Origin of the sequence: Paenibacillus sp. FSL R7-0333, from assembly GCF_038000365.1 — a bacterium.
GTDB classification, from domain to species: Bacteria; Bacillota; Bacilli; order Paenibacillales; family Paenibacillaceae; genus Paenibacillus_AQ; species Paenibacillus_AQ silagei.
Map to the genome: position 1 here is coordinate 2,768,232 of NZ_JBBOBZ010000001.1, position 56,225 is coordinate 2,824,456.

The 56,225-nt window shown below is 52.4% G+C and carries 63 protein-coding genes (1 of these 63 only partly in view); 46 read left to right on the forward strand and 17 right to left on the reverse strand.

What is annotated here, in order from left to right; all coding sequences use genetic code 11:
- Positions 1-566, forward strand: partial view of an AraC family transcriptional regulator gene (locus tag MKY86_RS11205; protein WP_076073960.1) — the 3' portion only. 256 nt of this gene lie to the left of the window's left edge; the window shows 566 of its 822 coding nt (coding positions 257-822); its start codon lies beyond the left edge, outside the window; it ends in the stop codon at positions 564-566.
- 21 nt (positions 567-587) lie between these two features.
- Here the strand turns inward: MKY86_RS11205 and MKY86_RS11210 are convergent, their stop codons facing one another.
- Positions 588-2,048 (reverse strand): alpha-L-fucosidase, encoded by a 1,461-nt coding sequence (locus tag MKY86_RS11210; protein ID WP_340826887.1) that lies wholly within the window; start codon positions 2,046-2,048, stop codon positions 588-590.
- Positions 2,049-2,168: 120 nt separating this feature from the next.
- Here MKY86_RS11210 and MKY86_RS11215 point away from each other — a divergent pair, with 120 nt between their 5' ends.
- From MKY86_RS11215 to MKY86_RS11225, 3 genes are all read left to right on the forward strand, one after another.
- Positions 2,169-3,002 carry an AraC family transcriptional regulator gene (locus MKY86_RS11215; RefSeq protein WP_076073962.1) on the forward strand — a complete coding sequence of 278 codons (834 nt, stop codon included), beginning with the start codon at positions 2,169-2,171 and terminating at the stop codon, positions 3,000-3,002.
- Complete coding sequence (locus MKY86_RS11220; RefSeq protein WP_340826889.1) at positions 3,002-3,532, forward strand: GNAT family N-acetyltransferase; 531 nt, start codon at positions 3,002-3,004, stop codon at positions 3,530-3,532. Before MKY86_RS11215 ends, MKY86_RS11220 begins: the two co-directional genes overlap by 1 nt.
- A gap of 74 nt (positions 3,533-3,606) precedes the next feature.
- Complete coding sequence (locus MKY86_RS11225; protein ID WP_076073965.1) at positions 3,607-4,512, forward strand: hypothetical protein; 906 nt, start codon at positions 3,607-3,609, stop codon at positions 4,510-4,512.
- 128 nt (positions 4,513-4,640) lie between these two features.
- Here the strand turns inward: MKY86_RS11225 and thiD are convergent, their stop codons facing one another.
- Entirely contained in the window at positions 4,641-5,453 is an 813-nt protein-coding gene (gene thiD, locus MKY86_RS11230; RefSeq protein WP_036729773.1) for a bifunctional hydroxymethylpyrimidine kinase/phosphomethylpyrimidine kinase, read from the reverse strand.
- Between the two features lie 185 nt (positions 5,454-5,638).
- Between thiD and MKY86_RS11235 the strand changes: the two genes are divergently transcribed.
- A complete protein-coding gene (locus tag MKY86_RS11235) occupies positions 5,639-6,736 on the forward strand; it encodes a glycosyltransferase family 2 protein (protein ID WP_076073968.1) in 1,098 nt (365 codons plus the stop codon).
- 50 nt (positions 6,737-6,786) lie between these two features.
- Here the strand turns inward: MKY86_RS11235 and MKY86_RS11240 are convergent, their stop codons facing one another.
- The 3 genes from MKY86_RS11240 to MKY86_RS11250 all read right to left on the reverse strand — a co-directional run bounded on the left by MKY86_RS11240 (position 6,787) and on the right by MKY86_RS11250 (position 9,785).
- Positions 6,787-7,551 carry an SGNH/GDSL hydrolase family protein gene (locus MKY86_RS11240; RefSeq protein WP_051478358.1) on the reverse strand — a complete coding sequence of 255 codons (765 nt, stop codon included), beginning with the start codon at positions 7,549-7,551 and terminating at the stop codon, positions 6,787-6,789.
- Positions 7,552-7,736: 185 nt separating this feature from the next.
- Positions 7,737-8,819 (reverse strand): glycosyltransferase family 4 protein, encoded by a 1,083-nt coding sequence (locus MKY86_RS11245; protein WP_076073970.1) that lies wholly within the window; start codon positions 8,817-8,819, stop codon positions 7,737-7,739.
- A 123-nt stretch (positions 8,820-8,942) separates the two neighbouring features.
- Positions 8,943-9,785 (reverse strand): TIM barrel protein, encoded by an 843-nt coding sequence (locus MKY86_RS11250; protein ID WP_083684322.1) that lies wholly within the window; start codon positions 9,783-9,785, stop codon positions 8,943-8,945.
- A gap of 96 nt (positions 9,786-9,881) precedes the next feature.
- On the opposite strand from MKY86_RS11250, the gene MKY86_RS11255 reads away from it, so the two are divergent.
- Both MKY86_RS11255 and MKY86_RS11260 read left to right on the forward strand, forming a co-directional pair.
- On the forward strand, positions 9,882-10,844 hold the full coding sequence (locus MKY86_RS11255) for an acetylxylan esterase (protein WP_076073973.1): 963 nt from the start codon (positions 9,882-9,884) through the stop codon (positions 10,842-10,844).
- Between the two features lie 111 nt (positions 10,845-10,955).
- Complete coding sequence (locus tag MKY86_RS11260) at positions 10,956-11,330, forward strand: YkvA family protein (RefSeq protein ID WP_051493493.1); 375 nt, start codon at positions 10,956-10,958, stop codon at positions 11,328-11,330.
- A 61-nt stretch (positions 11,331-11,391) separates the two neighbouring features.
- On the opposite strand, the gene MKY86_RS11265 is transcribed toward MKY86_RS11260, so the two are convergent.
- Positions 11,392-11,778 carry a winged helix-turn-helix transcriptional regulator gene (locus MKY86_RS11265; RefSeq protein WP_076073976.1) on the reverse strand — a complete coding sequence of 129 codons (387 nt, stop codon included), beginning with the start codon at positions 11,776-11,778 and terminating at the stop codon, positions 11,392-11,394.
- A gap of 150 nt (positions 11,779-11,928) precedes the next feature.
- Here MKY86_RS11265 and MKY86_RS11270 point away from each other — a divergent pair, with 150 nt between their 5' ends.
- The 3 genes from MKY86_RS11270 to MKY86_RS11280 all read left to right on the forward strand — a co-directional run bounded on the left by MKY86_RS11270 (position 11,929) and on the right by MKY86_RS11280 (position 13,983).
- Positions 11,929-12,615, forward strand: coding sequence for a nitroreductase family protein (locus MKY86_RS11270; protein WP_083684325.1), 687 nt, complete (start codon positions 11,929-11,931; stop codon positions 12,613-12,615).
- Positions 12,616-12,880: 265 nt separating this feature from the next.
- Positions 12,881-13,297, forward strand: coding sequence for a CidA/LrgA family protein (locus MKY86_RS11275; protein WP_036695124.1), 417 nt, complete (start codon positions 12,881-12,883; stop codon positions 13,295-13,297).
- Entirely contained in the window at positions 13,294-13,983 is a 690-nt protein-coding gene (locus MKY86_RS11280) for an LrgB family protein (RefSeq protein WP_076073978.1), read from the forward strand. Before MKY86_RS11275 ends, MKY86_RS11280 begins: the two co-directional genes overlap by 4 nt.
- Positions 13,984-14,001: 18 nt before the next feature.
- Here MKY86_RS11280 and arfA read toward each other — a convergent pair whose 3' ends face one another.
- Positions 14,002-15,510 (reverse strand): arabinosylfuranosidase ArfA, encoded by a 1,509-nt coding sequence (arfA, locus tag MKY86_RS11285; RefSeq protein ID WP_076073981.1) that lies wholly within the window; start codon positions 15,508-15,510, stop codon positions 14,002-14,004.
- 149 nt (positions 15,511-15,659) lie between these two features.
- Between arfA and MKY86_RS11290 the strand changes: the two genes are divergently transcribed.
- The 7 genes from MKY86_RS11290 to MKY86_RS11320 all read left to right on the forward strand — a co-directional run bounded on the left by MKY86_RS11290 (position 15,660) and on the right by MKY86_RS11320 (position 20,287).
- Entirely contained in the window at positions 15,660-16,562 is a 903-nt protein-coding gene (locus MKY86_RS11290; RefSeq protein WP_076073984.1) for an ArsR/SmtB family transcription factor, read from the forward strand.
- Between the two features lie 148 nt (positions 16,563-16,710).
- Positions 16,711-16,884: a hypothetical protein gene (locus MKY86_RS11295; protein WP_209992293.1), complete on the forward strand. Its 174-nt coding sequence runs from the start codon at positions 16,711-16,713 to the stop codon at positions 16,882-16,884.
- Positions 16,885-17,112: 228 nt separating this feature from the next.
- Entirely contained in the window at positions 17,113-17,700 is a 588-nt protein-coding gene (locus tag MKY86_RS11300) for a putative ABC transporter permease (RefSeq protein ID WP_076073986.1), read from the forward strand.
- A gap of 474 nt (positions 17,701-18,174) precedes the next feature.
- Entirely contained in the window at positions 18,175-18,420 is a 246-nt protein-coding gene (locus tag MKY86_RS11305; protein ID WP_340826894.1) for a hypothetical protein, read from the forward strand.
- A 54-nt stretch (positions 18,421-18,474) separates the two neighbouring features.
- Complete coding sequence (locus tag MKY86_RS11310) at positions 18,475-18,951, forward strand: NUDIX domain-containing protein (protein ID WP_076073992.1); 477 nt, start codon at positions 18,475-18,477, stop codon at positions 18,949-18,951.
- Positions 18,952-18,985: 34 nt separating this feature from the next.
- Positions 18,986-19,375, forward strand: coding sequence for a ribosomal maturation YjgA family protein (locus tag MKY86_RS11315; RefSeq protein WP_076073994.1), 390 nt, complete (start codon positions 18,986-18,988; stop codon positions 19,373-19,375).
- A gap of 120 nt (positions 19,376-19,495) precedes the next feature.
- Positions 19,496-20,287, forward strand: coding sequence for a lipid II flippase Amj family protein (locus tag MKY86_RS11320; protein ID WP_036729737.1), 792 nt, complete (start codon positions 19,496-19,498; stop codon positions 20,285-20,287).
- A 23-nt stretch (positions 20,288-20,310) separates the two neighbouring features.
- Here the strand turns inward: MKY86_RS11320 and MKY86_RS11325 are convergent, their stop codons facing one another.
- Positions 20,311-21,135 carry a hypothetical protein gene (locus MKY86_RS11325; RefSeq protein WP_083684328.1) on the reverse strand — a complete coding sequence of 275 codons (825 nt, stop codon included), beginning with the start codon at positions 21,133-21,135 and terminating at the stop codon, positions 20,311-20,313.
- A gap of 299 nt (positions 21,136-21,434) precedes the next feature.
- Here MKY86_RS11325 and MKY86_RS11330 point away from each other — a divergent pair, with 299 nt between their 5' ends.
- The 9 genes from MKY86_RS11330 (at position 21,435) to lepB (ending at position 29,844) form a co-directional block, all read left to right on the forward strand.
- Positions 21,435-22,436: a beta-ketoacyl-ACP synthase III gene (locus MKY86_RS11330; RefSeq protein WP_076073997.1), complete on the forward strand. Its 1,002-nt coding sequence runs from the start codon at positions 21,435-21,437 to the stop codon at positions 22,434-22,436.
- Positions 22,426-23,643, forward strand: a complete 1,218-nt coding sequence (locus MKY86_RS11335; protein WP_076074000.1) for a hypothetical protein — start codon at positions 22,426-22,428, stop codon at positions 23,641-23,643. The genes MKY86_RS11330 and MKY86_RS11335 overlap by 11 nt, the downstream gene beginning before the upstream one ends.
- Positions 23,640-24,632, forward strand: coding sequence for an NAD-dependent epimerase/dehydratase family protein (locus MKY86_RS11340; protein ID WP_076074002.1), 993 nt, complete (start codon positions 23,640-23,642; stop codon positions 24,630-24,632). The genes MKY86_RS11335 and MKY86_RS11340 overlap by 4 nt, the downstream gene beginning before the upstream one ends.
- On the forward strand, positions 24,629-25,483 hold the full coding sequence (locus MKY86_RS11345; protein WP_076074005.1) for an MBL fold metallo-hydrolase: 855 nt from the start codon (positions 24,629-24,631) through the stop codon (positions 25,481-25,483). The genes MKY86_RS11340 and MKY86_RS11345 overlap by 4 nt, the downstream gene beginning before the upstream one ends.
- Entirely contained in the window at positions 25,480-26,796 is a 1,317-nt protein-coding gene (locus MKY86_RS11350) for a F390 synthetase-related protein (protein ID WP_076074007.1), read from the forward strand. Before MKY86_RS11345 ends, MKY86_RS11350 begins: the two co-directional genes overlap by 4 nt.
- On the forward strand, positions 26,793-27,938 hold the full coding sequence (locus MKY86_RS11355) for a GNAT family N-acetyltransferase (RefSeq protein ID WP_143803494.1): 1,146 nt from the start codon (positions 26,793-26,795) through the stop codon (positions 27,936-27,938). Before MKY86_RS11350 ends, MKY86_RS11355 begins: the two co-directional genes overlap by 4 nt.
- A 47-nt stretch (positions 27,939-27,985) precedes the next feature.
- Positions 27,986-28,858, forward strand: coding sequence for an SDR family oxidoreductase (locus MKY86_RS11360; protein ID WP_076074012.1), 873 nt, complete (start codon positions 27,986-27,988; stop codon positions 28,856-28,858).
- 61 nt (positions 28,859-28,919) lie between these two features.
- On the forward strand, positions 28,920-29,321 hold the full coding sequence (locus MKY86_RS11365; protein ID WP_076074015.1) for a DUF4265 domain-containing protein: 402 nt from the start codon (positions 28,920-28,922) through the stop codon (positions 29,319-29,321).
- Between the two features lie 25 nt (positions 29,322-29,346).
- Positions 29,347-29,844 (forward strand): signal peptidase I, encoded by a 498-nt coding sequence (gene lepB / locus MKY86_RS11370; RefSeq protein WP_076074017.1) that lies wholly within the window; start codon positions 29,347-29,349, stop codon positions 29,842-29,844.
- On the opposite strand, the gene MKY86_RS11375 is transcribed toward lepB, so the two are convergent.
- Positions 29,841-30,140: a Dabb family protein gene (locus MKY86_RS11375; RefSeq protein WP_076074020.1), complete on the reverse strand. Its 300-nt coding sequence runs from the start codon at positions 30,138-30,140 to the stop codon at positions 29,841-29,843. The genes lepB and MKY86_RS11375 overlap by 4 nt on opposite strands.
- Positions 30,141-30,221: 81 nt before the next feature.
- On the opposite strand from MKY86_RS11375, the gene MKY86_RS11380 reads away from it, so the two are divergent.
- From MKY86_RS11380 to MKY86_RS11405, 6 genes are all read left to right on the forward strand, one after another.
- Positions 30,222-30,680: a hypothetical protein gene (locus MKY86_RS11380; RefSeq protein ID WP_076074022.1), complete on the forward strand. Its 459-nt coding sequence runs from the start codon at positions 30,222-30,224 to the stop codon at positions 30,678-30,680.
- A 155-nt stretch (positions 30,681-30,835) separates the two neighbouring features.
- The gene (locus MKY86_RS11385) at positions 30,836-31,870 is read left to right on the forward strand and encodes an HD-GYP domain-containing protein (RefSeq protein WP_076074025.1); all 1,035 of its coding nucleotides are present in this window, start codon (positions 30,836-30,838) and stop codon (positions 31,868-31,870) included.
- Positions 31,871-32,109: 239 nt separating this feature from the next.
- Positions 32,110-32,850, forward strand: a complete 741-nt coding sequence (locus tag MKY86_RS11390) for a GTP pyrophosphokinase (RefSeq protein WP_076074027.1) — start codon at positions 32,110-32,112, stop codon at positions 32,848-32,850.
- Between the two features lie 63 nt (positions 32,851-32,913).
- A complete protein-coding gene (locus MKY86_RS11395; protein WP_076074030.1) occupies positions 32,914-33,108 on the forward strand; it encodes a hypothetical protein in 195 nt (64 codons plus the stop codon).
- 19 nt (positions 33,109-33,127) lie between these two features.
- Positions 33,128-33,679: a YfiT family bacillithiol transferase gene (locus tag MKY86_RS11400; RefSeq protein WP_076074033.1), complete on the forward strand. Its 552-nt coding sequence runs from the start codon at positions 33,128-33,130 to the stop codon at positions 33,677-33,679.
- A 665-nt stretch (positions 33,680-34,344) separates the two neighbouring features.
- On the forward strand, positions 34,345-35,118 hold the full coding sequence (locus MKY86_RS11405; RefSeq protein WP_445668063.1) for a cupin domain-containing protein: 774 nt from the start codon (positions 34,345-34,347) through the stop codon (positions 35,116-35,118).
- Between the two features lie 187 nt (positions 35,119-35,305).
- On the opposite strand, the gene MKY86_RS11410 is transcribed toward MKY86_RS11405, so the two are convergent.
- From MKY86_RS11410 to MKY86_RS11420, 3 genes are all read right to left on the reverse strand, one after another.
- The gene (locus MKY86_RS11410) at positions 35,306-35,704 is read right to left on the reverse strand and encodes a MerR family transcriptional regulator (protein WP_076074036.1); all 399 of its coding nucleotides are present in this window, start codon (positions 35,702-35,704) and stop codon (positions 35,306-35,308) included.
- A gap of 37 nt (positions 35,705-35,741) precedes the next feature.
- Positions 35,742-37,196 (reverse strand): alpha/beta hydrolase family protein, encoded by a 1,455-nt coding sequence (locus MKY86_RS11415; RefSeq protein ID WP_076074038.1) that lies wholly within the window; start codon positions 37,194-37,196, stop codon positions 35,742-35,744.
- A gap of 106 nt (positions 37,197-37,302) precedes the next feature.
- Positions 37,303-38,295, reverse strand: a complete 993-nt coding sequence (locus tag MKY86_RS11420; RefSeq protein ID WP_076074041.1) for an acrylyl-CoA reductase family protein — start codon at positions 38,293-38,295, stop codon at positions 37,303-37,305.
- Positions 38,296-38,436: 141 nt separating this feature from the next.
- Here MKY86_RS11420 and MKY86_RS11425 point away from each other — a divergent pair, with 141 nt between their 5' ends.
- The 12 genes from MKY86_RS11425 (at position 38,437) to MKY86_RS11480 (ending at position 51,610) form a co-directional block, all read left to right on the forward strand.
- Entirely contained in the window at positions 38,437-38,928 is a 492-nt protein-coding gene (locus MKY86_RS11425) for a hypothetical protein (RefSeq protein ID WP_076074044.1), read from the forward strand.
- Positions 38,929-39,009: 81 nt separating this feature from the next.
- Complete coding sequence (locus MKY86_RS11430; protein ID WP_076074046.1) at positions 39,010-40,416, forward strand: NAD-dependent malic enzyme; 1,407 nt, start codon at positions 39,010-39,012, stop codon at positions 40,414-40,416.
- 492 nt (positions 40,417-40,908) lie between these two features.
- The gene (locus MKY86_RS11435; protein ID WP_076074049.1) at positions 40,909-41,448 is read left to right on the forward strand and encodes an AAA family ATPase; all 540 of its coding nucleotides are present in this window, start codon (positions 40,909-40,911) and stop codon (positions 41,446-41,448) included.
- Between the two features lie 34 nt (positions 41,449-41,482).
- The gene (locus MKY86_RS11440) at positions 41,483-41,920 is read left to right on the forward strand and encodes a hypothetical protein (protein ID WP_076074051.1); all 438 of its coding nucleotides are present in this window, start codon (positions 41,483-41,485) and stop codon (positions 41,918-41,920) included.
- A gap of 14 nt (positions 41,921-41,934) precedes the next feature.
- Positions 41,935-42,378, forward strand: coding sequence for a GNAT family N-acetyltransferase (locus tag MKY86_RS11445; protein WP_076074054.1), 444 nt, complete (start codon positions 41,935-41,937; stop codon positions 42,376-42,378).
- 407 nt (positions 42,379-42,785) lie between these two features.
- Entirely contained in the window at positions 42,786-44,489 is a 1,704-nt protein-coding gene (locus tag MKY86_RS11450; RefSeq protein WP_076074056.1) for a response regulator transcription factor, read from the forward strand.
- A 5-nt stretch (positions 44,490-44,494) separates the two neighbouring features.
- Positions 44,495-46,270: a sensor histidine kinase gene (locus tag MKY86_RS11455; RefSeq protein ID WP_076074059.1), complete on the forward strand. Its 1,776-nt coding sequence runs from the start codon at positions 44,495-44,497 to the stop codon at positions 46,268-46,270.
- A gap of 194 nt (positions 46,271-46,464) precedes the next feature.
- On the forward strand, positions 46,465-47,793 hold the full coding sequence (locus tag MKY86_RS11460) for an ABC transporter substrate-binding protein (RefSeq protein WP_076074061.1): 1,329 nt from the start codon (positions 46,465-46,467) through the stop codon (positions 47,791-47,793).
- A gap of 107 nt (positions 47,794-47,900) precedes the next feature.
- Entirely contained in the window at positions 47,901-48,797 is an 897-nt protein-coding gene (locus tag MKY86_RS11465) for a carbohydrate ABC transporter permease (RefSeq protein WP_076074064.1), read from the forward strand.
- Positions 48,790-49,614: a carbohydrate ABC transporter permease gene (locus tag MKY86_RS11470; protein WP_076074067.1), complete on the forward strand. Its 825-nt coding sequence runs from the start codon at positions 48,790-48,792 to the stop codon at positions 49,612-49,614. The genes MKY86_RS11465 and MKY86_RS11470 overlap by 8 nt, the downstream gene beginning before the upstream one ends.
- 366 nt (positions 49,615-49,980) lie before the next feature.
- Positions 49,981-50,283 carry an ArsR/SmtB family transcription factor gene (locus tag MKY86_RS11475; RefSeq protein WP_076074876.1) on the forward strand — a complete coding sequence of 101 codons (303 nt, stop codon included), beginning with the start codon at positions 49,981-49,983 and terminating at the stop codon, positions 50,281-50,283.
- Between the two features lie 142 nt (positions 50,284-50,425).
- The gene (locus MKY86_RS11480) at positions 50,426-51,610 is read left to right on the forward strand and encodes an MFS transporter (protein ID WP_076074070.1); all 1,185 of its coding nucleotides are present in this window, start codon (positions 50,426-50,428) and stop codon (positions 51,608-51,610) included.
- Between the two features lie 138 nt (positions 51,611-51,748).
- On the opposite strand, the gene MKY86_RS11485 is transcribed toward MKY86_RS11480, so the two are convergent.
- The 5 genes from MKY86_RS11485 to MKY86_RS11505 all read right to left on the reverse strand — a co-directional run bounded on the left by MKY86_RS11485 (position 51,749) and on the right by MKY86_RS11505 (position 54,262).
- Positions 51,749-52,654, reverse strand: coding sequence for an AraC family transcriptional regulator (locus MKY86_RS11485; protein ID WP_076074088.1), 906 nt, complete (start codon positions 52,652-52,654; stop codon positions 51,749-51,751).
- An 82-nt stretch (positions 52,655-52,736) separates the two neighbouring features.
- Positions 52,737-53,099 carry a nuclear transport factor 2 family protein gene (locus tag MKY86_RS11490; protein WP_340826902.1) on the reverse strand — a complete coding sequence of 121 codons (363 nt, stop codon included), beginning with the start codon at positions 53,097-53,099 and terminating at the stop codon, positions 52,737-52,739.
- 35 nt (positions 53,100-53,134) lie between these two features.
- Entirely contained in the window at positions 53,135-53,548 is a 414-nt protein-coding gene (locus MKY86_RS11495; protein WP_076074091.1) for a hypothetical protein, read from the reverse strand.
- Positions 53,538-53,933, reverse strand: coding sequence for a hypothetical protein (locus MKY86_RS11500; protein ID WP_076074093.1), 396 nt, complete (start codon positions 53,931-53,933; stop codon positions 53,538-53,540). The genes MKY86_RS11495 and MKY86_RS11500 overlap by 11 nt, the downstream gene beginning before the upstream one ends.
- Before the next feature lie 2 nt (positions 53,934-53,935).
- Positions 53,936-54,262, reverse strand: a complete 327-nt coding sequence (locus MKY86_RS11505; RefSeq protein ID WP_076074096.1) for a hypothetical protein — start codon at positions 54,260-54,262, stop codon at positions 53,936-53,938.
- Between the two features lie 229 nt (positions 54,263-54,491).
- On the opposite strand from MKY86_RS11505, the gene MKY86_RS11510 reads away from it, so the two are divergent.
- Both MKY86_RS11510 and MKY86_RS11515 read left to right on the forward strand, forming a co-directional pair.
- Complete coding sequence (locus tag MKY86_RS11510) at positions 54,492-55,319, forward strand: copper amine oxidase N-terminal domain-containing protein (protein ID WP_076074099.1); 828 nt, start codon at positions 54,492-54,494, stop codon at positions 55,317-55,319.
- A 38-nt stretch (positions 55,320-55,357) separates the two neighbouring features.
- Complete coding sequence (locus MKY86_RS11515; protein ID WP_076074101.1) at positions 55,358-56,203, forward strand: DUF1835 domain-containing protein; 846 nt, start codon at positions 55,358-55,360, stop codon at positions 56,201-56,203.
- Positions 56,204-56,225 lie beyond the last annotated feature (22 nt).

Consider the following 56,225-nt stretch of genomic DNA (forward strand, 5'->3'; position numbering starts at 1 on the left):
AGCTGGCCTGGATCTCCTTCAACGGAAGAGAAGCAGCCCAGATGCTGCTCTACGCCGGAATACGGGAGTCCGGGGTGGGACGCCTCAGAGCAGAATCCATTCTTGCTCCGCTTGAGGAGATGCTTACGCTCTCCTGCGGCAATGAGCTTCAGGACAACATGGAGCGTTCCAAGCTGCTGTATGCCCTGCTGCTGGATCTGAAGCGCAGCCTGCTTCCGGCCTCGAATGAGGACAATGAGCTTGCGCGGATGAAGCCGGTCCTGCAATATATTGAGCTTCACCTGCACCGCCCGCTGCTGCTGAAGGAGCTGGCCGAAGTGGCGTCAGTCTCGCCGCAGTATCTGTGCCGGCTGTTCCAGCGGACCGTCCGTGAACGGCCGGTGGCCTATATTAACAAGCAGCGGGTCAACCGGAGCAAGCAGCTGATGTTCAGCAGCCGGGGGCAGCGGATCTATGAAATCGCCCATCGGGCAGGCTTCGAGAATGTCAGCTATTTCTGCGCTGTCTTCAAACGGATTACCGGCATGCAGCCGGAAGAGTGGAGAGGTCTGCACGGCTTGGACTAGAGGAGCGGCTTCTAAGATAGCTCACGCAAGCTCCAGCTTAAACACAACCGGCAAGGCGCTTGTGACCGTAGTGGTGCGGATCGTTAAGGCCTCAGTATCCCGTTCCCAGGAGGGCTGCTCGCTGAACCCGAGGACCGTAATATCCCGCAGGATTCCCTCGAAGCAGGGGGATTTCTCCCGGAGCGACTGGATGCGCACGATACCATCTTCCGGGTACACCAGGACGGTTGCATACAGGCAGCTACCCTTCACGGTGAAGCGGATGTCTTCCGGTGTGAACGTTTTGGCCTGTCCATCAGTAAATTGTCCTTCTTCAATACGTGTCGGCCCTTCACCAAATATGCGCCAGAAGGAGGTACCATAGATCGCTTCTCCGTTTGTTCCCAGCCAGCTGCCGATGGCCGTCAGAATTGCCTGATCCTCCTCTGCGAAGCTGCCATCGGCCTTGGGCCCCACGTTCAGGAGCAGATTGCCGTTCTTGCTGACGATATCGACCAGGTCGCGGATGATTTCTGCGGCGGATTTGTAATCGTTATTCTCCGTATAACACCAGGAATTACGCGCTGCCGCCGTATCTGTCTGCCAGAAGAAGGGCTTCAGCTCGGCGAATTGCCCGCGCTCGACATCGGGGACCGCACTGCCGAACATGAAGGCATCATGCTTATAATTAATAGCTGCCGGCATTCCGCGCTCTGCCGCGCGATTGTAGTAGTAGGCCGCGAACTTTTGCAGATAGGGCCGGAAGGCCGCATTCTCAATCCACCAGTCGAAGTAAAAAATTTTGGGCTGGTACTGATCGACCAGCTCGCAGCAGCGGATCAGCCAGTCCTCCAGATACTCCCCGGACGGGGGAGAGCCATAGGGATCATGATGATCCGGTTCCGGCATAGCCGGCCAGTAGAAGTCGCCGCGGACAAGCGGCTCGCGGATATCGGAGTCGAACGCCTTGCCGTGGGACATGAAGAACCAGTGCTCCGCACGGTGGGAGGAGACGCCCAGCTCCAGCCCCTGCTCTGCGAAGGCCGCCTTCAGCTCGCCGAGAATATCCCGCCCGGGACCCATGTCATAAGTGTTATAATGAGAGACAGCGCTTTTATACATCTGGAAGCCGTCATGGTGTTCCGCCACGGGAATGACATATCTGGCGCCGGAGGCCTTGAATAGTGCAGCCCACCTGCCCGGATCGAACTGCTTCGCTGTGAACAGGGGAATGAAGTCCTTGTACCCGAACTCCTTGTGGTTCCCGTAGACTGCCAGATGATGCTCATATTCCTTCGTGCCCTGAATGTACATATTGCGTGAATACCATTCATTGCTGAAGGCCGGAACCGAATACAGCCCCCAGTGAATGAAGATCCCGAATTTGGCCTGGCGGTACCACTGCGGCACCTCATAAGTGCTTAGCGACTCCCAATTCGCCTTGTAAGGGCCGTTCTTAATCGTCTCGTCAATAACCTGCAGATAATCAGTTGTGTTCATCATGCGCCAGTCATCTCCCTTTGTATGAGGTAATGCCTTCATTGTACCGGGCGGCAGGACAGGTAAGAATGTACGGCACTTACTTTTTTATGTACAAAAATAACCTTTAAGGCGGTCTGTCCCATGGACTCCCATACTCTGCTTACCAGCTACCTGGCCAATCTCAAGGTTGACCTGATCGTAGCAGACTATAACGAATGCTCTACGGATTGGAGGGATCTGGACTATACTCCGGATTACAGCAAGTTTTATTACATAATCGGGGGGGAAGGCTGGCTGAAGATCGGGGATAAGGAGTATTATCCGAAGCCGGGTGAGCTGATTCTAATGCCGGAGGGTGTGAGGCAATCCTATGCCTGCATCAGCGAACGTCCCTTTCTCAAATACTGGTGTCATTTCAGTGCCAAGGTCGGGGAGATGAACCTGTTCCGTGTGCTTGAGCTGAGTCATGTCTGTATTCCTGAGAATCCCGCTGCGGTTGAGGCGGCGTTCAAGGGGATCACCGATAGTGCCAGATCTGACGCGGTCTACGCCCCGCTGCTGGCGAGAAGCAAGCTGCTTGAGCTGATGTCTTATTACATGATGAATCTCAAGCTGGATGAGCTGTCTTATAAGAATCTCGGGGCGGCCCGGAAGCTGACGGCTGTCCTGGATTATATCGCGGAGAATATCGAGCAGAATATGACCATTCATGATCTTGCCGAGATTGCATACATGCACCCGAACTACTTCATGCGCCTGTTCAAGCAGCAGATCGGCGTGCCCCCCATCCAGTACATTACCCGGCAAAAGATTGAAAAGGCCAAAGAGCTGCTGACCACCACCTCCGGTTCGGTCAGTGCGATTGCCGACCAGCTCGGCTTCGGCGATCTGTTCTATTTCTCCAAACAGTTCAAGAAGCATGCCGGGCTTACGCCCACCGAATTCAGGAAACACAAGAGCGGAGGGATGATATAGTGATTCTGGAACAGAGCAGAGGTTATCAGATCCGGTTAATGGATGAGCAGGCGGCCAGGGAGATTGTTAATTGGAGATACGAGACGCCATATGCCCTGTACAATATGCTGGATGCGGCTGATGACGCAGAGGATATCGAGGAACTGCTGGACGGCTCTTATTTCAGTGTAGCTGCGGCGGACGGAGCGTTGATCGGGTTCTTCTGTTACGGACAGAACGCGCAGGTGGGGGAAGGGATAGAGAGCGGACTCTACCTGGATGGAACTTCCCTCGATATCGGCTTGGGGCTAAGACCGGATCTGACCGGGCAGGGCCGTGGACTGGCCTTCCTGCAAGCGGGGATGAAGTTTGCAGAGCAGACGTATGACGCGAAGAGATTCAGATTGTCGGTGGCTGCCTTCAACCTGAGGGCAGTTAGCGTGTATAAGAAGGCAGGCTTCGTGCTCCTGCATAGCTTCGTACATCAGCACGGGGACGGCGAAATGGAGTTCCTGCTGATGGAGACCCGGGACATTGCTGCCCGCCTATAGCGCGAGTGGAGAATTAAGGGTGAAGTCTGTTAATATAGAACTACGGCATCATCCATATCAAAGGAGAATTCAATGTGAACGAGAACCTGAAGCAAGCGTATGTACAATTAGGATTACCTGAAACCGTAACCAGAGAGGAACTGAACAAGCGGTTCGATCTGCTCCTGAAGCGAAGACGCGCCCTGACCACAGAGGAGGAGATAGCAGCCTACGAAGCGGATTTCCGGGCGTACAAGCTGATTCTCGATACCTGGGATGAGCAGGAGATCCAGAAGGCTGAAGATGAGCGGCTTGCCAAGTATGGACGCTTCTCCGGTACGGCAAGCAAGTGGGAGACCTTCATGCGGCTATACCGGACACATGTGATCCTCGGCATTATCGGGCTGCTGATAGTGATTTTTGGCGGGAAGGCCCTCTATGACAATTATCAGCATAGACAATATCTAGCTTCTCTGCCGCCAGTAGATGCTAAGATTATGTTCATCGGCAACTTCGGAGTCACGGATACCAGCGGCAAGACCGAGGAGCTGGAGAAGGCGATCATCGCGGCTTATCCGGAATGGAAGCGGGTGGAGACGGTGATGACTTATCTGCCTAGAACGGGCGAAGGCTCCGATTCACTGGATATGAATTATATGCAAAAGGCAGTTGTGGAGCTGGCGGCGAACCGGCCGGATATCCTCATTCTGGATGAGGCCACCGTCAAGTGGATCGGCGGACAGACCGGATTCCAGAATCTGGAGCCGATCACAGCGGACGGGAAGCTTGCCGCTGACGATAACCGCATGCAGTGGGGAGTCAACGAGGACACGAGCAAGAATGAGCTGTATGGTGTAGATATTCTGAAATCTCCGTTCATCTCAGAGCTGCCTATCAATTATAATGCGAAATCCATCATTATCGGTGTCCTGAATGACAAGGACAAGGATAAGATGCTGGCGTTCGTGAAGCATATTGCGGAGGAGCCGCCCGTTAAGTAAGCAGGAATTGGATCTAAATTCCTTTTGAAAAAACAACAAAAACCTCTCTTCTATGGCTGGTTACACCGCCATCATGAAGAGAGGTTTTTGTCTGCTGGTTGTTAGCTTGCTTGATTATCCGTTCAGTCTTACTGCTCCAGACGGTAGCCCCCATGGAATACAGGACCGACATACTCATTGAACGCATAGCCATTGCGGATGGCGGCGGATACGAAATCCTTCGCCTTCACCACAGCATCCTTCACCGACAAGCCGTTAGCCAATCCGCCGGTAATCGCTGCGGCGAAGGTGCATCCCGCTCCATGGTTATGGGCAGGCTCGATCTTCGCAGTCTCCAGGACGAGGTATTCGCTGCCGTCGAAGAAGATATCAATCGCCTTGTCGCCGCCCAGCGCCTTGCCGCCCTTGACGACAACATTCTGGGTGCCGAGCTGATGGATCAGGCGGGCAGCTTCCTTCATCTGATCAAGCGTAGTCAGCTTGCCGAGACCCGAGAGCACTCCGGCTTCGAACAGATTCGGAGTAGCCACCGTAGCCAGCGGCAGCAGCAGATCGCGGATGGCATCCGCACTCTCCGGGTTCAGTACTTCATCCTCGCCTTTGCATACCATAACCGGATCAATCACGACATTGGTCTGCTTGTTGCTCTTCAGGGCCTGTTCAGTAACCTTAACAATGTCCACACTGCCGAGCATACCGGTCTTCATGGCATCCACAGGACCGCCGGCAAAGATCGTCTTAAGCTGTTCGGCAACGATGGCAGCATCGACAGGGTATACATTATGATGCCAGCCCCGGTCAGGGTCCATCGTTACAATGGTAGTCAGGGCACTAAGGCCGTAAGTACCGTATTCCTCAAAGGTTTTGAGGTCTGCCTGAATGCCTGCGCCTCCGCTGGAGTCACTGCCGGCAATGGTTAATGTCTTAATGATTTTTGACAAAGGTAACGTCCCCTTCTTGTATATAAATAGTATGCTGCTTATTATAACAAAAATCATCGGCTTAGTCCGCAAAAAAAGTATAAGCTCCAAAAACGCACCGCTGCCCTTGGGTGAGAGCAAGGGTTTGCCGGCTGCTGCACTGCATATCATGGTAGTCTAGTGGATTATGTATTCAGGAGGCTGCCATGATTGAGATCAGTTTATGCATGATTGTCCGCAATGAGGAGAAGAGCCTGCCCCGCTGCCTGGCTTCTGTGGAAGGGCTGGTCGATGAGATCGTCATTGTAGATACGGGATCGGCAGACCGCACCAAGGAGATTGCCGGTGCCTTTGGAGCCACAATTTATGATTTTACCTGGATTGACGATTTCTCCGCTGCCCGTAATTACGCCTTCAGCAAGGCGACCCGGGATTATATCTTCTGGCTGGATGCGGACGACTATCTGAGAGAAGAGGATCAGGCGCTGTTCAGGGAGCTGAAGTCTTCGCTGCCGGAACACGTGGACAGTGTGAATATGCAGTATAATCTCGCTTTTGACGGAGAGGGAAGGGTGACGACCTCCTTGCGGCGCAACCGGCTGGTCCGCCGGGCGTGCGGGTTCCGCTGGATCGGTCCGGTGCATGAATATCTGGAGGTGTACGGCCCGTCGCTGGCAAGCAGAGTCTGTGTCACCCATGAGAAGGATAAAGCTTACACGGACCGCAATCTGCAGATCTACCGCAAACGGGAAGCGGCAGGAGAAAGCTTCTCTGCGCGCGATCAATATTATTACGCCAATGAGCTGCGCGACCACGGAATTCACCGGGAGGCCTGCCGGTATTACGAGCTGTTCCTCAGCGGCGGGCAGGGCTGGATTGAAGATAATATTCAGGCCTGCCTGCGGCTGGCCGAATGCCTGGAAGCACTTGGGGACAAGGAAGCGGCCTTCACTGCGGTCACCCGCACGCTGCAATATGATGCCCCGCGTGCCGAAGGCTGCTGCCGGCTGGGGGCCTGGCATCTGGAGAAGGGCCAGCTTCATCCGGCCATCTACTGGTTTGAGCTTGCTATTCAGCTGCCCGGACAGGCGGAGTCCATGGCGATGAAGAATGAGGCCTTCGCCACCTGGATTCCGAATCTGCAGCTTGCGCTCTGCTATGACCGGCTGGGCCAGCATGAGCGGGCCAACCGCTATAATGAGACTGCGCTGCTTCATTCCCCCGGCCATCCCAGCATGCTGTATAACCGGAATTACTTCCAGAAGCTACTGGGCGACAAGTATGTCTCCTTGCAGCAGCCCTGAACACATAACAAGCGCTCCCCTGCCGAGACTGGGGGAGCGCTTGTTATTGTCTACGGATGTCCAGGCATTGCCGCAGGCTCCAGCAGCAGCTGAGGTTCACTCATTCGGATGAATTCCAGCACCTTGTCGTAGATAATCCGGTGGCCCTCCCGGTTGGGGTGGATGCCGTCCCGGCAGATGAACTTGGTGTAATCCGGCTGCTGCAGGAAGGCGCCCCGGACATCGATAATCTTGGTCCTGGTGCTCTCGGCGACCTTGAGGATAGCGGAGTTATAACGCTCCTGCCACCAGTAGATTTTGGTGACGCTGCCGAGGAACTTCATAATGTTCACTTCGGAATCGGGATTGTTGCCGCTGACCCACTTGAAGTAGTTGTCCGCATTGAGCGGAGGCAGACTCATCAGGATTGGCGTGATCCCCTGGTTCTTCAGGAAATGAATCATATCAGCCAGCATCCGCTCGAAGGCCGGAAAATCTGTCTTGGGACTATGCTCTGCCTCGGGATTGCTCGCAATCTCACTCCAGTGGTAGTCACAGTCATTGCCGCCGTATTCAATCAGCACCACATCCGGCTTCTCCTTCAGGACATCCCGCTTCAGATTGCCGAAGCCCTTCATCAGCGTATTGCCGAATCTGGCAGTATTGCGCATAGCTCCCTTGAGCTTGCCCTGAAGCATGGATACATAATTATCCTCCAGAATGACATACTTGCTTCGGGTCTCGTCATACACAACGCCCTTGGAGATAGAATCCCCGCTGACCATATATTTGAACTGAGACCCCATGGACTCTTGCTGCTCCTCATTCCTGTTCATGCTCCCGCCTCCGATAACCCTAGTGTATATACAATCAGTGTAAACCATACATGCTGCCGTGCCTATGTATAGATGTCATGGGTTCTTAGTCTTGCCGGCAGTATTCTGGCGGATCAGTGAAAAATACAGAAAAGGTTCAACCTTATCCTCATAAGTTGGACCTTTTCCTGCATTCTCCGGAGCCTCTACCCATTCTCTGCAAAAGGTCGGCTGGAGCGCGATTTTCCCGCACCGTTCCCTTTTAAAAAGGCAGCGGCTGTCCGTTCCATGATTTTGACACTGTTCTCCCAGGTCCATGATTTCGAATCGGTCTCCCCGCGTGCGGCGATCCGGTTCCGGAGTGCGGGATCTTGAATGAGCCGCATCACATCCGCCGCAAGCCGGTTCTCATACCGGTAGGACAACAAGGAGTTCTCCTCATGGCGGGCATACTCCAGATTTCCTCCCGCATAGACAGAGACCAACGCCGCCCCGCAGCGCATTGCCTCCAGCCCGGGCAACGACCCGGTGTCGAAAATGCTCGAGCTGACAAAAATATCAGCACCGTTATAGTGATAGCATAGCTCCTCGTCATTGAGCGGCGTGAAGAAGCGGTATTTGCCGCTGTTCATCATCCTTTTTAGCGAATCGGAGGTGAAGCATTCATCCGGCGGACTGATGAAATTGATATTGACCCACGGGAAGTTCTGCTTCACGATATCCAGCTGATTCACCAGGTAATCCTGCTCGCGGTGCCAGGAGAAGCCGTGCTCCACCTTGCGCAGGATCGCTGTAATGTTCAGCGGTTCCTGAAGCTCCTTACGGATGTTCATGTTTCGGAATGAAGCACTGATCCCTACCGGTACAATGCTTCCGCTGATTCCGTGACCCAGCCTAATCAACTCCTGTTGCCATCTGGAGAGGACGATCAGCTTATCAGTAATATGATAGGAGGGGAAGGATACCTCGTTCTGCGGCAGAAACAGCGGTTCATAGCACAAAGAGAGGCGGATATGCATGCCTTTGCCGTTCAGGCTGGCTGCCTGTGAGACCGGAACTGTAGTGTAGAAATTGGAGACGATGATATCACTGACGGGGAAATCGGATTCGCGGAGCAGCGGGTAGTCGGTAATCAGCAGAGTGGAACGGACGTCATAGGAAACATCCCCTCCCAGCGGCATAACAATCACAACCTGGTGGCCCCGGGCCGTAAGACCGTTCGTAAGCTCCACGAGCATGCGTTGTGCCCCGCCATGGCTTAAGGTAAGAATGGGGAAAGTGAACCGCATCTGTGATCCCTTCCTTTCTGCACCATCGCCCTGCAAAAATGCGATAGGTATACTATTTTATTCAGTGAAAAGCGAAAAGTACCGCTAAGCGGTACTTTTGGAGGAAATGGGGTTATGGCCGGATTATAACGATTTGCGCAGATTGCGCAGCAGATTCACAGTGTCCCGGATCTCCAGGCTGGTGACATCCTCCAGCGAGACATCGATCATCGGCTTATGCGCCTCAAGCTTGTTCAGGAACTCAGCGGTGTGGAACAGTCCGGCTCCGGGAGCCCCGTGACGAATGCGTCCGCCGTCTTCATAGATTCCTTTGAGATGGGCGAGGATGATCCGGTCGCCGAACAGGTTGAAGGATTGATCGACGATCTCATCCTGGAGATGAACCTCTTCACCGATCAGGTTGCACGGGTCGAATACGACACCGATGGAGCTGGAAGGCACCTCGTCGAGGATGCGCCGCATTTTGGCTGGAGAGGACAGGGTATGGGTACTGACGCCTTCAAGCCCTAAGAATACGCCCCACTTCTCCGCCTCCTCTGCCAGCTCCTCAATCGTTGCCTTAAGGGCATCCCAGCCGAGCTCCTCATAGCGGTAAGGATCAAGCTCCTGGAAGGTCGTGAGTGCTCCCGTCTCCGTGGCGACCATAGGGGCACCGAACAGGCGGGCATAGCGCAGATGCTCCTTGAAGCGGTCGATCTCCGCCCGGCGGACCGCAGGATCGGGGTGGATCGGATTGATGTAGCAGCCCAGCACGCCGATGCGGATACCGGCCCTGTCAAATTGCTCACCGATATAGGAAGCCAGACCAGGACTCAGCTTGCCGGTGGAGAGGTCGATATCCTGTATGGCTTTGGACAGGGCGAGCTGTACGAAATCAATATTGTAGGTCTGAAGAGCGGCAATCAATTCCTTAATCGGCAGGCAGCCGGCTGTATGCGCCAACGTTCCGTAACGAATAATAAACAACTCCTTTGGAATTCTATGAATTTATATCTATAATATTAATGACGCTTACATAGACATGCAAGGTTAAAGAGTGCATGCACAACAGGAGGAATTGAGATGAATGCAATAGAAGCGCGTAAGCAAGAGCTGGAGAACTGCCGTCCAGAGCCGACACTGGACCGGGAGACGATTGATGAATTCTGGAATGATCTGCTCGCGGAAGATGAAGAGCAGCCGCTGGATGTGAGCATCACCCCTGAAGATACCCCCTATCCGGGCATGAAGGTGAGCAAGGTCAGCTATATGAGCTATGGGGAGACTACGATCAATGCCTGGTATATCCAGCCTGCCGGTGATACAGAGAACACTGGAGACCGGCCATGTGTTGTGACCTTTCCAGGTTACACCGGAGACCGGGGATATCCCGAGCGTTACGCACATTTCTTGCTGCTTGGATACACAGTACTGGCCGTAGATGTTCGTGGTCAGCTTGGAGAGACCGGCAATCTGCTGCCGCAAGAGCATGGGATTGTCAGAGGCTGGATTACCCAGGGGATGCTGGAGAAGGAGGAGTCCTATTATGTCGCGTTAGCCATAGATACCGTACGGGCTATAGAGACGGCAGCACAGCTGCCGGGGGTTGATCCGGCGCGTATTGCGATTACAGGAGCGAGCCAGGGCGGGGGGATCGCGCTCTTGGCAGGGGCGCTCAGCAGCCGCGTGGCTGCGGTAGCCGCAGATATTCCTAATCTGTGCCGGCTGGATTTCGGGGTGCTGAATTCCACCAGCTCACTTACAGAGATCGCGGAATACCTGAAGCGCTATCCGGAGCATCTGGAGCGTGTGCTGGAGAATCTGGCCTTTTTCGACATTGTTAATCTGGCTCACCGCTTCACTGTCCCTGTCCTGATGTCTGTAGGCTGGAAGGATACAGTATGTATGCCGGAGACGATCTATGCCGCGTATAACCGGATAGAATCGCCTAAGGAGATTATGGATTATCCGTTCTCCGGGCATGAGGTGAGCGAATTCCAGTGCAGACAGACGGCGTTGTTCTTCCAGGAGCATCTGGGCTCCTAAGTGAAGCATTATAAGCCACAGTGATTAGCCGCAAGGGAATGGTGTGAAGATATAGTAAGGGTTGGCGCGAGGCCATATATAGGCAGTCTAATCACCGGGAGGGAACTACGGATGGACAATCAGACAGGTAAGCTGCCGGCGGGAGTATTGGTGGAGAGCTTTGAGTATGACAAGAAGAATGAGGAGCTTGTGAAGAAGAGCTTCTGGAGCAAAACCAGGAAAGCCGCCGGTAAAATCCCCTTCACCAGAGAAGCGATAGCCATGTATTACTGTGCTATGGATGCCAAAACACCGCTATGGGCGAAAGGGATTGCTTTTGGAGCGCTGGCTTATTTCATTTCCCCGATTGATGCTATTCCCGATGCGCTGATTGGCCTGGGCTTCACAGACGATGCTGCCGTCATGGCGGCGGGCATCCGGGCTATTGCCGGACAGGTCAAGGAGGAGCACAAGCAGAAGGCGGAGGAGTTTTTCGAAGATTCATAATCATCTGGAAGAAGGCGAAGGGATGCAGCGGGTTGCTGCATCCCTATTCTAATGTGCCCTGCTACACTCCGGTGTCTATAGTTGGACGCTCTGAAGTCTGCTGCTTCGCCTGGTACTCCAGACCCCAATCTCTCATCAGCTTGATGATCGGAATCAGAGACCGTCCGAAATCAGTCAAGGAGTACTCGACCTTCGGCGGCACCTGATGATAGACCTCACGGTGTACAACGCCATCCTCCTCCAGCTCGCGGAGCTGCAGGGTCAGCATGCGCTGGGTGATGCCGGGGCAGATGCGGCGGAATTCGTTGAACCGGACTGTGGAATCCATCATATGGTACAACAGCACACCCTTCCATTTACCGCCGATAACATCGAGGGTGAATTCTACTGGACAAGCAAAGGCATTGCCATCAGGGCAAGTGCCGAAACCGCCTTTACGGTCGCGCATCACTGAACACGCTCCTTAGTATCATTTTGTATACTACATCACAAAAATGTGCGTACTTCTAAATGTGTTGTATATCCATTACTATAGGCATGGGAACAGGAAAACGTCAATTCCTTATCATGAACGGTACACAGAAAGGGAGTATGGAGGATGGAGAACACAAGCACAGCAACTCAAATGACGAAAGAGCAGATTTTGGCAGCCTATGAGTACAGACATGCGACCAAAGAATTCGACAGCAGCAGAAAGATCAGCGGGGAGGATTTCGGCTTCATTCTGGAGACGGGACGTCTGTCACCGAGTTCGTTCGGCTTCGAACCCTGGAAATTTGTAGTGGTCCAGAACCCGGAGCTCCGGCAGAAGCTGCTGCCATACGCCTGGGGCGCGCAGAAGCAGCTTCCCACCGCAAGCCATTTCGTGCTTATTCTGGCCAGACAGCCGCGTGATCTGGCAGCTGACTCAGAATATATTCAGAGTATGATGTCAGAGGTGCAGAAGCTGCCGGTTGAGATTGCAGAGGGCAAGCAGCGGGTCTTCGGCGCATTCCTGAAAAACGATTTCGGCCTGGCTGGCAATGAGCGGGCGATCTTCGAGTGGGGGGCGCGTCAGACGTATCTGCCCCTTGGCAATATGATGACCGCAGCCGCGCTGATCGGCGTCGATTCCTGTCCGATTGAAGGCTTCGATAAGCTGAAGATGGAGCAGCTTCTGGTTGATGAGGGGATTATGGACCCTGAACATTTCGGGCTGGCCTGCATGGTAGCCTTCGGCTACCGTACCGGCGAGCCGCGTGCCAAGACCCGGCGGACCGCTTCGCAGGTGGTGGAGTGGGTCTAAGGGTTGCGGCGTCAACGGGCAGGAGAACGTACTGAGAATCTAAAAAGAAACGGATGCAGCCCTCCGGGCATCATCCGTTTCTTTTTGCAATCTGGAGATTCTGCGGCAGTTCCTGCTTCCGCCTGCACCATTATGAAAGTACATAGAAGAGTCGAAAACTTATTGAAAATTTACTGAAAATTCTGCTACTCTTAGGAGGTCAACTTGCTGCCGGTAAGCGGCTGCTTAAGATCGTCATTTCAAGAATTGAAGGGATTCCTGCATTATGAAAATCATCCGCATTATCGCCGAGGTCTGCCTGCTGTATGTGTTCTTCCTGGCCGGAGACTATCTGCAAGAGCTGCTGCATTTGCCGATTCCAGGCAGTATCGTGGGACTGTTGCTGCTCTTCGTGCTGCTGCTGCTTAAGATTGTGCCCGTGAAGCTGATCGAGAACGGCTCGTCCTTTATTCTGGCGTATCTGCCCATGTTCTTCATCCCGGCCACCGCAGGCATTATGAACCATCTGGATATCTTCAGCGGAAGAGGCTTGCTCCTGATCGGTATTCTTGTCATCAGCAGTGTGCTGACCATGGTCGTTACAGCACATTCCAGCCAGTGGATTGCTGCCCGCAGCGTCAAACGGTTAACACGCCGGACGTACCGTGCCCGTAATCTCCACGGGAAGGGGAAGGAAGCATGAGAATTCTGCTGGCCATTGGTTTCGTGCTGATGAACGTTGTGATCTATCTGGTCATGTCTATGCTGTACAGACGCTACCGTCTTCCTGTCCTGCTGCCTGCACTGACGGCAACGTTCACGGTTGTTGTGCTGCTCATGGGCTTCCATATCTCTTATGAGACTTATATGATCGGCGGCGACTGGATTAACCGCCTGCTGGGACCAGCGGTAGTATCGCTGGCCTATCCCTTGTACAAACAGCGGCATGTGCTGTGGAAGAATCTCCCCGCCATTCTCGGCGGAACGGTCACCGGGCTTATGGTCGGAATGTTCAGCGGGCTGCTGATGGCAGCCGGACTCGGCTTCTCCAAGCTGTATGTGCTGTCCATTCTGCCCAAGTCGATTACCACCGCTGTAGCGATCCAGATCTCCAGCAATCTCGGCGGAGATTCATCGCTGACCTCCGTGTTCGTGATGGTTGCCGGCTTCACCGGAGCGATTGGCGGCCCCTACATTATCAAGCTGTTCAGAATCCGCAGCGAGTCGGGGATCGGCATTGGCCTGGGCACAGCTTCCCATGCCCTCGGCACAGCCAAGGCACTGGAATACGGCGAAGAGTCGGTGTCCATGAGCTCTGTAGCCATGACTGTGTGCGCTATTGTCGGCTCCATCGCCGGACCGCTAGTCGCCTGGATCATGTACCATTAAGCTTGCAGCATTCAGTAATCAGCCGTTCACACGCAGCCGGATTACGTTCCAGGAAGCAGCCGGAAGCATTGCGCTCACCCGGCCGCCGTCTGCGGCTGCTGTTCCCCGGTTGTGCGGAAGCACATTCGACGGGTTGGAGCGGGTATTGGCCGCTTGAAGCTCCTCATGCTCAAGAACCGTGTGCTGAATAACCTCTACAGCGCCGAAGCTCCGCAGATCAACCGCCAGCTCCATGCCTTCGCTCAGATGGCGGTTCACTGCAAACACAGTAACCTCGTTCAGCTCCTCATTATATACACTGACCGCTTCCAGATATGGAACGTCGGTGAAATCCTTGGAATCATATTTGGAACTTGTAATCAGCGGGTGCAGCACCGTTCCCCGGCCGTAGATGGAGGCATGCATGTAAGGATAATAAGTGGTCTGCAGCCAGAGCGGTCCGCCGTCCTCCGTCATAATCGGTGCAATGACATTGATAAGCTGGGCGATACAGGCCATCTTGACCCGGTCTGCATGCTTGAGCAGGCTGATCAGGCAGCAGCCCACCACCAGCGCATCCTCAAGGGTATAGACATCCTCGAATTCAGGCGGTGCAATCTGCCAGTGCTGCTCGGCACGGCTAGAGCCCTGCGATTTCCATACATTCCATTCATCGAGGGACAGGTAAATCTTTTTCTTGCTTTTCTTCTTGGCCTTGATATAATCACATACTGCTGCTACGCTGTCGATGAACTGATCCATATCGAGCGATTGGGCCAGGAAATTCGCTGTATCCCCATCATTGTTATTGTAGTAAGTGTGCAGCGAGAGGAAATCGACATTATCGTAGGTGAGATCCAGGACTGTAGCTTCCCATTCGGCAAAAGTGCTCATGTTGCTGCCCGAGCTGCCGCAGGCGACAAGCTCCAGGGAAGGATCTACCCAGCGCATCGCTTTGGCGGTCTCATTGGCGAGTCTTCCGTATTCGACGGCAGTCTTGGCTCCGATCTGCCATGGACCGTCCATTTCATTGCCCAGACACCAGGTGCGGAAGTTGTGCGGCGCCTTGTAGCCATGAGAGATCCGCAGGTCACTCCAGTAAGAGCCGGAGGGATGGTTGCAGTACTCAACGAGATTCCTTGCTGCGTCGATTCCGCGTGTGCCCAGGTTCACTGCCATCATCACTTCAGAACCGGCCAGCTTGGCCCAATCGGCGAATTCATTCGTGCCTACCTGGTTAGTCTCTGTAACCCACCAGGCAAGCTCAAGAGAGCGCTTCCGTTCCACCTTGGGTCCAACGCCGTCTTCCCAGTTATAACCGGATACAAAGTTGCCTCCCGGATAACGGATGATCGGTACGCGTAGTGCCTTGATAGCCTGGAGGGCATCGCCGCGGAAACCGTTCTCGTCAGCGGTAGGATGTCCCGGCTCATAGATTCCGCCATAGACGGCCCGGCCCAGATGTTCAATGAAGGAACCGTACAGCCTTGGATCTACCTCGGCCAGCTTGAAGTCTTTGTCGACAATCATCTTGGATTGAATGCTCATAGTTAGAAGCTCCTTTGTATTAGATTAATGAAACAGCTAATCGTTCAAGCCCGTTTATGATTACATGATACGAATTACGGGGTATACTAAGCAATAACTAATTTCAGGATTAACTTAATAACTAATTCAAAGAGCGCGGAGGGCCACCGATGTATTTAACCACAGATTCTGAATCGTTGAAGGTCTATGAAGCACTTGCCAGTGAAGTGCGGCTGCGGATCATCGATCTGCTTAGCAGCGAGGAGATGCATATTAAGGAGATTGCAGCCAGGCTGTATCTCAGCAGTGCCATTGTCAGCTCGCATGTAGCGAAGCTGCAGAAGGCCGGCATCGTCAGCTCCCAGATGAAGCGGATCGACGGGGGGACTTATAAATTCTGCTCCCTTTCCGCGAATTTCTTGCAGATTAAATTATCCGGGGCCAAAGGCATCGCCCGCAAAGTAGTGGAGGTCTCTGTCCCTGTGGGCCATTACACCGATCTGGAAGCTTCACCGACCTGCGGCATTGCCACAACCGAGAAGCTGATCGGGTATTATGACGACCCGCGTTATTTCCTGGACCCGCAGCGGGTGGATGCCGGCATTCTCTGGTTCGCCAAAGGATACGTGGAATATAAGGTTCCGAATTATCTGTTCATGGATCAGACGGTCCAGGAGATTGAGATTTCCATGGAGATCGGCTCGGAGGCACCGAGTGTGAACGAGAAGTGGCCTTCGGATATCTCTTTTATGATGAATGGCATTTCGCTTGGCAAATGGACTAGCCCCGGAGACTTCGGCGTAATGAGAGGCCGGCTGACTCCAGCCTGGTGGAAATCGGATGTGAACCAATACGGGCTGCTCAAGGTGCTCAGAATTAATGCAGGGGGAACTTATATAGACGGCCAGCAGATATCGGCAGTTACCATTGATCAGGTGGGCTGGCAGCAGGACCAGTGGAGCTTCAGGTTCACGGCAGAAGACACGACCCGAAGGCGGGGCGGCTTAACGTTATTCGGGCGCGGCTTCGGGAATTACGAGCAGGACATTGTGTTTCGTGTCTATTATGAATAAGAGGGACCTGTTCGCCGAATGGCAAGTGAATGGATAAGACAAGGAAAAAGGAGCTTTGTTCAGACGGGATGTTTGCAAAAGGGGTTCGCGGGTAACTATAACTAAGTAATCCAAATCGCGCACAACTTGCATACAAGGAGGAATTCACATGTCGGATCAATCCCAAAATGAAGCAGACATCCGCAACAAGGAGAATAAAGACGGGGATTCACTCGCAGAACGCAAAAAGATGGAAAACGGTGTGGATATTGAACCGGAAGCCGATGATTGGGAAGCCAAACCGGCCGAAACCGCTCATCCTGATCCGCTTCCTAAGAATTAGGGGATAGGGATAAGGCATGCGGCTAGGTCATAAGGCAGCATAAGGTATAAGGCAAATACATGTAACAGACTGTTCCTCACGGGGCAGTCTTTTTTTCTTTCTGGCATAGGAATCAACAGGGTCAGCCATGCGCAGATCCGCCAGATATTCCCGTCATAATGTCCCGTTCTTGGAGACATACTAGCTCCAATTGGAAAATAATTGGGACCGGAGGCGCGAATAACTACGATGACACCTTTACTTTTACAGCAAAGTTACAGTATAGTGGCTGCGGCAAGTCCCTATCTGTTCTATTTCACTGTGTACTCGTTTCTGGGGTGGGTCCTTGAAGGCAGCTATAACCTCTACAGCACGGGGACCTTTCGGAAAGAAGGCTTCCTCAAAGGGCCATTTAAACCCATGTATGGCTGCGCACCGCTGCTACTGCTGGCAGCACATGAAATCAGGCTTCCCTTGCCGTTATTCCTGCTGCTTGCGCTGATTGTCCCTTCAGCGGTTGAGTTTATCAGCGGCTGGCTGCTTAAGGAGATCTTTCGTAGACAATGGTGGGATTATTCAGGGATGCCGTTTCAGCTGCAAGGGCATATCTGCCTGAAATTCTCGCTGTATTGGTGGGGACTGTCAGTGGCTTGCATGTTCGGCTTGCATCCGCTGGTACACTTCCTGTATCTGCAAATAGAGAGGGTATGGATGCCTGTACTGCCCGTGGTCCTACTTATATTCACAGCTGATCTGCTGTGGACGTTCCGCACCCGCCGCCGCGGGCTGCAACTGCTGGATCATCTGTTGGAGCCACCAGAGCTTGGCGAAGGTTGAATAGTTAGTGAAGAGTGAGAACTTTAATAACCCAAAGAACCCAAAGAACCCAAAAATATCTCCGCCTTCTGGCTGAGATATTTTTGGGTTACAAACCTTTAGAGTTTGACCCTAATTCTTGTGTTACATTGGACAGACAATCCGTGAAATCTTCATCAATATCGGCCGGGATTATGATTTTAGTGGAGGAATATCATACAACCCTGTCAAATATACTGCTAACCCGGTTTATTCATAAACCGTAGTACGGGAGGGCACATGAACAATTTTTTTAGCAAATACAGTCGGGCTATTATAATTCTTGAAACGCTACTTATTGCGGTACTCTCACTATTGCTGATACGGGAAGTCAACAAGCCAGCCCCTCTGGTCAGGGACCAGCGGAACTTGATTACGCATTTTGATCAGCTGGATTTGGACAGAATTACAGAAATGATACATAGATTTAAGGAAGGTAAGGGAGATAACCTCACCATGCTGGAGTGGGGTGTTGACAGCGGGCCGTATATTCATGATTTCTACAACGATGGCAGGGTGCTGCACTGGACGGTGGACAACAGCCGGGACTGGGCAGGCGACGGCGGGAAGATTGAATATGTGTGCAGAGCGATAGGGCTTTCCGAGACTCAGGAATTCTATAACGTAGAGCTGACGGATTGTGAGAATCAGCCGGATGATTTCGTGGTTCATCCGGTTTCTTTCCGCAAGGATGAGCTATAAACTGGAATTAAGAAGGATATAGGGACCAATTGAAATAAAGTGGGGGGATGCTTCATGTCAATGTCTGAGTATTACCGGGAGCTGCGCGGGAAGGCCGGAGGCGGGCTGTTAATGATGCCGTCTGTAGCGGCTGTAGTAAGAGATGAACAGGATCGGATTCTGCTGATCCGCAAAAAGGATGAGACCTTATGGGGCCTGCCAGCCGGAGCGGTTGAACCTGGAGAGACCCCGTCCAGGGCGCTGCGCAGAGAGGTGTTCGAAGAGACCGGCTTAATGGTTACGCCTGAACAGATTATCGGCGTATTCGGCGGTGAGAAATTCAGATATGAATATAGCAACGGGGATCAGGTAGAGTACACGGTTATTGTATTTGAATGTGTCATTGTTAAAGGCCAGCTCAGGAGCCTGGACGGGGAGGCGGAAGAGCTGAGATTCTTCAAGGAAGATGAACTGCCCGGGCTAACAATCCCTTATCCCCCGAAGCTGTTCATGCGGGATGCAGCTGCGCCCAGGAAGGTTATATTTGATTGAAGGTTGTATTTGATTAATGAAGGAGTAGTTACGATTGCTGATTTTGAATTTACAATCCAGAATGATCTACTGCGGTGCAGTACTGCTAGCCGCCCTGCTGGGTCTTGCGACCAGGGCATACGGGAACCAGTTGCCGCACTTTGTCAGCGAACACTTTGGGGATGCGATCTGGGCAGGTATGATTTACCTTGCCTTCCGGGTGCTGCTGATCCGGCATCCGCTATGGATGTCCCTTGTCCTTAGCCTGTGCTTCAGCTTCGGAATTGAATTCAGCCAGCTCTATCAGGCAGAGTGGATTCTGCATGTGCGTGCTTCAACCCTTGGCAGCTTGATTCTCGGCCACGGGTTTCTCTGGATTGATCTGGTCCGGTATACAGCCGGAATTCTGTTCTGCTGGACGGTGGACCAAATCTTACAAAATTGATTCTGGATTCTATAGGAAGAAGAATATATATTAAGTGAGGCGATCCGGTCTGTAATAATCTGGAACAAGAATGCCGGTCATCTGCCGAATGCTGCCTGATTTGGAGATGAGTAACCGTAAATGACGAACAGCTTATTAGTGGTATGTCTATTGACTCTGATTATTCATACGGCGGAGACCTTGTCGTATTCGGTGCGTTTTGCCGGAGTGAAGCTGAACAAGATCGCCATCGCATTATCCCTGACCGGAATTATCGTGCTGGTCTCCAGAACTGCAAATATGGTACAAGGCCCCTTAACGGCGAAGTTCGTAGATTATGCCAAAGCTGACGACAGCTTCCCGCTGCTCAACTATCTGCGGATTATTATGCTGGCTTCTTCACTGGGGACATTGATCGCCATCGCCTTGTTCCCGACCTTCGTAGGACTGTTCGCAAGAGTGATCTCCAAGCTGGAGATCGAAGGATCTATCCCTAAGCTGCTGACGAGTGTAACGGTCAGCCAGCTCAAGAATACGCGCAAATATATCCGCAGACCGAAGGTCAGGCTGAGCAGCTTCCGTTATCTTGGAATTCCCAAGCGCTTCATCGTGATGAATGTCTTCGTGACGGCCTTCTACACGGTAGGCGTGTTATCCTCGATGTATGCGGCCAAGCTGTTGCCGGCGTTCAGCACCACTGCTTCCCAGGCATCGGGCCTGATTAACGGGATAGCAACCATCCTGCTGACGGTGTTCATCGATCCGCAGCTGGGAATCATTACGCACAAGGCAACCGAGAATGCGGAATACCGTGACCAGCTCGGGAAGATCTATGTACTCCTGATGGGCTCGCGCTTCCTGGGATCACTGCTGGGCCAAGCCCTCCTGGTACCGGGAGCCTTCATCATCACCTGGCTGGTGAAGCTGCTCTGACCCTGATGAATATGCTACTTCGGCTACTTCGGCAGCTTCAGCTCTGCGGCACGGAGCGCCGTGCTGATCTGTTGCTCCCAGCCGTACAACTGTCCGGCCATAGTACGGATCTCCTTCATCCGGTTATAAGACAGCTTCATTGCAGCCGCAGCCTGGGTAGCGTCTCCCGCCTGGACCGCGGCTTTGTAGCGCTTGTCGGACTCGGTTCTCTCTGATTGTGTGGCTGAGAATAGCTTGTTCTGGGCTGCAATCTGCTTCTTGAGCAGGGTGATGGGGGCAAGGGCATCCTTAGCCGGCTTGTTCTTCGCGGCAGTTAACGCTTTGGCTTCTGCCAAGGCTGAGGTGGCCTTCTTCACTTCAGCCCGTGCTGCGGTAGCGGCAGCCTTAAGCTTATTGCGCTTCAGCTCAAGCACAGTGGCACTCTTCAGATTGCTTACCTTGCGGGCAGCGGTGATCTGTTTGCTGAGAGCAGTATACTGGTCCAGGAGCGGAGCATGCTTCTTCTGCACCGCTTCCGAGGCAGCCTTAAGCTTGGCGAGCTGGGCAGCATTAGTGGCTTGAAGCTGCTTGTTCACTGCGGCAAGTGCGGCGTTATTCTGCTTGCGCAATTCCTGATTCCGCTGGAGATCAGACTTCAGCGATGCCTGTAGACCCGTATAGTCTGTATACAGATTATGAATTTCGTCCAGCGCAGAATCCCAACCGGAATCGGCAGAGACACCGGACAAGGGAGATGTACAAAGTGACAGCAGTATCACCAGCACAAACAGCCTTCTTACAGCTCTTCCCGAGAAAGGTGTAACAACTCCCATACCTCTCCAATTCGTCAAGCCCATGAATTTAAACATTGCATTCAGCTCCTCTGATTGTTCATTTGGCAATAGACACAAAGAAGCACCTCCAAGAAAGGCATGAACTGCCTGTCCTGCGAGGTGCTTCTCCCGCTTAACGTGTGCTATTGTGCATTTACTATAACTCCGGTGAACCCGTATAGTCAAGCATTTTTAGGAACATTAGTTCGTGGGATGGGAATTTTATCTTCTTTTGTGTATATGACTCTGCCGGAAAATCTAGTAGAATGTATCTGTAGTTTACAATATTATATAATGTTCGACATCTTGGTACTCACAGGAATGGGAGATGCATTATGCAGCTTAGACATGTGAAAATAAAAGGAACAGGCAAATATTTGCCGGAGCGTGTAGTTAGTGATGCAGAGCTTGATCAGATCCTTGGCACAACACCGGGCTGGGTGAATAAAATCACCGGCGTCGGCACCCGCCATTATGCCAATACAGATGAAACCGCCTCCTTCATGGGCGCAAGAGCTGCTGAAGCGGCCCTTGCCGATGCAGGCCTCAGCTTCAGTGAGGTCGATTGTCTGGTGTGTACGAGCGGAACCAAGGAGCAGCCGCTGCCGAGTACCGCCGTGTTCATTCAGCAGGCCATGGGGCAGGCTGATTCCGGTGTGCCGGCTTTTGATATCGATGCGACTTGTCTCAGCTTTCTGGTGGGGCTTGATGTAATGTCCTACATGGTGGAAGCGGGCAGATATAAGAATGTGCTGCTGGTGGCCACTGAGATTGCATCGGTGGGGCTGAACTGGCAGGATAAGGAGAGCTCGGCCTTGTTCGGTGACGGAGCGGCAGCGGTGGTGATCGGACCTGCGGAGACCGGTGATTCCTCGCGGATCCTCCACGCTTCGCTCAAAACCTACAGCAGTGGTGCGCGTTATTCGGAGATTGCCGGGGGCGGGACCAGACTGCATCCCCAGAATTATACAGCAGAGGATGCACTGCCTTATCTGTTCCATATGGATGGACAGGCTATATTCCGCAAAGCGTCCAAGCTGCTTCCGGATTTCATTGCAGACATGCTGAGCGCCACAGGCAATAAGATGGACGACTTCACGCTGGTCATTCCCCACCAGGGCAGTGCAATGGCGATGCGTCTCCTGCGTAAAAAGCTGGAAATTGCCGAGGACCGCTTCCTCGACAATACCGCAGGCCATGGCAATACGATTGCAGCGTCCATCCCGATGGCGCTGCATGAAGCGATCCGTCAAGGCCGGATAACGCGCGGAGAGCGGATCATGCTGATCGGCACAGCGGCAGGGCTGTCTCTGGGAGGCATGATTATTGAGTACTGAGGCCCGGCGTATTCTGATTACCGGCGGACGCGCCCCGGTAGCCCTGGAGCTGGCAAGGCTGTTCAAGGCTGCGGGCCACCGGGTATACGTGGCGGAAAGTGCTGAGTATCATCTGTGCCGGGTATCCTCTGCCGTTGAGGCCAGCTTCCGGGTGCCTGCCCCAAGGCATCACCCGCAGGCATATGTCCAGCGCCTGGCTGCGTTAACGGAAGAACTGGAAATTCATTGCCTGATTCCGACCTGCGAGGAGATATTCTATATCTCTGCCGGTCTTGAGCATTTGACGGGGTGCCGCGTACTTACGCCAGACCGGAGTATTCTGGCCGGGCTGCACCATAAAGGGGAGTTCATGATCCTGCTCCGTTCGCTCGGCTTCAAGGTCCCGGACACGTTGCTGATCAGCAGTGCAGAAGAATGGCGGGGAGCCGTGATGCAGGCAGCGCAGGAGGGAGAGCAGCGGGTCTACAAACCTGCATATTCCCGCTTTGCCTCGAAGGTCATTCTCCCGGATAAAAGATCCGCTTCAACTAATCCGCATAACCGCGTTCCGGGAGAAATAGAGCCTCCAGCCGGACTATCGGCCGGGGCTCCCTGGGTATCCCAGGAGTACATTCAAGGCAGAGCGGTTTGTACGTACAGCATACTTCACGAAGGCACAGTTGTGGCGCATGCTGCGTATGACAGCAGGTACAGAACGGGGCGCAGCGGGGCCAGCGTTTATTTTGAACCGTTGGAGCATCCTGCGGCTCTGGAATGGGTACAGCGGTTCGCCGCAGCAACCGGCTTCAGCGGCCAGATCGGATTCGATTTCATCGAACCGGAGAACGGGACGCTGTATCCGATTGAATGCAATCCGCGCGCTACAAGCGGGATTCATCTGTTCACGCCGGAGGAAGGACTGACGGAGGCGCTGCTCAATCCCGGACCGCTCGTACAGAGCGGAACAGTCATTGTTCCGCGTTCAGCCCGCACAGCCATGCTGACACTGCCCATGCTGGGCTGCGGGCTGAAGCCGGGACCCGGGGGCTTCGGCAGCTGGCGGCAAGCGCTGCTTGGAGCAGCAGATGTGGTCTACCGCAAGGATGACCGCCGCCCTGCCCGCGAGCAGTTCCGCATAGTATACGCCGCCTGGAAGACAGCCAGGCGGCACCGCATCTCGATCACAGAGGCGTTAACTGAAGATATAGAATGGAATGGTGAGGCATGACCAAAGCGCTGGTAACAGGTGCAACCGGATTTCTTGGACGGCATACCGCCCGGAGGCTGGCCCGGATGGGCTGGGAGGTCTACGCGCAGGGACGCAACCCGGAGCAGGGAAAGCAGCTGGAGCAGGAAGGTGCAGTGTTCCTGGCCGGGGATCTGCGTGACCCGGAGACTGCCTATGGCTTTTGCCGGGGAATGGATGTGGTGTTCCATTGTGCAGCCTTGTCGTCACCCTGGGGGAAGTACAAGGAGTTCTATACATGCAATGTGGAGGCTACAAGCCATATCGTAGAAGGGTGCAAACGGCATGGCGTAGGAAGGCTGGTTCATATCTCCACGCCCAGTGTGTATTCCAGCCAGCGGCCCCGCTTCGGCATCCGGGAGAGTGATCCGCTTCCCGGCCGGCCGGCCAATGCTTATGCAGCAACGAAGCTGATTGCCGAGCAGGTTGTCCGTCAAGCTTCGAGTGAAGGGCTTACCGCCTTCATGCTCCGGCCCAGAGCTATATTCGGCCCGCTGGACAACGCCCTGTTCCCCCGGCTGCTGGCAGCGAATGAGAGCAAGGGGGTGCCGTTGATGAATGGCGGAGCGGCCAAGCTTGATCTCACCTGCGTAGATAATGTAGTCGATGCCATGCTGCTCTGCTGTGAAGCCCCGGTGTCTGCTTCCGGCAGCGTCTACAATATTACCAATGGTGAGCCCCTGAGGTTCGAAGAGCTGGTCACCCGGCTATTCTCTCTGCTCGGGGTTCCGCTGCACACCCGGCGATTGCCCTACCCGGTAGCTTATACCGCAGCGGCCTTAATGGAGGGGATCTACAAGGTGCTGCCTATCCCGGGTGAGCCGCTGCTTACCCGTTATTCTGCAGCCGCACTCGGTATCTCCCAGACACTGGATATAACACTGGCCCGCGAGCAGCTGGGTTATCAACCGCGTATAACAACAGACGAGGGACTTCGTGCCTTTGCAGAATGGTGGAGGGAACAGCAATGATTACAGAAATTCCAGTTGAATTATCTATACTGTCTGCGGGCTATTGCCTGCATCCCGAGCGTCTGACGCTGCGTGGAGGCACACTGAAGCCGGTTGCCTTCCCGGCAGGTTACGCACTGATCCGGCATCCGGAATACGGACCCATTCTGTTCGATACGGGCTACAGTGCGCGTTTCTTCCAGGAGACAGCAAGTCTGCCAGCCTCTCTATACCGCAAGATCACTCCGGTTGTCTATAGAGAGGAAGAGAGTGCAGTGCGGCGGTTGCAGGCAGGCGGGATCTCGCCGGAGGAGGTGCGGTATGTGGTGCTGTCGCATTTTCATGCCGACCATATCGGCGGGGTACGGGATTTCCCGCAGGCACAGTATATTTATTTGCAGAAATCTTACGATGCCGTAAGCGGGCTGGGTCCGGTGCGGGCGACGAAGGCGGGATTCCTGCCTGGGCTGCTGCCGGATGACTTCATCCTCCGCTCCATTCCTGTGGCTGAAGCCTCAGCGAAGCGTGCGTTGCCGCAAGGCCTTCCGTTCACGGACGCCTATGATCTGCTTGGAGACGGCAGCCTGCTGGCGGTTGAGCTGTCCGGCCATGCCGCCGGGATGATCGGCGTATTCGTCTCCACCGCCCAGCATGATTATCTGCTCTGCGCAGATACAGTCTGGTCGAGCCGGGCGTTCCGGGAGAACCGCAAGCCGCATCCGGCAGCAGGCTTGATCATGTCCAGCCGCACAGAATACCACCGCAATTTCGAGCGGCTGCGCCAGCTGCATGAACAATTTCCCCTGCTTCGGATTGTGCCCAGCCATTGCCGCGAGGCGCTTGCGCACTGGGGAACGGGAGGTGTGACATGAAGCGGCTCAGGCTGGTAATCACCCATTACATCCTCACCAAGTGGGGCAGACGCTGGAAGAACCGGGCAGCACTCGAGCAGTGGCAGGAGAAGCGTATCCGGCTTCATGCAGATAAGGTGAGGCAGCGCTCGAAGTTCTACAGGGAGCTGTGGGCAGGCATTCCGTCCAAGGAATGGCGGAGTTTCCCGGTGATCGGGAAGCCGGAGATGATGGAGAATTTCGATCAGCTTAACACTGCGGGTATTACGAAGGAGCAGGCCTTTGCCGAGGCCTATGAAGCGGAGAACAGCAGGAACTTCAAGCCTACGCTGCAAGGCGTCACCGTCGGCTTGTCCTCGGGAACCTCCGGCAACCGGGGGATTTTTCTCGTTGGCGAAGAAGAGCAGGCTGCCTGGACCGGCACGGTGCTGGCAAAGCTTTTGCCGGGTGGACTGTGGAAGCGGGCGAGCATTGCATTTTTTCTGCGGGCAAATAGTAATTTGTATGAATCTGTGAAGCAGGGACGGCTGCAGTTCCGGTATTTCGATCTGCTGGAGCCGCTTCCCCGGCTCTTGACCCGTATGAAGGAGTACCAGCCGGATATCTGGATTGCACCGCCGTCCATGCTGCGTCTGCTGGCTGAGGCACAGCAATCGGGTGAGATGAATCTGCATCCCCGCCGGATCATTGCGGTTGCGGAAGTGCTTGACCCTCTCGACCGGCAGCAGATTGAGCAGACCTTCGGGCAGAAGGTCCATCAGGCTTATCAGTGTACCGAGGGCTTCCTCGGTGCGACCTGCAGTCACGGAACGCTGCATCTTAATGAAGATATTGTACATATCGGCAAAGAAATGCTGGATGAAAAATCACGCCGGTTCGTGCCCATCGTGACTGATTTCTCCAGAAGTGTGCAGCCCATCGTCCGCTACCGGCTGAATGATATTCTGACCGAAGCGGCGGAGCCGTGTCCCTGCGGTTCACTGTGCACGGCCATTGAGCGGATCGAAGGACGCTGCGATGATATCCTGTATCTGCCCCATACGGCAGACGGCACGCACCTTACAGTATTCCCTGATTTCGTTACCCGGGCTGTGCTGGCGGCTTCCGCAGACATTGAGCATTACCGGGTCATTCAGCACAGCCTCACTGAGCTGGAAATCTCCTATCGTACACGAACCGGCACTGATCAAGGGACGGAGCAGCAGATTACTGCAGAACTGACGCGCTTGTTCGCCAGGCTGTCCTGCATCCCGCCGCAGCTGACTTTTACCGTCTACAGCTTCGTGCCCGGAACTGTGAAGCTGCGCCGTGTGGAGAGGGGCTGGAAGCCGTGAAGGACCGGGTAACGCAGTATGACCGCGATTCTGTGACCGGGCTGGACTGGCCGGATACGGAGTACGGGCGGTATGCCCGGGAGTATCTTACTCCGCTGCTGGAGCGGGGAGCGCAACCTTTTATCGATAATGTGAGTACAACTATTAAGGTGTTGACCATCGATGGGCTGCCGGTTCCGATTACCGTCAACGAAGCAGACTATGACAATTCGTATGTATGCTCACCCTATACCCACTATGTCAGCTATGCGCGTGAGGAGCTGGCGCTGCTCAATAACCGGCTTCTAGAGGGCCTATTGTCGCTAATGCTCTCAGGCATGGGCTGGATGCTGCGACAAGCACGGTTCAACCGGGTGGTTCAGGTGAATAACTGGCTGCTGTCCACCAATCTGTATCCTGCCTTAAGTGCGGAACAGCTGACGGCGATACTGGATTACCTCCGGCAGACTTATCCGGGTTATACCTTAATGTATCGTTCGCTTAGCCGGGAGACTTCGGGAGAACACATTGTCAAATTGCAAGGATATGGCTGCAAGCTGGTTCCAAGCCGTCAGATCTACCTGCTGCATCCGAATACCTCCGGCTCGAAGGCCAGGTGGCTGGTCAAACGCGACAGGAATCTGCTGGCGAAGCACGGCTATACTGAGGTGGGCCCGGAGGAGATTACACGGGAGGACATTCCCCGGATCGTGGAGCTGTACAGACTGCTGTATATCGATAAATATTCGGCCTATAATCCGCAGTTCACCGAAGCCTATATTGCCCTGGCGCTGGAGCGGCGGACCTTGCAAATCTACGGTCTGCGCAAGGAGGGAAGGCTGGATGCGGTGCTTGGCTTCTATGAGCGGGAGGGTGCGATGACTGCGCCATTGTTCGGTTATGACACGAGTCTGCCTCAGTCTTTAGGACTCTACCGTATGCTGTCCGCTGTGCTGATCGGGCTTGCGGGCAGCAGGGAACTATTACTGCACGAGAGCTCCGGCGTCGGCCAGTTCAAGCGCAACCGGGGAGCGGCCGGAGCCACCGAATATTCGGCGGTGTATGACCGGGGCACCTCTCTGCTGAGCCGCTGCGGCTGGTCCATCCTGGAGCTGCTGCTCCGGCGGATCGGCATGCCGCTTATTCAGAGGCTGAAGCTGTAGGCGGATTCATAACCTGTTAACTTGAGAAAAATGAAAGGAGGTGCCCAATGAACTCTAATCCAAGCCAGCTCCAAGGAATTGATCCGGTTGCGCTGATTACCGGGACCTCCAGCGGATTCGGGCTGCTGACTGCAATTACGCTGGCCCGCAGAGGGTACCGGGTCATTGCCACCATGCGGGATCTCGGCCGCAGCAAGGAGCTTGTTCAGCAGGCTGAACAGGCGGGGGTACGGGAGCGCATTCATCTGCTGGCACTGGATGTGACGGACGAAGCTTCGATTGCTTCTGCCGTTCAGGCTAGTCTTGAGCTCGCCGGCAGAATTGATGTGCTGGTGAACAATGCCGGCTTCGCCGTAGGCGGATTCGTGGAAGAGGTCAGCATGGAGGAATGGCGAGGGCAGATGGAGACCAACTTTTTCGGACTGGTTGCCGTAACGAAGGCGGTGCTTCCCCACATGCGGGTCCAGCGCAGCGGCCTGATCATTAACGTGAGCAGTGTCAGCGGCCTGAGCGGATTCCCGGGCTATGGTCCGTATGCCGCCTCGAAGTTTGCGGTGGAAGGGTTCAGCGAGAGTCTGCGCCAGGAGATGCTCTCTTTTGGCGTCCGCGTTGTACTGGTTGAGCCGGGCTCCTTCCGTACCCCCATCTGGGACAAAGGGATTACGGGAATGCACAGAAGTGAAGGCTCCCCGTATCACACCAGGCTTGAAGAGGTGCTGCGGTACTCCCGGCGGGCGTCCGAGACGGCTCCCGATCCGCAGGAGGTGGCTGACCTGATTGGACGGATCACTGCCAAGCGTGCGCCGAAGCTGCGCTATCCTGTTGGCCGGGGCTCGCGGGTGCTGATGATCGGCAAGGCCCTGCTTCCCTGGAAGGTGCTCGAGGGCATCATTTCGAGGTCACTGCGGGCGATGAAGTGAGTGCATTGCTGTCCGGTATTGTACCGGTATCACAGGCAAGAATGGAACAGGAGGGTTGCTTTTGCCGGGAACAGTTGGATTACATATATGCTTTGATGAGCAAGGCCGGGAGATTGAGGTGCTGGATGTGACCCGGGTCGACAAGGATATCTACCGGATTGAGGAGACGCCGATTTTTAACCCGGGGATTGCGCTTGGCGACATTATCAGAGTGAGTGAGCGTGAGGGGATCGCGTATTACATTGAGACGGTGAAGAAGTCCGGGCTTGTCCGGTATGCCTGGCTGCTCAGCAAAGAGGCGGCGGCTTCCGGCGAGATCCGCAGCTTCACGGAGCGGGTTACAGAGCATGGGGGCAGATGGGAGCAGATCTTCGGCGGACTGCTGGTAATTTATCTGCCTAAGCACTCTCTAGTAGACGCGGAGCTGGAAATGTCGCGGATTATTGAGCATTTTGAAGGCTAATTATATGAATCTGAGGTGAAGGAAGTTGAAAAAATTCTTGAAGCAGTGGGTGCCGAGTATTGCCATTGGCATTATTCTATCCTTATTTATTCGTACCTACGTAGCAGAAGCTATGCGTGTGCCTACCGGCTCGATGATTCCGACTATAGCGATTAACGACCGGCTTGTGGTGGACAAAATGCTCTGGAATACCTCGCTGAAGCATGGCGATATCGTGGTGTTCCATCCGCCGGTCGCCGAAGATGCGCATAAAAGATATGTAAAACGGCTGATTGGGCTGCCGGGCGATGTGATTGAGATCAAGGAAGGCAAGCTGTACCGCAACCATGAGGCTATTGCCGAGCCGTATCTCCAGGAAGCGATGACCTATACCTTCGGGCCGGTCACCGTTCCCGCAGACCATTATTTTTTTCTGGGCGATAACCGTAACGTCAGCTATGATGCTCACCTATGGGAGACTCCGTTCGTAGACAAGGATGCGCTGATCGGCAAGGTACTGTTCGATGTGAACCAGTTGTTCTAAATCGGGTAGTCTACCACCACAACGTTCTCCAGGATTCCCTCCAGCATGGACACGAACTTCTGATGGGCCGGATGCGGCCCGTACTCACGCAGGGCTTCCTGATTCTGAAAGGTCACGCGGAGACCCAGCGTATAGCCGTGGACATTCTCCTGCTCCTCGGTTACATTAATGCCTGCTGTAAGGTCAATGATGCCGGGGATTTGCTTTTTCAGCGCCAGCAGTGCTTGTAACAGGGCTTGCTCCTGGCTTGGTTCGAATTGCTCATTGAAGCGGAAGACGACGAGATGCTCAAACATATTGGATGGATCCCCCTTGGACAAAGTGTTGGACTGCATTAGCGATTATACTACAAATTGGACGGATGGAGGTTGAATACGTTGACCGGAGATTCCCTAGCCATAACCGACCGAATCAAAGTGCCTAATCCTGTTATAGCCTTGATAGGTGTGCTGATTCCCATAATTATTCTGGCACTGCCCCCTAACCTCGACCCGGATAGGCATTTCTATTTATACTACATCAGACTGGTGTGGATTGGACTCAGCATTGCGGCCTGCCTTTTCATTCTCATCAACGCGCTGCGCAAGGAAGGCCAGCTTCAATGGGGGACAGATTCGCTTATTATTCGCAAAGAGCGCATCTCTGCGTCAGGGATTAAGGTCATTTACATAGATGGTCCGATAGTAGGAATATTGCCTGCAGGCAAACGGATTGTCCCGGTTAATCTCTGCTTCAGGTTCACAGAAGACACGGTAGCGGTGAGGAAGAGACTAATGTACTGGGCAGAAGAGAACGAAATTAGGATAAAATACAAGAGATTTGTCAGATGGCTCTGAACAGAATATGGAAAGGCGTCTAAAGACAGGGATTCTATAGCACTAGATTACGGGGAGTTTGTGACTTTGACCGGATTGTTACTTTACCGTCTGTTGACTATGATCAAGTGGGGCATAACGGAATATTCCTAATCATACAAAAGGGGTGCTGGTACTTGAAAGTACATGTCACGGATCTGAAGCACGGTGATTGTCTCATGGCAGACACTTTCAATGGTGTAGGGCTGCACGTTCTCCCCAAGGGGACGCGTGTGGAGCGGGAAGAGATTAGTATCCTGATCCGGCACAAAATTGATTATGTCGATATCGAGCCGCGCAGCGGGCTGTATACGGACGCTGAACCTGCGCCCAGCCACGGGCTGCACGATGATTTTGATCTCGCTATTTTGAATTATGAAGCGATTTTTCTGGAAGCCTTGACGAAGGGCAGCTTCTCGCAGTCTGCAGTCGATGATACGTTGAAGCCGCTTCTGGAGACCTTGGAGGGGCAAAAGGATGTTGTCTCCCTGCTGCTCCTGCTGGACCGGGATGACATCGATACATATCACCACTCATTACAGGTGGGCTTATTATCCTATTACATTGCAGCGTGGATGGGTTACTCCAAGGAGGAGCGTTACCAGATCAGCCGTGCGGGCTATCTGCATGATATCGGCAAAAGCCAAGTGCCACTATCGATCCTGAACAAGCAGGGTCTGCTGACGGATTCCGAGAAGGATGAGCTGGCGCGCCACACCTTCTATGGCTATGATCTGATCCGCGGCTCCCAGATGGACGAGGTTACCGCGCTGGTAGCCCTCCAGCATCATGAGTATGAGGATGGCTCAGGCTATCCGAATCAGCTGCTCAAAAAAGAGATTCATCCGTACGCCCAGATTGTTTCGGTAGCCAACATCTATATGTCGCTCACCACTTCTACTGCGAACCGTCCCAAGCAGGGGCTGGTTACCGTGCTGCGCAAGGTGCATGAGATGGGCTTCGGCAAGCTGAATGAGACGGTGGTGCAGGCATTGACCGGACATTTACTGCCGAGCTTCGTGGGCAAGAATGTACAGCTCAGTAACGGCGAAGTGGGCATGATCGTCATGAACAACCCGCTGGACCTCTTTAAGCCGCTGGTAAAAGTAGGCGAGGGCTTCCGGGATTTGTCGCGTGAACGCAGCCTGTCCATTGATGAAGTGGTGAACTGAATAACCAGATGAAGAGGAGCTGTCAACAGCGCCCGCTTCTAAAGAACGGCCAGACTGTCCTTTTGGACGGTTTGGCTTTTTTTCGTAGGCTGAGAGAAGAAAGGAGGACAGACCTGAGGGTCCCGGTGACAGGAGGAAGGTTTGTGTTCACGTCATAGATTGGCTATGATTAATGAGAGATGGAAGAGTTGTATGGAGATTATAGTCATTCTGTACAACAGCATAAAGGAGAAATGAAGATGCATACCGACAACCAGTTAGAGAAATTGAAGCAGCTCAAATATGAGCTTACCCGCTTTATGATGATTTACAAGTTCGCTCTTGCCGAGATGGAGACCAAGATAGATATCCTCAAAGAGGAATTCCAGCTGCTTCACGACTATAGCCCCATTGAGCACACCAAATCCCGGATCAAATCCCCGGAGAGCATTATGAAGAAAATGCTGCGCAAGAACAGTGAGCTGTCCCTCCCGCAGATCAGATCCAGTATTAAGGACATCGCCGGGCTGCGTATCACCTGTTCGTTCATTTCAGATATTTATCAGGTCAGCGCCATGCTCCAAAAGCAGGACGATCTCAAGGTGCTTGAGGTGAAGGATTATATTAAAAACCCGAAGCCGAACGGTTATCAGAGTCTGCATCTGCTTATCGAGGTTCCCGTATTCATGTCGGACTGTCAGGAGCATGTCTGTGTTGAGGTACAGATCCGCACGATTGCTATGGATTTCTGGGCCAGTCTGGAGCATAAAATTTTCTATAAATACAGCCAAGCGGTTCCTGAGCATCTGACCCGTGAACTTAAGAATGCGGCTGACAAGGCGTACGAGCTCGATCTGCAGATGGAGCGGCTGCACCGTGAAATTAAGGAAATCAAGGATTCGCAGGAGGACGAAGATCCATTCTCCGAGTTGCGGGATATGATTCTTAACAATCAACAGTTCAGTCTGCCGGATAACTTTGTTAAGCTGTTGAAGGAATAGATGATGGTTTCACAAGAAAGACATGTACATACAGGGGGTATCAAGGGAGCGATTACAGGATGAGTGACAAGCATCTTCGAACCATTCTATGCGTCAGATATTCTTGGAGCAGCCAGAGCCGGAATCAAGTCCTGCTGGCTTAACCGGAACGGACAGCCCTGGGAGCTGGAAGTGAAGCCGGATGTTACGGCGGGAACACTGGAAGAAGCCTATGCGCTGTTGTCACCCGAAAATGGTATGATATCCAAACAACAATAATAAAGGAGCTGTGAGCGAAATGAACGACAATGTGGAAGAGCAGGAGCTGGAATTGTTAAAATACCCGATTGGAAGATTCGCCGCTAAGGGGAACCGTACAGCAGAAGTGCGGGCAGCATCGGTTGCGGTCTTTAGTCAGTTGGCAGATGAGTTGCGGGCAGCAGTAGAACCGCTAACGGCGGAACAGCAGCATACCCCTTACCGGCCGGGCGGCTGGACTGTGGTTCAGGTCGTGCATCATCTCGCCGATACGGGCATGTATGCATACCTCCGCTTCAAGCGGGGTCTGACGGAGGAAGCACCGCAGGTTCCAAGCTACAGACAGGATCTGTGGGCGGAGCTGAGCGATTCTTCCAACGAACCGGTGGAATCCTCACTCCAGCTCATCGGACTGCTTAACCGCAGATTCGCGAACTTACTGGAATCCTTGCAGCCTGAGGACTATAACCGGACCTTTGTAAGCGGTGGTCTCGGTGAGATGACACTAGATACCGCAGTGGAGAGGTACATCTGGCACAGCCGCCATCATATCGCGCAGATTACAGCTTTGATCCAGCGAAGCGGCTGGTAACGATAACTTTGTTGTACCATGAACAGACGGAGAGGGTGTGTACCTTCCGTCTTTTTATTTTGTCCGGAACCGGAAAAGGGTGTGGAGGCCCAACGAGTAAACGGGGAGTCTGGAGTGTATACGAAAAACCGAATACAATGGGCGTGGTGTCCCGAATGCTATGTGGAAAACAGCATACATTGGGGCAGAAACGGGGCCTCCGGTCAAAATGTATGTGGAAAACAGCATACATTGGGGCAGAAACGGGGCCTCCGGTCAAAATGTATGCGGAAAACAGCATACATTCGGGCGGAAGTGGGGCTCCGGTCAAAATGTATGTGGAAAACAGCATACATTCGGGCGGAAGTGGGGCTCCGGTCAAAATGTATGTGGAAAACAGCATACATTCGGGCGGAAGTGGGGCTCCGGGCGAAATGTATGCGGAAAACAGTATACATTCGTGAGGCTGCGGGGCATGTGAGACGTTACTCCTTTTATGGTTGCAGCCCCATCCAGCCCAGCCCGTCCGCCCAATCCATTGTCGAATTGACCTGTCCAGCTAAGTATTCAGCTTAAGGGGCAAATTTACTGTGCGGCGGAGCTATTCATCGTCACCTGGGCATGGGCGGATACATATCCTATAACCAGAACGATAAAAAACGGCCCCGAGGAAAGGACGGATTTGTGTGACCTCTTATATGGACTATACGTCGCCCAATACACAGTTTACGTTTGATATGAACGGCAACACCTTATTCAAGAAGGATGACTGCAATTATATCAACGTACTGGGCATCAAAAATCTGAACACCCTGGAGAATACCTCGCTGCTCGATATCTATCTCAGCAGATCCAATGTGGTCGAGCCGCATTATCATCAAAATGCCGCTGAGCTGGTGTATTGTATCTCGGGCGCGGCTGTGGTGTCGCTGATCAACCCGTTTACGAACGAGCTGCTGCATTTTCCGATCACCCCGGGTCAGGTTGCCAATGTGCCGCAGGGCTGGTGGCATTATGAAGTGGCCACGATGGATTGCACCCATCTGCTGGCGATCTTCGATGCTCCAACACCGGAGGTCATCCTCGGCTCGGATCTTCTGAGCTTAACTCCGGCTAATGTGCTGGCACATACCTACTGCCTTAATGAAGCGCTGGTTAAGGAAGCACTCGCTCCGGTGAAGCCACAGACCTTCATTGGTCCGCCTGCGGATTGCTGTCCTCCTGTGAAGGCGGCAGCCGAGAATATGAAGGGAACCCACATCGCTCCTGCCAATATGACGCCGATGATGGCTAATGCGAACATGCCGCCTTACATGCACCCGCAGCAGGCTCCGCAATCCTTCGGATACCAGCCGATGACGGTACACGGTTATTATGCTCAGCCGTATGCCCAGCCCTACCGCCAGCAGCAATACGTCCAGGCTCCTCCGCAAGCAGTGCATGAGGCGGGGGCCGAATAACAAAAATCCAAAGGGCACAAACGGCAGCGTATTCTGTGAATGCAGAATGACGCTGCCGAATTTTTTTCAAATATAATTATATGTTTCACATGATAACTTATCCTTCTATTTCTCGCTGAAACGGGTGCCATCCCTGAAAGGACGGCAAAGCCGTTTCTACTTGGATCCAAGAAGGGATAGCTTGTCTTCAATGATGCTGATCTGGAACCTGGAAGGAACGCAGATAATTCTGAATATCCTCCTGCGGGGTCTCAAGCAGACCGGCCAGCATGTTTTGAATAGCGTACAGGGCAGCAACCTTTTCGTCGATTTCGGTGATTTTGTCGCGGACGAGTTCCTTTAAGGTATCTTCATCCATCTTCGAGCCGAGCAGGGCAAGCGCCGCCTGGATTTCTTTCAGTGAATAGCCCAAGGACTGGGCATCCTTGATGAACTTCAGCTTCACCAGAATATCTGCAGAGTAGATCCGGTATCCCTTAGCGGTCCTTTCCGGGGCTGGCAGGATGCCGCTGTCCTCATAGTAACGGATGGTTGCCGCACTCAGCCCCGCCTGCCGCGCCAGCTCACCACGGGTCATTCCCTTCATCTGGCATTACCTCCTGTATTTTGATATCTATCTGCTCCTATGGTCTCTTGTGCGTGTAGGCCGGTTCAAAGCTCACTTCCGGGTATTCGGCCGATGGACCGTTCAGCAGCGCCTGCGGCTCATCTAGCAGATACTGATCGAAAAATGACCGGACATAGGTTCTGCTTATATCTACAGTATGCACCGGATCAAGGCCATTGGCGAATAAGGAGGGCGACAGCAGGGCTATATCCGTAAAACTCTGGTGAATGAAATGATCCACTGTCAGATAATAGGTATCCCGGGTGCTGCGGCTCATAACTGACTTCAGATCCGGCGTGAATTCTTCATAGATCAGGGGATCTGTGTTCGCTTCGGGATGTGCAAGATTCTGCGCAGTCGTTCCGGACATCATATACATAAAAGGCTGCGTCAGCCCTTCACGGGCAACCTTGCCCCAGAACCCGCCTTCCAGACTGACACCGGCCTTAAACCGCTTGTCCTGGGCTAAAGCTTCGGCGGTTGTCGCCCCGCCATAGGAATGGCCGAAGATCCCCGCACGGCTGAGATCAAGCCTGCCTTGGAACAATCCATTCGGGTCTTGGGTATTCCAAGCCGTCAGGGTGTCCAGCACAAAGCTGGCGTCCGCTGTACGGATTGCGATTCCGTTCACATTGTGATTGTAGAGCTCTGCAGAAGTATTGAATTCGGGATCAGGCACGTAATACACCGAAGCGCCGTCCGGGTAAGTGACCTTGGCTGAGGTGTAAGGATGATCGATCCCTACGACAATATAGCCGTGGCTGACCAATTCTTCGATAATCGACATACTCTGGAATCGGGTAGAGCGGATTCCCGGCGAGAACAGCAGGACCGGATAGCTGGGTTCTTGTGCCGATAGCTTCACTCCGTCTGTAACATGAGTAGGAATATCGGTCACATGGCTGAATAGCTGTTTCGGCAATCCGAATACAAGGCTAATGGCTTCGCCTAGTGCGGAAGGGTAATGCTCCTTAGGCTTACCCTCAGTCTGGTCAGGATCGGCCGGATACCATACATTAACCATCAGCTTACGTTTGCCGCCTTCCTCAGCGCTCAGCGTCTCGTCACGCTGCTCATCGGTAAGCTCGCGTGCGATCGTCCCGATGGCATATTGCCCTGTTGGCTCAGGTTGCGTGAACATCGGCAGCAGCCTGGACGCATAGACGGATACTCCTGAAAGAAGGAGGATGCATATCAGCAGCAGACTTTTCCATAACTTCGCATACCGCTTAGGCCGGCCCGTTCGGGGACGCCTCACAAGTCTGAATCCGAGTATGCTCACCAGCCCGAGCGCTGCGGCGTAGGCCGGAGCCATCTGGATACGGTAATTCTCCAGCACCCCATGCAGCACCACAGCCATAACGACAGCCAGCAGCATAAGGGTATTCAGCCCCCAGTTTTTCTTGGCCCCTATCATTCCTGCTGTAACAGCCAGAATCACCACAATGACTATAATCTCAAATATTCTCATTTGTACTCCCTCCAACTCTATTCATCTGGAATAACTAGAGTATAAAGGTTGAAGTATACTTCAGGGTCAAGGCTTAAATTATAATCTATGGTAGAATCAAGTTAGATTAGGATAAGCGGACAAGCACCCGGCCCCGGGTGCCCGACTGGAGAATATCCTGAAGCGCCACAGGCAGCTCAGTCAGGGAAATCTCACGGTCCACCAGCGTATCCAGCACCTCCGGCTTCATGTCACCTGCCATTCGCTGCCAGAGCTTGGTCCGTGTCTCCATAGGGCAAGCTACGGAATCGATGCCGAGCAGACTGACTCCGCGCAGGATAAACGGCAGGACGGTGGTCGGGACAGCCGTGCCTGCGGTTAAGCCGCTTGCGGCAACTGCGCCGCCGTAGGCGATTTTGCTCAGGACTGCAGCAAGCGGCGCACCCCCGACTGAATCTACTGCGGCCTGCCAGAGCTGCTTGTCCAGCGGCTTCACCGCAGTGCCCGCGACCTCTTCGCGGGAGATCACCTCAGCAGCACCCAGCTCCTGCAAATATCCGGCTTCTTCTATTCTGCCGGTACTGGCAGTGACCAGATAGCCCAGCTTCGCCAGGATGGCGGTTGCCGCGCCTCCGACACCGCCGGTGGCACCGGTTACGAGCACTTTTCCCTGATCAGGGGTCATTCCTTGAGCTTCCAGCGCCTGCACAGACATCGCCGCCGTGAATCCGGCCGTTCCGTAGATCATTGCTTCCCGCAGCGTCAAGCCCTCCGGGAGTTCAACAACCCAGTCCGCAGGGATACGGGCGTATTCGCTGAAGCCGCCGAAGTGGGAGACGCCGATCCCATAGCTGGTGGCAATCACAGACTGGCCTTCGCGGAAGCGGCTGTCCTTCGATGAGACTACCATCCCTGACAGGTCAATCCCTGGAATGAACGGATAATTTCGCACAATATTTCCATTCGGGATACTTGCCAGCCCGTCTTTATAGTTTACACTGGAATAAGCTACCTTAATTAACACTTCACCGGCGGGCAGTTCCTGCAGCGATACCGGTCTGACCTCTACGGAGAATGGTTCTGTCTTGTCCACTACCAATGCTTGAAAAGGGTTCCGCATATCTTCTCTCTCCTAATTCGTGTTATATTTGTTTGGTTCAAAGATAAGAATCCATAGGCTTCGCGCCATTACTATTGTGGCCTGTCAATTAAGGAAACACAATGATATCCTACACTAAATGCTTACAAAGGAGCGTTCATAATGAGAGTGAAAATACGTAAAACCGTGCTTACCGCAGCAATCTGCCTCGTTCTGGGCGGGGGAGCACTATACGGGTTCGCAGCATCTGATTCCGCCTCGGCGGTACACCGGCTGCGTCTAAGTGAGGACGAGCCTGCACGGTATTTGCAAGGGTTGGAGTCTGTGACTCAAGATCAGCTGGAGCTGTCGCTTGGCGATCAGAGTCGTCCGGGTAATTATATCAGCATCCCTAATCATACAGAATTGCTATGGAGGAAGCCGGTGCCGACTCCGGAAGGTGAAGGGGAGCTGATCAAGTTCGTACAGGGGGGAAGCGCGGTCTATCCTACTCCTGAAGTTACTTATTATTGGCTGTGTTATCAGCGTCCCGGCAAGAGTGACAGCGATGATACGGTCACCTACTATATAGAAGCAAAAGTATTGGGGCAAGATGAAGAGGCTGCGGAAGCAGAGCTGCTAAAGCTGGCTGAGGATTGGGAAATTCCCGGTTAACCCGGATTTAATTGTGAACAACAAGTGAACTGTAGTATATTGAGGATAGAATTCATCCGTCTGATGAGGGAGGCATACTCTATGTCCATTGCAACAACGATGATTATCCGGCTTGAAATCCGCAAGGCCGAAGCTTCTTTTGGTGATGTGGCGTCCAGGCTGGCAGCAGCCGGCGGCGATATTGTAGCGATTGACGTAATCCGTGGCGGCAAGGATGTGACGACCCGTGACCTGACTGTGAATGTGCAGGATGCGGCGAATGAAGAGATTATAAGTGTGCTGAAGAATATGCCTGGAATCAAAGTCATCAATGTCTCCGACCGCACCTTCCTGGCCCATCTCGGCGGCAAAATCGAGGTTACCCCGAAGATGCCGATCAAGAACCGGGAGGATCTGTCGCTGGTGTATACCCCTGGTGTGGCGCGTGTCTGTACGGCGATTGCCGAAGATCCGTCCAAGGCGTATTCCCTGACGATGAAAAGAAATACGGTAGCGGTCGTCACCGACGGCACCGCTGTGCTGGGGCTTGGCGATATCGGACCGGAGGCGGCGATGCCGGTGATGGAGGGCAAGGCCATGCTGTTCAAGCAGCTGGCAGACATTGATGCGTTCCCGCTGTGTCTGGACACGAAGGACCCGGAAGAAATCATCAAGATTGTGAAAGCGGTTGCTCCCGGCTTCGGAGGGATTAATCTGGAGGATATCAGCTCGCCGCGCTGCTTCGAGATTGAACGGCGGCTGTCGGCGGAGCTGGATATTCCAGTCTTCCATGATGACCAGCACGGAACGGCAGTAGTTGCTCTCGCCGGATTGCTGAACGCGCTCCAGGTGGTGGAGAAGTCGATTGCAGACTCCAGAATTGTAGTCGTCGGCATCGGTGCGGCAGGCGTGTCGATCTGCCGTCTGCTGCTGGCGGCTGGCGCGAAGCAGCTCTACGCGGTAGACAAGGAGGGAATCCTGAACCGGAACGAAGCCTATACCAATGCTGAATGGAGCTGGCTGGCCGAAAGTACGAATCCTGAGAATCTGAGCGGAGGACTGGATGAGGCGGTGCGCGGAGCGGATGTCTTCATTGGCGTATCCAGGGGAGGGATTTTGCAGGTTAGCCATCTGCAGAGCATGGCCCAGGACAGCATCGTGTTCGCTATGGCTAATCCGACTCCGGAGATTGAACCGGATCTGGCGGAGCCTTACGTCCGGGTGCTGGCAACCGGCAGAAGCGATTACCCTAACCAGATTAACAACGTGCTGTGTTTTCCGGGGATTTTCCGCGGGGCGCTGGACTGCCGGGCCAAGACGGTGAATCTGGAGATGAAGCTGGCAGCGGCGCAGGCCATTGCAGCCGTGGTGCACCCGGATGAGCGGAATGAGCAATATATTATTCCGAGCATTTTCAACGAAAAGGTCGTGGAGCAGGTACGTCTGGCTGTCATCCGGGCCGCTATCGCTACCGGCATCGCCCGGCGCATCCCGCCTGATGTGAGCTGAGGAGCACGCTGAGCATTAGGAAGGTGAACAAGCTGTGGCCTTAGGCTGCGGCTTTGTTTGCGTCTGCTTTTGCGCAGAAGTATATAGTTGACCAATGTGGGAGCCGGGATGCCAGGGGCCTGGGAACGATGGGTTGTGGACTACGGCTTACGCCGGTGCTTATGGGAGAGGTGGGAGGGGACGACTGGCTGGAATTAGATGGATTTTGTACACTTGCTGGTGGCTGTTTGGGGCATGGCGCGACAACAATTGGATTAACAACACTTAATTATCGTAATTCAAGTAAAGCGTTTAAAAGTTGAGTTAACAGTTGTGCTTTTTCCACTTGTTTCCCGGAAATCCCCGAAATTCGAGAAATTAAGATACGTTTGTCCACTTGCTTCCTACCGGAGGATTGGAATCCTTTAAAATCAGGCTTCGCTGTTTATATATAAGGGGCAGCATGGTAAAATATACAAATGGATACAATGATTCTTTCATTCAGGAGGGCTTATGTACCGCAAAATTCATATTATGGGAGCTTCCGGGGCGGGAACGACAACCTTGGGCAAGGCGCTGGCGGCGAGGCTTCCGCATGTTCAGTTGGATAGTGACGATTACTACTGGGAACAGAAATACAGCATCAAGAGCGATATTGCCGCACGTCTGAGCAGACTGGAGATGGACTTGAAGCGCAATGAGCCTTGGATTCTGTCCGGTGCGCTCTGTGGCTGGGGTGATCCGCTGCGCGACACCTTTGACCTGGTGATTTTCCTGTGGATTCCGGAGGAGATCCGTCTGCAGCGGCTGCGGGCGCGGGAGTATGAACGTTACGGGGATGAGGGTTTGCCGGGCGGAGACAAGTATGAGGATGTTGAGAGCTTCATTGACTGGGCAGCGCAGTACGATACGGGCGGAATGGAGATCCGCAGCCGGATGCTGCATGAGGAGTGGATGACCGGGCTAAGCGGCGATCTTTTGCGGCTGGAAGGAGACCTTACGGTGGAGGAACGGGTGGAGGCAGTACTGCAATACCTATCCCGTTCACGTTAATGTTAATGTAATCTATGGGAAAAGGAGGCTGACCATGAAGAAGATAGTGCGTGCGTTGCTGCTTCCGGCAATTCTGCTACTGCTGCTGACGTCCTGCAATACCGAAACGACCCATTTCAACTATACCTTCAAGGGCGAGGGGGACACCTGGTCAGGCGTCTATAAGCAGGAGGCCAGCCAGAAGCTGATTACGAAGAAGGATAAAGTGACAAGTGAAAGCTCCAAACAATATACCTTCGATTTGAAATACAAGGGTGAGCAGTCTGATCTCGAAGCGATTAAACAGATGAAATATACTTACAAAGGCAAAGGAAGCGGCGGTAGCCAAAATATTGAGGCCCCAGTTCTTGCAGGAATGCTAAAAATGGGCGGTTCTGGAACTGGCACTATAGAGAAAGAGGACTCCGTCATTAAAGTCACTGTCGAGTGGGACGGGAAGAGTGAGGAGTTTGAGCTCAAGAATGAGAAGTAGGGAGGCAACCTGCCATGGTAACGATAGAACAAATTGAATTCGCATCACTGGGAGCACTGAACACACTCTACGATGAATTAATAGGCGGGCCGACGGACCCGGTGAAGCTGGAAAAGGCCTTTCGGACCATCCGTGAGGATGAGCGGTATGTACTGCTGGGAGCTTTTGTAGATGGGGAACTGCTGGGCTCCTTGATGGGGATAGTCTGCCAGGACTTAGTGGGGGATTGCCGCCCGTTCATGGTAATTGAGAATGTGGTCGTGTCTTCGCGCGCACGGCGGCAGGGGCTTGGCAAGAAGCTGATGACTGCGATCGAAGCGATTGCGCATGAACGGGACTGTTACTATATCATTTTCGTGTCGGGGGAGAAGCGGAAGGAAGCACATATTTTCTATGAGGCGATGGGGTACAGGGAAGAGAAGGTTGAGGGATACCGCAAGCATCTCAGCTCGCATTAGGGTGCATAGAGGACATAAAAGTTTGGGAAAACTGAAAATTGCCCCGGCATATTCTGGTTTTCGCCATCAATTGTACTTCATACATTAGATTTTCGGATATTTGCCTGAAATGGACCCTTTTAAGAAATTCTATTGCAGCAAATACATTAGAATGCGTTTTGGAGCGCTTTTTTTCCGATTCTACTGTACATAATGCAATTACCTGGCGGGAAATCTAAGAATGACGGAGAGTGGAATGCTCCTTCGTATATACTGGACAACATACTTTTTACAAAAATTGCACAACCAAGAGCAGGGAATGTCTCCCTGCTCTTATTTTAAGTTTGACCATCTCCATGATAGCGCTTTATAATCCGTTCATAGTGGCTAGGGCCAGAGGTCAAGACTACAGAAGGCGGGGGAGAATCATGAATCCAATATGCAAGGTGCTGATTGTGGACGATGAAATCCTGGTCCGGCAAGGGATTAAATATGTGCTGGACTGGGAACAGGAAGGATTTCAGATTGTGGGTGAAGCGGCCAACGGGCAGGAAGCGCTGAATTCGCTGCAGACCCTGCAGCCGCATATCATCATTACGGATATTGTGATGCCGGTGATGGATGGCGAGGAGCTAACTCGACTGGTGAAGCGCGATTATCCGGCTACCGAGGTGATTGTGTTAAGCAGCTTCAGCGAGTTCCATTATGTACGCTCGACGTTTCAGCATGGGGTGGCGGATTATATTCTGAAGCCGAAGCTGGAAGCCGGTGCCTTATTGCAGGTGTTAAAAAAAACCCGGGACCGTATTCCGGGACTGAGCAGCGCCGGGGGACAACAGAAGGCAGAAGCGCAGCCGCTGGATACCTTGCTCGGCCGGGTGCTGGCCGGTTACCGGCTGCCGCCAGAGAGCGAAGCGTATGTGAAGCAGCAGCTTCCGCATCACGCCTTCGCGCTCTTGGGCTGGGAACCGGTGCAGCAAGCACCGGGCGGCGAAGGCATGAATCATACCGCCATAAACGCGGTCAGCAGCGACAACGCTATGAATCATACCGCTATTAACGCAGTCAGCAGCAGCAATGCCATGAACCGTATCACCATCAATACTGCCAGCAGCGCAGCCAATGCACAAGAGGCCGCATCCGCTACCGTGGTTACCACTATTACCCGTGAACTAAACCAGTGTGTACCGGGACGGGTGCAGTGTATTATTCCAGTCGCAGAGCCTTCGGGCACTACATTCATGCTGATCAATCTGGAGGAAGCCCATTGGCCGCAGCTGCTGAAGGCTGTACACCAGTCGGCCGATACGCTTGCCGGGCAAGAAACGGAAATACGTCTGACGCTCAGCCGGAGATTCAGTTCGCTCAGCGAGCTGGCGGCCATCCAGCAGGAGAGCAATGCAAGACTACAGCAGTGCCGGTTTTTCCGGCCGGAGCAGACACTGCTAATCCAGAAAAAACGTCCAGATCCGGAGACTCCGCTGCCCAAGTTCAATCTGACGTCCTTCACAGAGCAACTGAAGCGGCAGCAGCTGGCGGAAGCGTTCGGTGACCTGCATCAGCATGTAGATGCGCTCAGCCGCCAGGATGACGGGGATGTGTATCAGTTCAAATCCTTCCTGGGCAATATCATCTTCAACATTACGAATCAGTTCAGTCATCTGCAGGAGCTGGAGGAGGGGAAATACGGCCTGTTCCGGGCCATCGATGAAGCGGGCACGGCCGAGCAGGCTATGCAGATTCTGGATGATTATCTGACCCGGATCATGGAGCTGACTGCATCGGCAGCGCCTGCACCGGGCGGAAATGCCAGTATGACGAAGCTGCTTCAGTACATAGAGGAGCATTATGCTGAGCCGCTGACCCTTACGGAGCTGGCCCGTCATTTTCATTTCAACCCTTCGTATCTGTCGAGCCTTTTCACGACCTACAATCACGAAGGCTTCAAGGAGCATCTCAACACGGTCCGCACGGGCAGGGCGGCAGAGCTGCTGCGGGCCGGGGAGGCACCCATAGCGGAGATTAGCAGCATGGTCGGATACGGCGATCACAGCTATTTTTGCAAAGTGTTCAAGAAATATTACGGCTTGTCCCCGAGCGGCTACCGGCGTCAGCATTACGGGCAGGAGTAGAGCGTATGCGCAGATACTGGGAGCGGTTCAAATTTCACAGCCTGTTCATCAAAATCTTCCTCGTCATGCTGTTCAGCATCATCGCCGTAGCGATTGCCTCCTCCTGGACGACCGTTCGCATGTCGGAGAAGCTGTTCATGAATACCTTCAGCATTACGAATTCCAAGGTGATCAGCCAGATTAAGGCGAGCTTTGAAGCTTTTCATTATTCAATCGTTACGGCTACTAATAATACCCAGCTGAGTGGCACGATCCGTTCCTTCCTGTCTGAGGAGGACTCGGACTCCCTGCGGATGCTGCGGACCTATTACAATATGACCACGCAGATGAAGAAGATTCAGTCCACGCTCGATGCCTACCAGGTCGGGATCAAAATCATGGGCAAAAACGGCCGCAGCTACTCCACCAATACGAACAATCTGCTAATGAGTGACCGGGAACTGCAGCAGCACGAGCTGACACGGAATACGCTGGCCGAGCCGAAACGGCTGATGTACCAGTTCTATGAGGAGACGATGCCGGATTCGGCGCAGAAGGAAGCGGTGATTGTAGGCAGCAAAGCGCTGATGGACCGGACGACGGGCGATATTTACGGGACGCTGTTTTTTACCATTCATGAAAAGGATTTCCGCTCCTTCTACGGAAGCTTTGTCAGTACCGGGAACGATGTAGTGATCCTGAATAAGCAGGGGATGATTGTGTCCAGCAACCGCAGTGATCTGATGGGCCAGCAGGCTGGGGATCTATTGCAGGTGGCGAGTGAGATTGAGGAGCAGCAGCTTGCGTACCAGAACATTGATTTCCAAGGCACTGATTCGATTCTGATTGCGGATTACCTGCCGTCTTATGATTTCTACATTGTGAACCTGATCGATAAGCAGACGGCCCTCGGCCAGATGGTCAACGGTAAAATGGTTGTGCTGTTCTGCTCAGCCATCGTGATCGTGGCCCTGATCGTGGTGTTCCTGATCTTCAGAAGGCTGACCCGCTCGCTCACGCTGCTTACCCGGCAGATGTCCAAGATCACCGAGCGTAACTTCCACAATTACATTACGGTTACGGGAAGCTTTGAATTTCAGGAGCTGGGGCATGCCTATAATTATATGCTGGACGAGCTAAATGAATATGTCGAAAAGCTGGTGGAGACGCAAAAGGAGCAGCGGAATGCGGAGCTTGCGGCCTTACAGCATCAGATTAACCCGCATTTTCTGTACAATACGCTGGCTTCGGTCAACTTCCTGGTGCAGCAGGGCAGTCAGGAGAAGGCGGTGCAGACGATTCATGCCCTGATCTCGATGCTGCAGAATGCGCTAAGCAATGTCAGTGAGAGCATTACGGTGACGCAGGAGCTGGAGAATCTGAAGTCTTATGTGTTCATCAACCATGTGCGGTACGGCGAACAGATCCGGGTGAATTTCTTCGTCTCCCCGGATTGTATGGACTGTCATCTGCCGAAGCTGATTATTCAGCCGTTCATTGAGAATGCCTTCTTCCATGCGTTTACGCGCAAAAGCGGCGGATATATCCATATCCTCATCTCTCAGGATGCCGGATCTCTGCTCTGTGAGGTGGTGGATAACGGGGATGGGATGGATACCGGAGTGGCTGATCTGCCTATGTCGAGCCTTGCGGGGAAGCGCCAGCTGTTCACCGGAATCGGTATCCGTAATGTGCATGACCGGCTGGTGCTGATGTACGGCGAAGAGTATGGAGTCACGATTAAGAGTGCGCCGGGTGAGGGAACTGCGATCCGAATCCGCCTGCCGCTGATGAAGAAGTGAGATTATTACCATTTTCCAAAAAAAGAACAAATACCAAACAAGGTAACGCTTACAATCAGGCGATAAAATGACCAATCCCCATAAAGTAAGTTCTAACGGGTCGCCCGGAGCGGGTGATAAGATTACTTATGTAATAAATAAGCGCTTACATTCAAGCGAGAGACAGTAAAGCGCATCAAAGGGGAGGCTTACCAATGAAAAAAGGCTTTGCGTTAGTCCTGATTTGCCTGCTACTGCTTACGGCCTGCAGCTCTAATTCCGGGTCCAAGAATTCCGGCAATACTGCTGGGGACACGGGAAAGACAGAGAATACAGCAGCTACAGAGCCTGCACAGGCGAAGGAAATTACGATTTGGGCTTGGGACCCTGCATTCAATATCGCCGCGCTGGAAGTGGCCAAAGCAGAATATGCCAAGACTAACCCGGATGTGAAAATTAACATTGTGGAATATGCACAGGCGGATATTATCCAGAAGCTGAACACGGGGCTGAATTCCGGGACTACCAAGGGTCTGCCGAATATCGTGCTGATTGAAGACTACCGTTCCCAGAGCTTCCTGCAATCGTACAAGGATTCCTTCTACGATCTGAGCAGCTCAATCAAGGGCGCTGACTTCGCGGATTACAAAAGCGGTCCTACCAGCCTGGACGGCAAGCAGTACGGGATTCCTTTTGACTCCGGCGTAACCGGCCTCTATGTCAGAACGGACTATCTGGAGCAGGCAGGCTACAAGCTGGCCGATCTGCAGGATATCGACTGGAAGAAATATATTGAAATCGGCAAAGCGGTGAAAGAGAAAACCGGCAAAGCGCTGATTACACTGGACCCTAACGACCTCGGACTGATCCGGGTGATGATTCAATCCGCAGGCGAGTGGTACCTGAAGGAAGACGGCAAGACGCCGAATATCGCGGGAAATGCACCGCTTAAGGAAGCTTTTGAAACCTATAAGGAGCTGACCGAATCGAACGTAGCCAAGGTGCATGCAGACTGGAGCCAGTTCGTAGCCGCCCTGAACAGCGGCGATGTAGCCTCGGTGCCGACAGGCAACTGGATCACCCCTTCGATTACGGCGGAAGCGTCACAATCCGGCAAGTGGGGCATCGCACCGCTTCCGAAGCTGACTGTGAACAAATCCGTTCATGCCTCGAACCTGGGCGGAAGCTCCTGGTATGTCATGAATGTGGATGGTAAGGAGACGGCAGCAGACTTCATGGCGAAGACCTTCGGCTCGAATGTGGAAATGTACCAGAAGCTGCTCACGGACATCGGTGTTATCGGTACCTTCAAAGCGGCTGCGGGCGGAGAGGCTTACAGCCAGGCCAATGAATTCTTCAGCGGCCAGAAGATTGTAGCGGATTTCGCCGCCTGGACGGAGCAGATCCCAAGCGTCAATTACGGAATCAACACGTATGCGATTGAAGACATTCTGATTGTAGAAATGCAGAATTATCTGAACGGCAAGGATATTGACAGCGTGCTGAGCGATGCCCAGGCCCAGGCCGAGTCACAGATTAAATAGTTAGTTCTCATACAGTGACCTTGGGCGTGGCCTGCAGCTTCCGGGAGTTCAGGAGGCGGGCTGTGCCCGGGGTTTATTTTAATTGATAAGGAAAGGACTGGGCAGCTGTGCATCAAACTAATTCCAAACTTAGGTTCCGCACCAAAAGCGTGTTGACCGGATGGTCCTTCGTCCTGCTTGCGGTCATTCTGATCTTCGTCTTCTATTTCTATCCGATGCTTCAGGCACTCATTCTGTCGTTCCAGACGGGAACGGGCAGCAATCTTACGTTTACCGGCTTCGATAACTATTCACGGCTTCTGTCTGACAAAACATTCATTGTATCGGTTAAAAACACCTTCATCTATCTGCTGGTTCAAGTGCCGCTGATGATCATCCTCGCGCTGTTTATCTCGGTGCTGCTGAATGACAGCAAGCTGAGGTTCAAGGGTTTTTTCCGGACGGCGATCTTCCTGCCCTGTGTCACTTCACTGGTTGCGTATTCTGTGGTATTCAAGTATTTGTTCTCCGGCAATGGCCTGGTGAATACGATGCTGCTGAAGCTTCATCTGGTCAGTGCCCCAATTGAATGGATCACCGATCCGTTCTGGGCCAAAATCACCATTATCATAGCGATCACTTGGCGCTGGACGGGTTACAATATGATTTTTTACCTGTCAGCCCTGCAAAATATCGATCACTCCATCTACGAGGCCGCCAAAATTGACGGAGCATCTTCTTCCCGCCAGTTCTTCGGAATTACGGTCCCGCTGCTGAAGCCGATCATCCTGTTCACCTCGATTACCTCAACCATCGGGACTCTGCAATTGTTCGACGAGGTCATGAATATTACGAAGGGAGGCCCGGGCAACGCGACCCAGACGATCTCCCAGTACATCTACAATTTATCGTTCAAATATGCAGCAGACTTCGGCTATGCAGCCACCGTATCGTATTCGATTGTCATTATGATCGCACTGCTGTCGGTCATCCAGTTCAAAGTGGCAGGTGATAAAAATGGCTAAAAGTAAACGTTTCTTCATGTATCTGTTCCTGAGCATCGCGGCCATTGTCTCAATCTTTCCGTTCCTGTGGATGGTCGTCAGCTCGACGAACCAGTCGGTGGATGTCACCCGCGGGCGTCTGCTGCCGGGCACTCATCTGCTGGAGAATCTGCGCAAGCTGCTGGACACTACGGACCTGCAGTTATCCCTGATGAATTCAGCGAAAATCTCCATAACCACCACGCTGCTGGCGCTGCTGATTGCCTCGCTGGCCGGTTACGGCTTCGAGGTCTTCCGCAGCCGCTCGAAGGATATTGTATTCAACATTCTGCTGCTGTCGATGATGATTCCGTTCGCCGCGCTGATGATCCCGCTGTACCGGATGTTCGGCCAGATCTCGAACGTCTTCCCGTGGATGGGCATCGATACGATTGTCTCGGTCATTTTGCCTACGGTGACTACCGCGTTCCTGATCTTCTTCTTTCGCCAGAGCACAAAAATGTTCCCGAAGGAGCTGCTGGAGGCCGGGCGGATGGATGGGCTTAGCGAACTGGGCATCTTCCTGCGTATCTATCTGCCGACGATGAAGACGACTTACGCCGCCGGAGCGATCATTACGTTCATGTCGAGCTGGAACAACTATCTCTGGCCGCTGATCGTATTGCAGACCCCGCAGACCAAGACCATGCCGCTGCTCATCTCCACCCTCGGCTCGGGCTACGCCCCGGACTACGGGATGATTATGATTGCGATTGTGATCGGCACGATCCCGACGGCGCTGGTGTTCTTTGTGATGCAGAAGCAGTTTGTGGCGGGGATGATTGGGTCGGTGAAGTAAGGTGAACTGGAGCAAATATACACTTTGGGAATAGTCGTGGCTCCGGGGATTGTTTGGACTTTCGGCCGCTGTTGTCTCCAGATTTCTTGATTCAAGCCGCTTCCAGCGGTTGAAATCCGGAGACAAAGGCGGACGCATTCGCTCCTACAGTTCCAAACATCCCCTCCGCCACTCCTCCCAAATGGGGGAAGCTCAAGTTCACTTACAGTGGGGGTAGGGCAGGGGGGAAAGGCAAGAGCTCTATCGCTGAATGTTCGCTACGAACGCAGCTTCATACGTTAACTTAATCAATAACAGATAAATGAAGAGGAAAACGAATATGCCTACCGTATTGACATATCGCAAATCGTCGATATAATAATGATTATGAATCCAATTGATGTATTTAAGGCTTTGTCGAATGAATCCAGGTTACAGATCTTACAATGGCTCAAAGAGCCATACGTTCATTTTAAACCCCATGAAGGAGTGGATATGGAGGAAATTGGGGTTTGTGTAAGTCAAATAACCGACAAGCTGAACATGACTCAGTCCACGGCTTCTCAATATCTTACGATGTTGCAGCGGGCAGGATTGATCACCACAAAACGTATAGGCAAATTTACGTACTATCAGAGAGACGAGGAAGCCATACGTCAGTTAGCTAAGTACACGATGAGTGAGATGTAAGAGAGATGAAACTGAGTTCTTTACCAGAATTCAGCTTTATCTTGGCATTATGATTCGACAATTCGCGATATGTCATTTTAAATATCATATCGACAATTCACGAATTGTATATTCAAAATATTCAAAGGAGTTGTATCATTCTATGTCGCTAAGCTGGAAGGTTTATATTTTAGCCATTGTTAGTTTTTTGGTAGGGACGTCCGAGTATATTCTGTCTGGTATTTTAGATAAGGTATCCCTTTCTCTTGGTGTTTCAGTTGCTGCAGCCGGGCAATTAATTACGATTTTTTCGCTAGTCTACGCTATATTTACTCCTGTTCTTATGGCTGTAACCGCAGGTATAGACAGACGGAAATTAATCATGATGGGTCTCGGTTTGTTTGTGGTATCTAACATTCTCGCTGTTCTTTTGCCCGGGTATGGATTGTTTGTAGTTGCCCGCATCATTATGGCCATAGGCGCAGGGGTAGTGGTTGTTACCGCCTTAAACATTGCAGCGAAAATTGCCCCAGAGGGTAAACAAGCAAGTGCGATTGCAACAGTCGTAATGGGCTTTACAGCATCCTTAATTATTGGCGTACCTCTTGGACGCATTGCAGCGGATACGCTTGGCTGGAAATCTGTGTTCGGGGGTATTGCCCTTTTAGGGATTATCGCAATGATTATACTTTCTTTCGCCATCCCGCGTGTTAAGGGAGATGAACCTATTCCATTACGGCAACAATTACGTTTGCTACAAAAGCCTAAGGTCGCATTGGGACTCGCGATTACCTTCTTTTGGCTTGGCGGATATTCGGTAGCATATACGTATCTTTCACCGTATTTGCTTGGAGTATCGGGCATGAGTGATAAATATCTCAGCGGAGCTCTGCTTATATTTGGTATAGCCAGCATGATAGGCTCCAAAATCGGTGGCTTCAGCACGGACCGGTGGGGGGTTAACCGAACCTTATTCAGCGGATTGATACTCCATATTGTAATGCTGATCCTATTGTCTTTAGTAACGAATACACTCATTGGTGTGATGGTTGTGCTATTGTTGTGGTCCTTCTCCGCATGGTCCTCTGGTCCGACGCAGCAATATCATTTAACAACAATTGAACCCGAAGCCTCAGGTGTTATGCTTGGTCTTAATCAGTCGATGATGCAGCTTGCTATGGCAGCGGGTGCTGGTATAGGCGGGGTAGCTATTGAAACGGTCTCGCTTGCATCGATTACATGGATTGGTGCTGTTGGGGTTGCGATTGCTATAATCGCTATGCTCCTCTTATATGGAATGAATTCTAAATCAGAGATGAATGTTCAACATTTAGTTCAAAACCAGTGAATGTTACTAACCTTATACTTCTGGTGACAAAAAAGCGGTGGCCGGTTTTTCCGGGCACCGCGCTTATGTTTTGGGGTCCCCGCAAAGTACCTGAGTTATCATCGAAGCTAAAGCCCCACTTTGTGGGGTTATTTTATACTATTCCCCGACTCTATACCAGAGCTCACAATATTCATAGCCGTCTGCGCTTGTACCATACATCTCGAAATTACCACCGTCCAGAATCGTATAGGTTGAGGTTGGCAGCCATTCCGAGAAGATCCGGTTCTTCAATGACTGCAGATCGTACTTGCCGCTGCCGTTCCCGTCATGGAGTGTTGAGAACACGGCCCACGTAGATGCGGGAACATCAACAACAGTGTATCCGTTCACTTGGCTGCCTGGCGCTCTGTAGCACCCGATTAGATAAGGGAAGGTCGAGTTGCTTGTGAAGGTGTAGGCATCGAAGGCAAAGACTGCTCCAAGTTCCTTGCTGAAATTGCCTTCGTCTCTCCAAGCCCCGCTTAACGATTGGGCTAAACGTTCGAACTCACCATTCTTGCAGATATTTTGCCAAATCTCCGGGATCGTTACGCCCGCTTCATTCGCAATAGTGTCGTACTGGTAGATATCCTCCAGTCCATACACTTGAAAAGCATCCCGTTTCTCCATCCGGTAATTCATTCCGGTCACTCCCTTTAAAATGATTTGAAAGGAGATGCGGGGATAGGCTCTTAACTCACTTTCGGCATTGCGCGCTAATGTAGGCGTCATTCCATGCAGATTGTGAAATGCACGGGAGAAGGCTTCCGGTGATTCATACCTGTACTTCAAGGCAATGTCCATTACAGTGTTCTTTCTGTCCTTTAGATCAAACGCAGCCAGCGTCAGTCTTCTGCGCCTGATATATTCGGATAACGGGACATCAAGTACAAATGAAAACATACGTTGAAACTGGTAAACCGAGCATAAGGCGATTTTAGCGATTTGATCGTAATCAATATCTTGTTCCAGGTTATCTTCAATATAACCGATCGCCCGATTCATTCGCTCCAGCCACTCCACGCAATCCCTCCTTTCATAAGAAAGCATATCATCCGGTAGTTACCGTAGCCTGATTATCCATGCAGCATATTGTCAGGTGGTCTTAGCTGGTTGGTGTTCCTTGATGGAATACCATTTGCCATTTCGAATGTTCATATTTCCATATGGAACTACGCAGAGAATGCTGCTGTTTGTCTTCATTGAATATTTTATATGTAGTCAAAACAATATTTTCAGATAATGGATGAATCTCAAAATCACTCAGCTGCATTCTGACAACATCTATGCCATTCACGTCCATCCTATCTTTTACGCGCCATATCTGCCCCGAACTTCCAATTTCGAAGAAATCCTCTGCCAACAAGTTTGAGAGTTCCTTAACTGATGTCCGGACCTCCGGTGTGAGTAACTTTTCCTCAAGTAATAAAAGTTCCTTTTCGATCAGCTCCATGCACTTTGTTTCCATCCTAGATTCTCCTCAGCAGAATTTGATTTGAAAAGCTAATCGATAGGGCACTCCATATTTTTCACCTGATTTTTTTCGTTAGCGGAGCAAATTATATTTCCCTCCCAATCAACGAAACTGAGTTTTTCTTTATCCTTCAGGCTCCATTCAATTATGGTTTTTACAAGGCCGGGCGTAATAACTTCGTCATCCCACAATGGAGTCTGTATTCTAACCCAACTGCTCCGACCGCCATTTTCTAACCCGCCAAACTCCAGGCCCATAACTACTATATACGGATTTCGTTGTTTTTGAGATTGTCCCACTTCGTATGAAATGATAAAATTTTTATCATCCGAAACAATAAACAGTTTAATCCGTCCGTGCTCTTCATCATCTTCTTTGACATACCAGAAATAATACTTTTCGCCATGAACGAACTTTCTTCTTCCCTTTTTATTAACACCCAATATGTTCGTCCCCGCATTCGTAAATAATTCTATTTCCGATCTTCCACTTCATGAAAAAATTAATATCCTCAATCGAATCGTGAATACTCCATTCATATTCTTTATTCTCACGAAGCTCTCTCAGAACGATGGGTTTAACGATATGCTTCTCTAACTGCCCTTTCGTCCGGGCAATATATGCAAATCCCAAAACGGCATTAGCACGGACAGCAGCAGACTCATGATCCGCAAGCTGGGCACAAATATCTTGAGCGAACTTCCAGTTCGAATGGTATTCACCGACAGAAAGAGGGAGCGTCAGAAGATCAGCGGTGTCATTTCTTTTAAGACGGTCCTTTATCTCCTCGCTGGAAAGATCATTGAGCGGTGTATAAATTCTGGACAATTTCAGTATAATTCTCCTTCATCCCCTTGTACTTTGGCAGTAAGTTCAATTGCAATCTCTTTCATCTTATCAATCACATTGCCTTCATCGGCTCCGGAAACTGTAAGTCTACCATTAGAATAACGAAAAGGAACCGTTACTTCATCAACCTTCCATATGAAAAAATCACCATTTATTGATATTTGAAATGGGCCAGATGTTGTGAAAGTATTAGAATACTCGAAATCATTTTTAGCCGAAAATATTGCCTTTAACTCGTCAAGTGAAATGGGAATCTCCGTACTCTCTGTCCAATGATTTGCTCTTGTAATATGAATATCATAGCTCATAATAATAATCTCCTTTGCATTAACATCACTCTAATTATAAATATACCAAGTAAGTATTCAAATGGCTTCTACGTATTCAAGCAGACAAAGGACATGTCATGAAAATGACACTGTATCTCCTGTGCAGTTTGTTAGATTTTAGTAGAGAGGCGCAACTGATGTGGAAATTTGGAGTAATAAGAAAGATGATAGAAAAATATGAAATAGAGGAAAAGGGAGGATGTTTGGGATGAAGACAGGTAAAAAAGTGTTGACAGCCTTACTGGCTGCGGGGTTGAGCTTCGCCATGTTGACGGGTGTGAATCCGGGGAAGGTAGAGGCAGCGGCTAAGAAATACCCTGCGCTTCTGAAAATCAACGATTATTATGTGCTCTATACGGCACCAAAGGCGCCATATGTGGATGCCAACTACCGGACGATGATCCCGCTTCGCTCCATTAGCGAGCTGATGGGGGCGAAGGTCAGCTATGATGCCAAGGCTAGAACGGCTGCCATCGAAAAGGATAGTGTAACGGTTAAGTTCACCATTGGTTCCAAATCTGTTTCGGTTAACGGGGTTGCCGGGTCGATGGACACGGTTCCGGTGATGGAGCAGAATTCGATGTTCATTCCGGTCAGTGTGCTGGCCGGACGTCTGGGCATTGTGAGCAAATGGGATCAGGCGAATCAGCTCTACACGCTGACGGGTGAAACCCTGATGCAGACGGATATCATCAAGCTTTCTTTAGAGGACACTGAGAAAGGACCCTTCACTTCCCCACCGGGGAAGATCATTAGCAACGACGCGTTCCGGCCAGTTTCTTACACCTTTGACTCCGCAAAAGGAAGCTTCACGGTGAAGGCGAAGAATATAACAGGTAAGGATGTTCCTGAAGGAGCGGCGGATGTTGCCGCGTATATACTTTATGATGAACTGATTCAATTTCCGGCGCAGGAGCGGGAACGACCGGCTGTCCGTAAGGATGGAACGATTGAGGTTGCCGTTAAGACCGAAACGCCGAAGCCACCTGCTTATTTACTTGTAAAAGGGCGTCTGCTCGACCGCTCCGAGAATTAATTTCAATTTCGATTTTGAATCAGAGGTGAATTCGGTTGATGGACACTCATATTCACATCCTCTGCGGCGACTCCTTCGGAGGCAGTGTGAAGCAGGTGCTTAAAGAATTTGGCTGGACGGATACGCATAAGCTGATTATCCTGCGGGAGAATTATGCTATAGGTCCGCTGAATCAGTTGGATACGCAAATGGGGAGGAAACAACGCAGTGACTGGTTCCGCCAAAATATAACGGAAAACTATAATGTCTCATATGATTGTGAAGAAGAGTATACGGAGCTGCTGGACAATCTGGAGCAGATTTCTGCACAGGCCAAGATTATAATCTGGACCAGTGGCAATGCTTGCGAGCAGATCGGGCTGCGTCTTATTGCTCATCTGTTGGGGAACAGACCGAACGAGATCATTGTGTGTGATGCCTGCGCAATCTGTGAGGAGCTGTTCAACCGGCCGGATGCTTTCATTAACTATTGTCATTCCGGTGAGATTCCGTCAGACAAGCTCCGGGAAGCACTTCTGCGAATTGATGAGGGCAGCAGGTTGAGTGCTGGCGATATCGCGCGGGTGTCTCAGGAATGGCAGGCAATTTCCGGGCAGTCCGGCGCTCTGAGGATTTGGCAAGAGGACGCCTTGCTGGAAGTACCCGCTGATTACTACGACAGCTATCTGCTGGAGAAGCTGAACTCGCTTCAGCCGCCGCCAGGGGATGATGGATTCCTGAAATCAGCCCGGCTAGTCGGAGAGGCGCTCGGATACTGTGAGCAGTATGTCGGTGATGCTTATTTCGAGCACAGGGTTAGAGAGCTGATCTACAGCGGGGTCCTGGAGATCAAGGGCGTTCCCACAGCGATGAGATTCTATAGCATTCGGCGCAAGAAAGGGTAAGGTATATAAGAAGCACTAAAGA

Excerpts from the sequence above, each read along its gene's own strand:
- MKY86_RS11210 (WP_340826887.1), bottom strand. The coding sequence starts at position 2,048 with ATGATGAACACAACTGATTATCTGCAGGTTATTGACGAGACGATTAAG.
- MKY86_RS11215 (WP_076073962.1), top strand. The coding sequence starts at position 2,169 with ATGGACTCCCATACTCTGCTTACCAGCTACCTGGCCAATCTCAAGGTT.
- MKY86_RS11235 (WP_076073968.1), top strand. The coding sequence starts at position 5,639 with ATGATTGAGATCAGTTTATGCATGATTGTCCGCAATGAGGAGAAGAGC.
- MKY86_RS11240 (WP_051478358.1), bottom strand. The coding sequence starts at position 7,551 with ATGAACAGGAATGAGGAGCAGCAAGAGTCCATGGGGTCTCAGTTCAAA.
- MKY86_RS11245 (WP_076073970.1), bottom strand. The coding sequence starts at position 8,819 with ATGCGGTTCACTTTCCCCATTCTTACCTTAAGCCATGGCGGGGCACAA.
- MKY86_RS11255 (WP_076073973.1), top strand. The coding sequence starts at position 9,882 with ATGAATGCAATAGAAGCGCGTAAGCAAGAGCTGGAGAACTGCCGTCCA.
- MKY86_RS11260 (WP_051493493.1), top strand. The coding sequence starts at position 10,956 with ATGGACAATCAGACAGGTAAGCTGCCGGCGGGAGTATTGGTGGAGAGC.
- MKY86_RS11265 (WP_076073976.1), bottom strand. The coding sequence starts at position 11,778 with ATGCGCGACCGTAAAGGCGGTTTCGGCACTTGCCCTGATGGCAATGCC.
- MKY86_RS11270 (WP_083684325.1), top strand. The coding sequence starts at position 11,929 with ATGGAGAACACAAGCACAGCAACTCAAATGACGAAAGAGCAGATTTTG.
- MKY86_RS11275 (WP_036695124.1), top strand. The coding sequence starts at position 12,881 with ATGAAAATCATCCGCATTATCGCCGAGGTCTGCCTGCTGTATGTGTTC.
- MKY86_RS11280 (WP_076073978.1), top strand. The coding sequence starts at position 13,294 with ATGAGAATTCTGCTGGCCATTGGTTTCGTGCTGATGAACGTTGTGATC.
- arfA (WP_076073981.1), bottom strand. The coding sequence starts at position 15,510 with ATGAGCATTCAATCCAAGATGATTGTCGACAAAGACTTCAAGCTGGCC.
- MKY86_RS11290 (WP_076073984.1), top strand. The coding sequence starts at position 15,660 with ATGTATTTAACCACAGATTCTGAATCGTTGAAGGTCTATGAAGCACTT.
- MKY86_RS11295 (WP_209992293.1), top strand. The coding sequence starts at position 16,711 with ATGTCGGATCAATCCCAAAATGAAGCAGACATCCGCAACAAGGAGAAT.
- MKY86_RS11300 (WP_076073986.1), top strand. The coding sequence starts at position 17,113 with ATGACACCTTTACTTTTACAGCAAAGTTACAGTATAGTGGCTGCGGCA.
- MKY86_RS11305 (WP_340826894.1), top strand. The coding sequence starts at position 18,175 with ATGCTGGAGTGGGGTGTTGACAGCGGGCCGTATATTCATGATTTCTAC.
- MKY86_RS11310 (WP_076073992.1), top strand. The coding sequence starts at position 18,475 with ATGTCAATGTCTGAGTATTACCGGGAGCTGCGCGGGAAGGCCGGAGGC.
- MKY86_RS11320 (WP_036729737.1), top strand. The coding sequence starts at position 19,496 with ATGACGAACAGCTTATTAGTGGTATGTCTATTGACTCTGATTATTCAT.
- MKY86_RS11325 (WP_083684328.1), bottom strand. The coding sequence starts at position 21,135 with ATGTTTAAATTCATGGGCTTGACGAATTGGAGAGGTATGGGAGTTGTT.
- MKY86_RS11330 (WP_076073997.1), top strand. The coding sequence starts at position 21,435 with ATGCAGCTTAGACATGTGAAAATAAAAGGAACAGGCAAATATTTGCCG.
- MKY86_RS11340 (WP_076074002.1), top strand. The coding sequence starts at position 23,640 with ATGACCAAAGCGCTGGTAACAGGTGCAACCGGATTTCTTGGACGGCAT.
- MKY86_RS11345 (WP_076074005.1), top strand. The coding sequence starts at position 24,629 with ATGATTACAGAAATTCCAGTTGAATTATCTATACTGTCTGCGGGCTAT.
- MKY86_RS11350 (WP_076074007.1), top strand. The coding sequence starts at position 25,480 with ATGAAGCGGCTCAGGCTGGTAATCACCCATTACATCCTCACCAAGTGG.
- MKY86_RS11360 (WP_076074012.1), top strand. The coding sequence starts at position 27,986 with ATGAACTCTAATCCAAGCCAGCTCCAAGGAATTGATCCGGTTGCGCTG.
- MKY86_RS11375 (WP_076074020.1), bottom strand. The coding sequence starts at position 30,140 with ATGTTTGAGCATCTCGTCGTCTTCCGCTTCAATGAGCAATTCGAACCA.
- MKY86_RS11390 (WP_076074027.1), top strand. The coding sequence starts at position 32,110 with ATGCATACCGACAACCAGTTAGAGAAATTGAAGCAGCTCAAATATGAG.
- MKY86_RS11400 (WP_076074033.1), top strand. The coding sequence starts at position 33,128 with ATGAACGACAATGTGGAAGAGCAGGAGCTGGAATTGTTAAAATACCCG.
- MKY86_RS11410 (WP_076074036.1), bottom strand. The coding sequence starts at position 35,704 with ATGAAGGGAATGACCCGTGGTGAGCTGGCGCGGCAGGCGGGGCTGAGT.
- MKY86_RS11415 (WP_076074038.1), bottom strand. The coding sequence starts at position 37,196 with ATGAGAATATTTGAGATTATAGTCATTGTGGTGATTCTGGCTGTTACA.
- MKY86_RS11420 (WP_076074041.1), bottom strand. The coding sequence starts at position 38,295 with ATGCGGAACCCTTTTCAAGCATTGGTAGTGGACAAGACAGAACCATTC.
- MKY86_RS11425 (WP_076074044.1), top strand. The coding sequence starts at position 38,437 with ATGAGAGTGAAAATACGTAAAACCGTGCTTACCGCAGCAATCTGCCTC.
- MKY86_RS11430 (WP_076074046.1), top strand. The coding sequence starts at position 39,010 with ATGTCCATTGCAACAACGATGATTATCCGGCTTGAAATCCGCAAGGCC.
- MKY86_RS11435 (WP_076074049.1), top strand. The coding sequence starts at position 40,909 with ATGTACCGCAAAATTCATATTATGGGAGCTTCCGGGGCGGGAACGACA.
- MKY86_RS11440 (WP_076074051.1), top strand. The coding sequence starts at position 41,483 with ATGAAGAAGATAGTGCGTGCGTTGCTGCTTCCGGCAATTCTGCTACTG.
- MKY86_RS11445 (WP_076074054.1), top strand. The coding sequence starts at position 41,935 with ATGGTAACGATAGAACAAATTGAATTCGCATCACTGGGAGCACTGAAC.
- MKY86_RS11450 (WP_076074056.1), top strand. The coding sequence starts at position 42,786 with ATGAATCCAATATGCAAGGTGCTGATTGTGGACGATGAAATCCTGGTC.
- MKY86_RS11455 (WP_076074059.1), top strand. The coding sequence starts at position 44,495 with ATGCGCAGATACTGGGAGCGGTTCAAATTTCACAGCCTGTTCATCAAA.
- MKY86_RS11460 (WP_076074061.1), top strand. The coding sequence starts at position 46,465 with ATGAAAAAAGGCTTTGCGTTAGTCCTGATTTGCCTGCTACTGCTTACG.
- MKY86_RS11470 (WP_076074067.1), top strand. The coding sequence starts at position 48,790 with ATGGCTAAAAGTAAACGTTTCTTCATGTATCTGTTCCTGAGCATCGCG.
- MKY86_RS11475 (WP_076074876.1), top strand. The coding sequence starts at position 49,981 with ATGAATCCAATTGATGTATTTAAGGCTTTGTCGAATGAATCCAGGTTA.
- MKY86_RS11480 (WP_076074070.1), top strand. The coding sequence starts at position 50,426 with ATGTCGCTAAGCTGGAAGGTTTATATTTTAGCCATTGTTAGTTTTTTG.
- MKY86_RS11490 (WP_340826902.1), bottom strand. The coding sequence starts at position 53,099 with ATGGAAACAAAGTGCATGGAGCTGATCGAAAAGGAACTTTTATTACTT.
- MKY86_RS11505 (WP_076074096.1), bottom strand. The coding sequence starts at position 54,262 with ATGAGCTATGATATTCATATTACAAGAGCAAATCATTGGACAGAGAGT.
- MKY86_RS11510 (WP_076074099.1), top strand. The coding sequence starts at position 54,492 with ATGAAGACAGGTAAAAAAGTGTTGACAGCCTTACTGGCTGCGGGGTTG.
- MKY86_RS11515 (WP_076074101.1), top strand. The coding sequence starts at position 55,358 with ATGGACACTCATATTCACATCCTCTGCGGCGACTCCTTCGGAGGCAGT.